The organism is Buttiauxella sp. S19-1 (assembly GCF_022134725.1).
Lineage (GTDB): Bacteria > Pseudomonadota > Gammaproteobacteria > Enterobacterales > Enterobacteriaceae > Buttiauxella > Buttiauxella ferragutiae.
The window spans coordinates 1-55,558 of the sequence record NZ_JAHWLU010000018.1; the positions used below are offsets into that span (position 1 = coordinate 1).

A 55,558-nucleotide genomic window follows, 5' to 3' on the forward strand; every position below is an offset into this window, starting at 1 on the left:
GATCTCTACACTCTTTTGGCATTACGCAACGAAGTGTTTGTTGTCGAGCAAAATTGCCCTTATCAGGACATTGATGGCGACGATTTGCTGGGCGAAAACCGCCATATTCTCGGCTGGCAGGACGGTAAGCTGGTGGCTTATGCGCGCATTCTGAAAAGCGACAGCGAATTTGAACCGGTGGTGATTGGTCGTGTGATTATCGACAAAAGCGTGCGTGGCGAAAAACTGGGCTATCAATTGATGGAGCAAGCGATGGCCTCTTGCCAGCAATTCTGGCCGGAAACTACTGTGTATTTAGGCGCGCAGGCGCATCTGCAAGCGTTCTATGCTCACTTTGGTTTTTCCCCGGTTACGGATGTGTATGACGAAGATGGTATCCCACACCTTGGGATGGCGAATCGCTAAAAGCATTCATCTTGTCTATAGTTAGCGGACGAGTTTTTTTTATAAACGGAGAACAGTGATGCAACCGTATGAATCTCGTCTTGATGATGATTTATCTCTGCTGAGCGAAACGTTAGAAGAAGTGCTGCGTTCCTCAGGTGACCCCGCTGACCAAAAGTACATTGAACTGAAAGAACGCGCTGAAAAGGCGCTAAGTGATGTCAAAGCGCGCGTCAGTAATGCGTCAGATAATTATTATTATCGTGCCAAAAAAGCTGTTTATCGTGCCGATGATTATGTTCATGACAAACCGTGGCAAGGCATTGGTGTCGGCGCGGCAGCTGGTTTAGTGTTGGGGCTATTGCTAGCCAGACGCTAGGGCTATTCCGGCACATAGATACGTTGTGTGCCGGTTAAAGAAAATCTTACCTATTGGGTGGGATTTTTTTTTGCCGCCATGACCACGTATAATCAAGGGTTTTCAGGGAAGGTGAGGTAAACGTGAATTCAGTTGTCGTCGCGCTGCAACAGTTACAACTTGCATTGAACGCAGAATTTGCGGATGCGCCAGGACTACAGCAAATATCGTTTGCCGTAACCTTGAGTGATGCCTCAGATGCTCTCGCATGGTTGACTACTCAACGGCTTTATCCTCAATTCTACTGGCAACAGCGTAATGGCGATGACGAAATTGCCGCACTTGGCCTGGTACACCAGTTCAACACATTAGAAGCGGCGAGAGAGTTTCTTGATGATTATGCCGGTCAGCCCGCTATTCGTATCGCTGGCGTCAATGCGTTCGACCCCGCGACCAGTTTTTTATTTCTCCCAAGACTCGAATGGCGACGCACGGGTGGCGATGCGCAGCTTCATCTCCATCTGTATAGCGAAACATCCTTAAAGGAAGACGCGCGCGCCGCAAAGGCTTTCCTTGAACAACTCCTGCCAGCCAAACAATTACCGCTACAGCACCTGAATTGTGTGGGCGAGCAACATATTCCGCCACAGAGTGAATGGCTGAAACTTATCGATCTCGCGACAAGCGCTATTGAACAGCATGAACTCGACAAAGTGGTGCTGGCTAGAGCCACCGATCTGCAATTTACTACGGTGGTTTCTGCGGCGGGTTTTATGGCGGCCAGCCGTCGGGTGAACCTGAATTGCTATCATTTTCTTATGGTGTTTGACGCCAGCAATGCGTTCCTCGGCTCAAGCCCGGAGCGCTTATGGCGGCGCATCGACACGGCATTACGCACTGAAGCATTAGCCGGAACGGTGGCGAACCACCCTGATGATCACCGGGCCTGGTCGTTGGGGCAGTGGTTGCTAAAAGATGATAAAAACCAACGTGAGAATATGTTGGTTGTTGAAGACATCTGCCAGCGTTTGCATAAAACGGTGGGAACGATCGACGTACTGCCGCCGCAAATTGTGCGCCTGCGAAAAGTGCAGCATTTACGTCGCTGCATTTGGACTGTTCTGGCGCAACCGGACGACGCCGCCTGCCTGACGATGCTGCAACCGACTGCCGCTGTTGCAGGCTTACCGCGAGATGTGGCGCGAGATTTCATCGACAAAAATGAACCATTCGAGCGCGAATGGTACGCGGGGTCAGCGGGGTATTTGTCACAACGTCAGTCTGAGTTCTGCGTTGCCTTGCGCTCGGCAAAAGTCACTAATCATATTGTCCGTCTGTATGCCGGAGCTGGCATTGTTGCGGGTTCTGACGCGGCAGAAGAATGGCAAGAAATAGAAAATAAAGCCGCCGGGTTGCGAACATTGCTGACGAAAACGATGTTCTAAATACTATTACCGACCCATATCAAAATAACTATTCCATCTATAATTATAATGAGTCAGCAAAATTGACTCAGGACTTAATCATGTCGATAAGCTCGTTTAACCGCCGTTGGGCTACGGTAATTCTTGAAGCGCTAACTCGTCACGGAGTCCGCCATGTGTGCGTGGCACCGGGTTCGCGTTCTACTCCGCTGACCCTTGGCGCGGCTGAAAATAGGGCTTTTATTTGTCATACGCACTTTGACGAACGTGGTTTAGGCCATCTGGCACTTGGCCTGGCAAAAGCCAGCCAGGCTCCTGTCGCTATCATCGTCACCTCCGGAACGGCTGTCGCCAACCTCTATCCGGCGATTATTGAAGCCGGTTTGACGGGGGAAAAACTGGTGGTTTTGACCGCCGATCGTCCACCTGAACTTATTGATTGCGGTGCTAATCAGGCGATTCGCCAGCCCGGAATTTTTAGCTCCCATCCGACTCAAGCGATTAATTTGCCACGGCCCACGCAGGATATTCCCGCGCGCTGGTTGGTTTCGACCATTGATAACGCGATGGGGCAATTGGTGGGCGGAGCAGTTCATATCAATTGTCCGTTTGCCGAGCCACTATACGGTGAGCTTGATGAAACCGGTATCAACTGGCAACAGGCGCTTGGCGACTGGTGGCAAAGTGATAAACCCTGGCTGCGCATGGCCGCGGCTCAGGAAGTGATGAAACAGCGCGACTGGTTCTTCTGGCGGCAAAAACGTGGCGTGGTGGTGGCCGGGCGTTTGAATGCCGATGAAGGCAAACAGGTGGCCTTATGGGCGAAAACATTAGGCTGGCCGCTGATTAGCGATGTTCTTTCACAAACCGGGCAGCCGCTGCCTTGTGCGGATTTATGGCTGAGCAACAGCCAGGCCGTCACCGAGCTTGCCGAAGCGCAGATTATTATCCAGTTTGGCAGCAGCTTGACCGGTAAACGTGTCCTGCAATGGCAGGCTACCTGCGAGCCGGAAGAGTATTGGCTAGTAGATAACTTACCCAACCGGCTTGATCCGGCGAATCATCGCGGACGCCGAATATCTTGCGATATCGCGCAATGGCTGGAGCTTCATCCGGCTGAAAAACGCCTCGCATGGGACGAAAAATTAACCACCCTGGCAAAACTCGCGCAGCAGACGGTGAAAAAGGGCACAGCTGAATTTGGCGAGGCGCAAATCGCCGCGCGTTTGCCTGAACTATTGCCGGAAGCCGGGCAGCTATTTGTTGGCAACAGCCTGGTGGTGCGGCTGGTGGACGCCTTTGCCCAACTTCCTGCCGGTTATCCGGTCTACAGCAACCGTGGCGCAAGTGGTATCGATGGCCTGCTCTCGACTGCCGCCGGCGTGCAACGCGCTACCGCCCGCTCAACGCTGGCGATAGTCGGCGATCTCTCTGCGCTCTATGATCTCAATTCGCTGGCGCTACTACGCCAGGTTTCTGCGCCGTTTGTTTTGCTGATCGTGAATAATAATGGCGGGCAAATATTCTCGTTATTGCCAACACCTGCGGCCGAACGTGAACGCTTCTACTGCATGCCGCAGAACGTTAATTTTGCCCACGCGGCGGCGATGTTTAACCTTAGCTATCACAACCCGACAAGCTGGGACGAATTGCAGGATGCGGTTAACCGCGCCTGGCACAGCCCGCAAACTACCATCATTGAAGCGACCGTGCCCGAAACGGATGGCGCGCAAACCTTGCAGAATCTACTGGCGCAGGTTAGCCAGGCATGACCCTGCATGCGGTTTATCGCGAAGGGCGTGATGCGACCTTGCCGTGTCTTGTCTGGCTGCACGGTTTCTTAGGTTGCCAGCGTGAGTGGGAAGCGGTGAGCGAGAACTTTATCGACTGGCCGCAACTGCGAATTGATTTGCCCGGTCACGGGAAATCGGCCGATATCACGGTGAACGACTTTCATCAGGTTGACCAACTGCTGCGAAAAACGCTTCTTAGTTACAACATCCTAAAATACTGGCTTATTGGCTATTCCCTTGGCGGACGTGTGGCGATGGTCCATGCTTGCCAGGGGGATAATCCCGGCTTATGTGGGCTGGTTGTCGAAGGGGGCCATCCGGGCCTTGAGGATGAAAATGCCCGCCTGGAAAGGCAAACCAACGACCATCTTTGGGGGCAACGTTTGTGCAATGAACCGCTCAAAGAGGTACTTAACGACTGGTATCAACAAGCAGTTTTTCAGTCGCTTAACGACCCACAGCGCGCAGCACTTGTCATGCTGCGTAGCCAGAATAACGGTGCAAGTCTTGCGGCAATGCTTGAGGCAACATCGCTCGGCAAGCAACCCGATTTACGCGCGGCGCTCAAACAACTGCCGCAGCCTTTTTACTACCTGTGTGGTGAGCGGGATGAAAAATTCCGCACCGTGGCAAACAGCTTAGGCCAGGCACCGCATCTTATTACTGCCGCAGGCCACAACGCGCATCGGGAAAATCCCGCCGCTTTTAGCGCCTGTCTGCTCAACTTATTACGAAAACCTGGCGAGGAAACACCATGATTTATCCAGATGAACAAATGCTCTATGCCCCGATTGAATGGCAGGATTGCTCGGAAGGTTACAGCGATATTCGTTACCACAAATCGGCTGACGGCATCGCCAAAATCACCATCAACCGCCCTGAAGTGCGCAACGCATTCCGCCCGTTGACCGTCAAAGAGATGATTAACGCGCTGGCCGATGCACGTTATGACGACAACATCGGTACCATCATCCTGACTGGCGAAGGTGAAAAAGCCTTCTGCGCAGGCGGCGACCAAAAAGTCCGTGGTGATTACGGCGGCTATCAGGATGCCAGTGGTACTCATCATCTGAACGTGCTGGATTTCCAGCGCCAGATCCGTACTTGTCCAAAACCAGTTGTCGCGATGGTCGCGGGTTATTCCATCGGTGGCGGCCACGTGCTGCACATGATGTGTGACCTGACTATTGCCGCTGAAAACGCGGTATTCGGCCAGACAGGCCCGAAAGTTGGCTCGTTCGACGGCGGTTGGGGTGCTTCTTATATGGCGCGTATCGTCGGTCAGAAAAAAGCCCGTGAAATCTGGTTCCTGTGCCGCCAGTACGATGCCAAAGAAGCACTGGATATGGGGCTGGTGAACACCGTGGTACCGAATGCCGAACTGGAAAAAGAGACCGTGCGCTGTTGCCGTGAAATGCTGCAAAACAGCCCAATGGCGCTGCGTTGTCTGAAAGCCGCTCTGAACGCTGACTGCGATGGTCAGGCAGGTCTGCAAGAACTGGCGGGTAACGCCACCATGCTGTTCTACATGACTGAAGAAGGTCAGGAAGGCCGCAACGCGTTTAACCAAAAACGCCAGCCGGACTTCAGCAAATTTAAACGGAACCCGTAATGCGTCGCGTCGAACTGTGGCGCTTTCAGGTGCCGATGGATGCGGGAGTGGTGCTGCGCGAGCGGCGCCTGAAAACACGCGACGGGCTGCTGGTGCGCCTGACGGAAGGCGACAAACAAGGCTTTGGCGAAATTTCGCCATTGCCGGGTTTTAGCGCTGAAACCGTCGACGAAGCGCAAAGCGTGGCGCTGGCCTGGCTGCAAGCGTGGCCAGCGGGCGGTGAGACTGAATTGCCCGAAATGCCCTCTGTGGCCTTTGGCCTGAGCTGCGCGCTGGCAGAAATCAGTGGTGAATTGCCACAAGCGGCAGATTACCGCGCAGCACCGCTGTGTACCGGCGACCCGGATGAACTGTTTGAGATGTTAGCCGCCATCCCTGGCGAAAAAATCGCCAAGGTGAAAGTGGGCTTGTACGAAGCCGTGCGCGACGGCATGGTGGTTAATCTGCTACTGGAAGCGATGCCTGACTTGCGTCTGCGCCTTGATGCCAACCGTGGATGGACGCCGCTTAAAGCGCAGCAGTTCGCCAAATACGTCAACCCGGACTTCCGCCCGCGTATTGCGTTTATTGAAGAACCGTGCAAAACCCGCGAGCAATCCCGTGAGTTTGCCCGTGAAACGGGGATCGCCATCGCGTGGGATGAAAGTCTGCGCGAGCCTGACTTTGCGTTTGCCGCCGAACCTGGCTTAACGGCGCTGGTTATCAAGCCGACGCTCACCGGCAGCCTGGCAAAAGTTCGCCAGCAGGTCGAACAGGCTCATGCCCTGGGATTGACTGCGGTGATCAGTTCGTCGATTGAATCAAGCTTCGGGCTGACTCAACTGGCGCGCATTGCCGCGTGGTTAACACCACAAACGCTACCGGGTTTAGATACCTTGTCATTAATGCAGGCACAATTGGTGCGTGAATGGCCAAACAGCCCGTTACCGTGCTGGTCTCTGGAATCTCTTGAGCGAGTGCGATGAGTTTTAAAGAATGATTTTCGAAGATTTTCCCTGGCAACATTGGGCACAAAAACGCGGCAGCGAAGCCGCGTTAACTCTGGGCAATGAAACTCTCAACTGGTGCGAGCTAGGCCAGCGTGTTGATGCGCTGGCTGGCGGCTTTCATCAGCAAGGTGTGCAAGAGGGACAGGGCGTTGCATTGCGTTCCAAAAACAGCCCGGAAATGCTGTTAGCGTTTCTGGCGTTACTGCAATGTGGCGCGCGCGTTCTGCCGCTCAATCCGCAGTTGCCCAACGCGTTGCTCGAACAGTTACTGCCTGACCTGACGATCAGCCATGCGGTGAGTTTTGACGCTGCGCAATTCGTGGTCGACATAAACCCGTTAACGATGAACGAAGGCGAATGCTACCAGGCTGACTGGCAGCCGTCGCGCTTCGCATCGATGACGCTGACCTCGGGTTCAACCGGTTTGCCCAAAGCCGCCGTTCATACCGCAGACGCGCATCTTGCCAGTGCTGCCGGTGTGCTGGCGGTGATGGACTATACAGCGCGGGATAGCTGGTTGCTGTCGCTACCGTTGTTCCATGTTTCAGGGCAGGGGATTTTCTGGCGCTGGTTACTGGCCGGTGGCTGCCTGGTAGTGCGTGACTTACATCCGTTGAACGAGGCATTGCAGGGTTGTACTCATGCCTCGCTAGTGCCAACACAACTCTGGCGTTTGCTGGAACAATCGCCACCGCAGGCGCTGCGTGAGGTGTTGCTGGGTGGTGCCGCCATTCCCGTGGAACTGACGCAAGCTGCTTTAGCCAAAGGTATCAACTGCTGGTGTGGTTATGGTTTGACGGAGCTGGCCTCGACGGTATGTGCGAAACGCGCTGATGGGTTGCCCGACGTGGGCGAAGCGCTACCTGGGCGCGAAGTGAAAATAGTCGATGAAGAAGTGTGGATCCGCGCCAACAGCCTGGCTTCAGGTTACTGGAAAGGGGGCGCAGTGCTGCCGCTGGTGAATGCCGATGGCTGGTTTGCTACTCGCGATCGCGGCAGGTTAAATGAGCATCGCCTGACTCTTATTGGCCGCCTCGACAATCTGTTTTTCAGCGGCGGCGAAGGGATACAGCCTGAAGAAGTGGAAAGCATTATTGCGCAGCACCCGGCGGTGAAGCAGGCATTTGTGGTGCCTATTGATGACGTGGAATTTGGTCAGCGCCCGGTTGCCGTGGTGGACGCCGCAGACGATTTTGATTTGTCGCTGCTGACGGAATGGTTACAGGGAAAAGTGGCGCGTTTTCAACAGCCAGTGCGTTGGTTGCGTTTGCCTGATGAACTTAAGCAGGGCGGGATTAAGATTTCGCGGGTGCAATTAAAATTATGGGTGAAGCGAGTGGCTAAAATTTAATTTCAGCCACTCGCTTTCATGTCGGGGGCGCTACGCTTGCCCGACCTACGAACTCGGTTTCCTATTACAGCACTATTTCAAAGCTTTTAACGCGGCGGCAATGCCCGCGCCATATTCCGGATGCACCTCGCTAAACAGGGCAATCTGGCGCTCCTGAATAAACTCGGGAACATCTTTCATATCACCGGCGATACGTTTAAACATGCGCTGATGTTCTTCTGCGCTCAGCAGGTTATACAAGGCGCGTGGCTGGCTGAAATAGTCGTTATCTTCACGATGATTCCAGTGGTCTGCTGCCCCTTCAATACTTAACGGTGGTTCGCTGAAATCAGGCTGCTCCTGGAACACATTGAAGCTATTTGGCTCATAAGTTGCGCCATTGCTGCTGTTGCCATCAATACGCATCGCGCCATCGCGATGATAATTGTGGAACGGGCATTTCGGTGCGTTAACCGGGATTTGGTGATGGTTAACTCCTAAACGGTAGCGGTGGGCATCGCCGTAAGAGAACAGGCGGCCTTGCAGCATGCGGTCTGGAGAGAAACCAATGCCAGGCACCACGTTTGCCGGAGACATTGCCACTTGCTCGACATCAGCAAAGTAGTTATCCGGGTTACGGTTCAATTCCAGCTCACCCACTTCCATCAGCGGATAATCGCCGTGCGGCCAGATTTTGGTCAGATCAAACGGGTTATATGGCGTTTGTGACGCGTCTGCTTCCGGCATAATTTGCACATAGAATTTCCAGCGTGGGAAATCACCGCCTTCAATCGCCTCAAATAAATCACGCTGTGCGCTTTCGCGGTCATTAGCAATGATGGCTGCGGCTTCATCGTCCATCAGATTGGCAATTTGTTGCTGGGTTTTCAGGTGGAATTTCACCCAGAAACGCTGATTGTCGCTGTTGATGAAACTGAACGCATGGCTACCAAATCCGTGAATATGACGATAAGAACGTGGCAGGCCGCGATCGCTAAAATCGATGGTTAACTGGTGCAGCGTTTCAGGCATTTGCGAGAAAAAATCCCACTTATAAGTGGGGTTGCGCAGGTTAGTACGCGGGTCGCGTTTCACTACGTGGTTTAAATCAGGGAATTTCAGCGGGTCGCGTAAATAGAAGATTGGGGTGTTATTACCGACTAAATCCCAGTTACCTTCTTCGGTGTAAAACTTGATTGAGAAGCCGCGAATATCACGCTCGGCATCAGCGGCGCCGCGCTCGCCTGCTACAGTCGAGAAACGCAGGAACAGATCGGTTTTTTTGCCAATGTCTGAGAAAATTTTCGCGCGGGTGAACTGCGTAATATCGTGGGTTACGGTAAAGGTACCAAATGCGCCAGACCCTTTGGCGTGCATGCGACGCTCGGGGATAACTTCGCGATCGAAATGGGCTAGTTTCTCCAGAAACCAAACATCCTGTAAAAGCATTGGGCCACGGGGGCCAGCGGTTGCAACGTTGTTATTGTGGGCTACGGGAGCCCCAGATGCAGTCGTTAATCCTTTTTTGCTCATTGTTGTCTCCATTTATCAATGTAAGGGTGAATCATCATAGTAAGAATAACCCCTATAGTATTATGGGAATTATGCACCGCTGGCAATTTGGCATTTTCTATCGTTGCTATTCATTAATCCTGTCAGGCAATCCCCGCTGTTTTAATTTCTTACAAACGAATAGCGAAAAGAATTTCTAACACGTTGATTACATCAATCGTGGCTGTAGAATCGGTTTTTTTTTAAGGACATCCTTTTTCAGGGACCTCCTTTTTTTGTTATTAAGGATCGAAACATGAACAAATTATTACTGGCTGGCGCTGCCAGCCTGGCGCTCATTTCTGCATCCGCAAGTGCTATCAGCATCGGCGGTGAAGCAGGCGAAAAATACACTAACGTAGTCGTGGGTTTCGGTACTGATTCCCCAGGTCTGGCGTTCACCGGTAACTACGCACATAACGATGACGACGGTGATACTGCGGGTCTGGGCTTAGGCCTGAATGTGCCATTAGGTCCATTTATGGGTACCGTGGGTGGCCGTGCGGTTTACCTCAATCCTAACGATGGCGATGAAGGTTACGCGCTGGCCGTTGGCGGTGGTTTGAGCTGGAAGATTTTCGATAGCTTCGCGGTATTCGGTGATTACTATTATTCCCCAGATTCCCTTTCCAGCGGTGTTGAAAACTACCAGGAAGCCAGTGCAGGCGCACGTTGGACAATCATGCGCCCAATTACCATTGAAGCAGGCTATCGCTACATCGGTATGGAAAACAAAAATGGTGAGCGTGATAACTCGATCGCCGATGGGCCATATGTTGGCGTGAGCGCTGCTTTCTAAAATCCCTGTCATTTTGTAGATCGGATTAAATGGTGGATGACGCTTGAGCTTATCCACCCTACAACGGCTTTTGCTTTCGTAGGTCGGATTAGCGCAGCGACATCCGACATTCATTTGACCTGCCTGTTTTATTTCTGCCAATTAATTTTCTGTCTGCTTGAGTTATAGTGAATCGTTTTTTTCCCGCGGAGCACAACAATGATAAAAGTGGAAATGCTGTCTACCGGCGACGAAGTGCTGCATGGTCAAATTATTGATACCAACGCAGCCTGGCTTGCCGATTATCTTTTTAACCAGGGTTTGCCAATGTCGCGCCGCAATACGGTGGGCGACAGTCTTGACGATTTGATTGCGGTGCTCAAAGAGCGCAGCGAACAGGCTGATGTGTTGATCGTCAATGGTGGGCTTGGGCCAACCAGCGACGATCTGAGTGCGCTGGCCGCCGCCACCGCCGCAGGCGTGGAACTGGTGATGCATCAGCCATGGCTCGAACAAATGGAGCGTTTCTTTGCTGAGCGCGGGCGCGAAATGGCTCCCAGCAATCGCAAGCAAGCTTTAATCCCCGCCACCAGTGAAATGGTCGATAACCCCGTAGGTACCGCTTGTGGATTTGCCCTAAAGCTTAACCGCTGCCTGATGTTTTTCACCCCTGGCGTCCCTTCTGAATTTAAAGTGATGGTTGCTGAGCAAATCCTGCCGCGCTTGCGCGCACGCTTTGAGTTGCCGGAACCGCCAGTTTGCCTGCGCCTTACCACCTTTGGGCGCTCTGAAAGCGAATTAGCCCAAAGCCTTGAACCGATTCCCCTGCCGGAAGGCGCGGTAATGGGCTATCGCTCATCCATGCCGATTATTGAGCTGAAATTGACCGGCCCTGCCAGCCTGCGCCCGGAGATGGAAGCCGTCTGGCCGCAAGTGCAGCATGTTGCCGGTGAAAGCACGATTTTTGAAGGGACAGAAGGGCTGCCTGCGCAACTGGCAAAACGCCTGCGCGAGCAGTCCCTCAATATTGCGCTGAGCGAACAATTCACCGCGGGTTTGCTGTGTTTGCAACTTTCCAGTGCACAAGCGCCGCTGGGTAACAATGAAGTCCTTTCATCGCGCCCTGAAACGCTGGTGCAAGTGGCCGAGCGCGCAAAAACATTCGCTCACACCGCCGGAAGTACCGTGGCGCTGGTGGTCGGCAGCCTTGAAGACGAGCAGCTTAACTTTGCGCTACATACCCCTGGCGGCACCTACGGCTTGCAGGTGAAATTCAGCGTGACTCGCCACGACCTGCGCACCCGCCAGGAAGTGTGCGCGATGATGGCATTAAACATGCTGCGCCGCTGGCTCAATGGCTGGGATGTCGCAGCGGAGCATGGTTGGGTGAATGTCGTTGATGTCATAGAGCTTTAAAGCTAAGCGAGCGCCTGGGCTAACAGTGTAATCGGGTGCTCGCATTTCTTACTGGTGGACATCTCAATCTGCCATTTGCACGTTTCACAATCGGTCACCACCAAATCGACGCCACTTTCTTCAATTTGCTGAAATAACGGCGCACCGATACTTTGCGACGTTTGATAGTTTTCCTTTTTAAATCCATAAGTTCCGGCAATACCACAGCACTGGGATTCGAGCATCACCAGCTCTACGCCAGGCAAACTACGCAGCAAATCGAGGGTGTACAACGACCAGCCCATTTTCTCCATATGGCACGGTGTGTGGTAAGCAATGCGTAGCGGTAACGCTTTCAGGTTTAACTCACGTCCTTTTTCCAGTTGTTTCCAGATAAACCTTGTCGCCAGTTCGATATGGTCACGCATTGGGCGCGTGTCGACATCCAGCACCTGCGGGTATTCGTCACGCAAGGTAAACGTGCAAGTGGAAGAGGTGGCGATAACCGGAAGCCCTTGTTCAAGCACCGCTTTACTTAAAGACGCGGCGTTAATGGCTGCCTGCTTTTTGGCCTTATCGATAAAACCATTGGCAATTAGTGGCACGCCACAGCATTTTTCGCGATCCAGTAATTGCACGCCAAATCCCATCGCGTTCATCACGCGCAGCAGATCTTTTCCAAGCTGGGAGTGGTTGTAATTCACGTAACAACCATGGAAAAAAACCACTTGCTCAGCAAAGGCTTTTTGCGCTGCCGCTTGTTTGTGATACCAGCGCCGAAACGTACCGGAAGAATATTTCGGTAATTCGCGATGGCCGTCGATGCCCAGCGTTTTATCCAGCAGAGTACGCACCGGCTTGAGTGACGTGGCGGTGTTAACCAGCGGCGCAAAGGGGGTGGACAGCGTGCCCAGCAAGTCGGTATGGCTGAGAATGGCATCTCGTAAATTGAAGGTGGATTTACCGTAGCGGGCTTTGGCACGCTGAATAATATCGCCAATTTTTACATCAGACGGGCAGGCCACTTCGCAGCGTTTGCAGTTGGTACAATATTGCAGTGCGTCATCATAAAGCGCGGCATCTTTGAGGCGCAGGCGTTCGCCATCCGGGCCAGATTGTTTTGGGCCAGGATAATCAGGATTTACCCGGCTAACCGGACAAACGGTGGTGCAAACGGTGCATTTAATGCAGTTTTCAAAACTGGTTTCATCGAGCAGGCTCATACGTTGCCTCCCTGAGCATCAAGGATTTTCTGGGCAACATATAATGCGCCCGTCATCGACACGCCAGCCCCGCAACCTTGTTGAATTGGGTCGTATCCGGCGAGAATTGAACCGATGGCATACAGGTTTTCGACACGCTGGCCGCGAAGTGTTGGCTGGAAATTTTCATCAACGGCAACACCGGCCTGTAACCAGGGTTGAGGGCTGAAAAAGTCTTCGTGACACCACTGTTCGCGCCTATCCGGAGCGCGAATATCCAGCCCGAAGATCGGCTCGCGAATCCCGCTAAATTTAGCTTCAAGACCGTTGCTGAAAAAACTGCCGCTGGCAAGAATCACATTGTTGGCCCGCAGCGGGACTTCCGCATGATTACGCGTGAAAACCGCGCTGACGTTCTGCTGCTCAAATTCAGCGTTCAGCACCGCATCGCCCGGCATCATTATCCCGCCAAGTTGCTGGAAGCGGCGGCGTAGTTGTTGGTGCATCCTCATACCGAGCACCGAAGGCGGCAGCGTGGGTAACAGGCGAAGTGCGCAGGGCAACTGGCGGCTGATGGTCTGCCAGGCCTGCGAGTCTTCGCTGCCAAGGCAGGCGGGTAAAAACAGCGCATCGGTGTTGATGGCCAGCGTTTTAAGCTCGGTAATTAGTAAACGTTGTTGCTCTGGCATATCCAGCACGCGGGCAATGTTGGCGGCGCGAAATTCACTGGGGTTATTACGCAATGTGTCCAGCGCAGAAAGGGTCAGCTCGGCGGTTCGTACCTCGATATTATTCTGGGCGAGAGAAGCCGCGACCAGTTCGGGTTGAAAATCGAGAAAACCGGCAATGCCCACCACGGTGATTCGTTGCCACGCCAGTGGCGCGGTGGGGATTTCTTCGGGGCTGAGCCACGTAGCGCGTTGCATTCCCAGCGGCGTAACACGCTGATGGTTGTGCTGATAACTGCCTTGCAGCGGGATATGGCAGCGCGCGAGTAGCGCCTCACTTTCTGCTGCGAAACGGCGAACGTTTTCCGCGCCCATTAAGCTGTACGGGTGTTCTGGCGCTTGTTGTTTCAGAGCATCCAGCGCGTTTAACGGCGAATTCACCGGGCTGCCATCGGGCAGTTCGGCCAGCAAATCCAGCGAGCCGGATGAAAAATGCAATGCACTTTGCCCACGGCTGATGATGGCACAACGTAGGCCCGCTTCTGCGAGGCGAATACCGCAGACCAGCCCGGCTAAGCCACCGCCAATAATCAGGCTATCGAATCTCATTGTGGTGTTCCTTTTTTCGATCCATTTTTCAAGCCGCACAATCCCTGGTAAACCCAGGCGGTGAATTCACTTTCCCGCAGCGCATCATCCCAGGCTATTGGGCGGATACCTTTCCAGCGTTCGTTAAGAAAAAGAGAAAGTTGATCAAGCGATTGCGCAGGCGTTGAACTGCCAAAGCGTTGTAGTAATCCGGCGGCACGGCAGGCGCACAATTCGCCCTGGCAAGTGCCCATTCCCACGCGGGTGCGACGGCGTAAATCGCCAAGATTGTTGACGGACAGATGGTTAACCGCATAGTGAACTTCACCTGCGGTCACCGCTTCACATTCGCAAACCAGGCTGTTGCTCAGGCGGTCACCTGCCAAAAGTTTCCCTGCGCGGTCACCGTGACGCCAAACGGCAGAACGCCGAATAGTCGGCGGTAATGAAATGACTTTTCTGAGCGTCTCTTCTGCTGAGCTTTCGGAACCTGGAAGTGGTGTTGTTGCTGTGGTGCAAGGCTGAAGATTGCCGATTTTTTCACACACCGCGTTGGTGGCCCATTCCGCCATCAGGCGATAGGTCATCAGCTTGCCGCCAGTAATGGTGATGAACCCTTCCATGCCGTCACGCTTTGCGTGATCAAGCAGCACAATTCCGCGGCTGGCATTTCGTCCGGTTGGGTCGTCGTCGCTGGCAACCAGCGGGCGAACGCCAGCGTAGGCACGCAAAATACGGGTTGCGGCAAGTTTGGGTGACAGCTTTGAACCTTCACGAATCAGGATGTCGACCTCTTGCGGGGTGACCTGCATATTGTCGATTTGCTCATATTCGACAGGCGTTGAGGTGGTGCCAATCAGCGAAATGGTATCGCCTGGGACCAAAATATCGGCGTCGGCAGGTTTGCGGCAGCGGTTGATCACCATGTTATTGATGCGATGGCCGAGGATCAGCAACGAACCTTTGGCGGGCAGCATTCGCACACGTAAATCGGCATATTCAGCAATGTGTTGCCCCCAGATCCCGGCGGCGTTTACCACTACGCTGGCGTAAAAATCGTGATGTTCGCGGGTTTGATGGTTGTAAGCCCGCACTCCACAAACCCGATCGCCGTTGCGGATAAGGCCGGTGACTTCCTGGCCGGTGAGAATTTCGGCACCGTGTTCTCTGGCATCCAGCATATTGGCGGCGGTCAGACGGAATGGGTCAACTGTGCCATCTGGCACCCTTACTGCGCCAATTAGTTCAGGGTTTACCGCGGGTTCTATGCGTAATGCTTCTTGAGGACTGAGTTGCTGTGCATTGATTCCGGCATCCTGGCAGGCGGCAATAAACACGCTCTGCAAGGTTAAATCATCTTCAGGAAGGGTGATAAACAGGCCGTCCGTGCGTTCGATACAGTGGCGAGCAATGCGTTTCAGGATGCGGTTTTCTTCAATACATTCCCTGGCCGATTCGCTGTCCGTCATGGCGTACCGTGCGCCGCTGTGCAGCAAGCCATGATTACGACCTGTCGCGCCGGTTGCAATGTCGTGCCTTTCCAGCAGCAGGGTTTGTAACCCACGCCGTGCGCAGTCGCGGGCAATACCCGCGCCCGTAGCGCCTCCGCCAATAATAATCACATCCTGTTCTTTGCATCCCATCGCCATGTTCCGCTCCTGAAAAATTATCTGGGGACTATTCAGCCACAGATCGAGATGCGAATGTTTGATATCGAGCAAATTCGAAAATAAAACGAAAGCAAAGTGTGACGTGATGCACCTTTTCGATAGTTTGTAATAAAAATGTAATATGTTGTGGGGTGTTTCACACTAACCTGGTGGGATAATCCTTAACATGCGCTCGCAAAAGAACATTGCTTGATAAAAAACCTGCCACGGAGGCATTTATGCTGAGCATTTTCAAACCTAGCCCACATCAGCCACGGCTGAAAAGTGAGCATGTCGATCCGACTTATCGTCGTCTGCGCTGGCAGATATTCATGGGCATTTTCTTCGGTTACGCCGCTTACTACCTGGTACGTAAAAACTTTACTCTGGCGATGCCGTATCTGGTGGAGCAGGGCTTCTCGCGCGGTGACCTCGGATTTGCGCTTTCCGGTATTTCTATTGCTTACGGCTTCTCGAAATTTATTATGGGGGCGGTTTCTGACCGCTCGAATCCGCGTGTTTTCTTACCTGCCGGTTTGATTCTGGCCGCCGCCGTAATGTTATTTATGGGCTTTGTGCCGTGGGCGACATCCAGTATTGCGGTGATGTTTGTCCTGCTGTTTTTATGCGGTTGGTTCCAGGGAATGGGCTGGCCGCCGTGCGGGCGTACCATGGTGCACTGGTGGTCTAAAAAAGAGCGTGGGGGAATTGTTTCCATCTGGAACTGCGCGCATAACGTCGGCGGTGGCTTGCCGCCGCTGCTGTTCTTACTCGGGATGGCGTGGTTTAACGACTGGCATGCGGCACTTTATATGCCAGCCTTTGCGGCGATTTTTGTGGCGTTAATTGCTTTTGCGTTAATGCGCGATACGCCGCAATCATGCGGTTTGCCGCCAATCGAAGAATACAAAAATGATTACCCGGACGACTACAACGAAAAAACGGAAGAGGAGCTAACGGCAAAACAGATCTTCATGCAGTACGTTTTCCCCAACCGCCTGCTGTGGTACATCGCCATTGCTAACGTTTTCGTTTATTTGCTGCGTTACGGCATTCTCGACTGGTCGCCAACCTATCTGAAAGAAGTGAAACACTTCGCGCTGGATAAATCCTCCTGGGCCTATTTCCTTTATGAATACGCCGGAATACCTGGCACGCTGCTGTGTGGCTGGATGTCGGACAAAGTGTTCAGAGGCAACCGCGGTGCTACCGGCGTGTTCTTTATGATTCTGGTGACGATTGCGACCATTGTTTACTGGCTGAACCCGCCGGGAAATCCGGGTGTGGATATGGCGTGTATGATTGTGATTGGCTTCCTGATCTACGGGCCGGTGATGCTGATTGGCCTGCACGCGCTGGAACTGGCACCGAAAAAGGCCGCGGGAACGGCAGCAGGCTTTACGGGCTTGTTTGGCTATCTCGGTGGTTCGGTGGCCGCGAGTGCCATCGTTGGCTATACGGTAGATTTCTTCGGCTGGGACGGCGGCTTTATGGTGATGATCGGCGGCAGCATTATGGCCGTGATTCTGTTGTTGGTGGTGATGGTGGGTGAGAACAAACAACACCATAAAAAACTGACAGGGAAAGCATAATGAAAATCCTGACCAAATCTATCCTGGTGGGGGCGGTAATGTTTGCTTCCGCCAGCTCCTTTGCCCAGACCACGGACAAAGTGGTGATAGCCCATCGCGGTGCGAGCGGCTATCTGCCGGAGCACACTTTACCTGCCAAAGCCCTGGCCTATGCTCAAGGGGCTGATTACCTTGAGCAGGATCTGGTGATGACCAAAGACGACAGATTAGTGGTGCTGCACGACCACTATCTTGATCGGGTCACCGACGTTGCGCAGCGCTTCCCAAATCGGGCGCGTAAAGACGGTCGCTACTACGCCATCGATTTTACCCTCGACGAAATCAAGTCGCTGAAATTTACCGAAGGTTTTGATGTGGTAGACGGCAAGCAGGTGCAAACCTTCCCTGGTCGTTTCCCGATGGGGAAATCTGATTTCCGCGTGCATACCTTTGAAGAGGAGATCGAGTTTATCCAGGGCTTGAATCACTCCACAGGGAAAAATATTGGTATTTACCCAGAGATAAAAGCCCCCTGGTTCCATCATCAGGAAGGAAAAGATATCGCGGCGAAAACGCTTGAGGTGTTGAAGCGTTACGGCTACACCAGCAAGCATGATAAGGTCTACCTGCAATGCTTTGATGCCGCTGAACTCAAGCGTATTAAAAACTCGCTTGAGCCGAAACTGGGTATGAATCTTAAGCTGGTTCAGTTGATTGCTTATACGGACTGGAACGAAACGCAAGAGAAGCAGGCTGACGGCAAGTGGGTCAACTACAGCTATGACTGGATGTTCAAACCAGGAGCCATGAAGCAGATAGCCGAGTATGCGGACGGTATCGGGCCTGACTATCATATGCTGGTGGCGGAAGGCTCCAGCAAAGGTAATGTTAAGCTAACCGATATGGTCACCCAGGCGCATGTGAACCACCTGACAGTGCACCCTTATACGGTACGAGCGGACGCGTTGCCTGACTATGTCAGTAACGTCGATCAGTTGTTTGACGTGCTGTATAACAAGGCGGGTGTGGATGGGGTGTTTACCGACTTCCCGGACAAGGGTGTGAAATTCTTGCAGCAGCAGAAGCAGTAAACAAAAGAAAAGGGCCGTTAAACGGCCTTTTTTTACATCTCGATTTCTATATCGCCGTGCGCCTGGCAGCAACAGGGAAGTATTTCACCCGGTTGGATAAAGGCCAGGGGTTCGCTGAGCCACTTCACCTGACCCGCAATTAAACGCGTACGGCAGGAGCCGCAATAACCTGCCCGGCACTGATACTCGACGGTGACCTGATGAGATTCAAGCGTCGCCAGCAGGGAAGGGTGTTCTTCCCCGCATAACAGTTGTGCGCCGGATTTGCGTAATGTAATGCGGCTCATAGATTAAAGCTGGAAATTGCTCAGATCGTCAGCATCGACATTAGAATCAATCTGGCCGACCAGATAAGAGCTGACTTCGACTTCTTGTGGTGCAACCTGCACGTTGTCAGACACCAGCCATGCGTTGATCCATGGGATTGGGTTAGAACGTGTTTTAAATGGCAGATCCAGACCGACAGCCTGCATACGGATGTTGGTAATGTAATCAACATACTGGCACAGAATGTCTTTGTTCAGACCGATCATCGAACCGTCGCGGAACAGGTAGCTTGCCCACTCTTTTTCTTGCTCGGCGGCCAGCACGAACAGGTCGTAACATTCCTGGCGGCATTCCAGAGCGATTTCTGCCATTTCAGGATCGTCTTCGCCGGAACGCATCAGGTTCAGCATGTGCTGAGTCCCGGTCAGGTGCAGGGCTTCGTCGCGGGCAATCAGTTTGATGATTTTCGCGTTGCCTTCCATCAATTCGCGCTCGGCGAAGGCAAATGAGCAGGCGAAGCTGACGTAGAAGCGAATCGCTTCCAGCGCGTTGACGCTCATCAGGCACAAATAGAGCTGGCGTTTCAGGGCGCGCAGATTCACGGTCACGGTTTTACCGTTGACATTGTGCGTGCCTTCACCCAGCAGATGCCAGTAGCTGGTCATCTCAATCAGACGGTCGTAGTAACCGGAGATATCTTTCGCACGCTTTAAGATTTCCTGGTTGGTGACGATATCGTCAAACACAATCGCCGGATCGTTCACGATGTTACGGATGATATGAGTGTAAGAACGCGAGTGAATGGTTTCGGAGAACGCCCACGTTTCAACCCAGGTTTCCAGCTCAGGGATGGAAATCAGCGGCAGCAGCGCCACGTTCGGGCTACGCCCCTGAATGGAGTCCAACAGAGTCTGATATTTCAGGTTGCTGATGAAAATATGTTTTTCGTGATCCGGTAGCGCCTGGTAGTCGATACGATCGCGTGAAACGTCAACTTCTTCCGGACGCCAGAAGAAGGAAAGTTGCTTTTCGATCAGCTTTTCAAAGATGTCATATTTTTGCTGATCGTAGCGTGCCACGTTCACTGGCTGACCAAAGAACATTGGCTCAGCGAGTTGATCGTTTTTCGTCTGTGAAAAAGTGGTGTAAGCCATTAAATGTGAGTCCTGTGGACTGAATTTCCCCTCACCCTAACCCTCTCCCTGAGGGAGAGGGACAGAAAGGTGATAAAGGGAAATCCGAATTAGATTTTACATGCGCCGCTTTCGCAGCCATCGTCCTGGATTGAAGGCGCCAGGTCGTCTTGCGCATCTTCCGCACCGTCGCGGGTGTTCTGATAATAAAGCGTTTTGACACCGAATTTATAGGCGGTGAGCAAATCTTTGAGCAACTGCTGCATCGGCACTTTACCTGATGGGAAGCGCGTTGGGTCGTAGTTGGTGTTGGCAGAGATCGACTGGTCGATAAACTTCTGCATTAAACCAACCAATTGCAGATAACCGTCGTTATTCGGCAGTTCCCACAGCAGCTCATAGTTGTCTTTCAGCAATTCATAATCCGGCACAACCTGGCGCAGGATACCGTCTTTTGACGCTTTAATGCTGATATGGCCGCGCGGTGGCTCGATACCGTTGGTGGCGTTAGAAATCTGCGACGAGGTTTCAGACGGCATCAATGCAGAAAGCGTGGAGTTACGCAGGCCGTGCGTTTTAATCGACTCACGCAGGGTTTCCCAGTCCAGATGCAGCGGCTCGTTGCTGATCACATCCAGATCTTTCTTGTAGGTGTCGATCGGCAGAATGCCTTTTGCGTATGTAGTTTCGTTGAACCACAGGCAAGGGCCTTGCTCTTTCGCCAGCTCGTTCGAAGCTTTCAGCAGATAGTACTGAATCGCTTCGAAGGTTTTATGCGTCAGGTTGTTGGCACTGCCATCAGAGTAACGCACACCATTTTTCGCCAGGTAGTAAGCGAAGTTAATCACGCCGACACCCAGAGTACGACGACCCATTGCGCCACGTTTCGCGGCAACGATTGGGTAATCCTGGTAATCCAGCAGCGCATCCAGAGCACGTACCGCCAGAATCGCCAGCTCTTCCAGCTCATCGAGGCTTTCGATAGCGCCAAGGTTGAATGCAGACAACGTACACAGTGCGATTTCACCGTCTTCGTCGTTGATGTCATTCATCGGTTTGGTCGGCAGTGCGATTTCCAGGCACAGGTTAGACTGGCGAACTGGTGCGATAGCCGGATCAAATGGGCTATGGGTGTTGCAGTGGTCAACGTTCTGAATATAGATACGGCCAGTAGAAGCACGTTCCTGCATCATCAGCGAGAACAGCTCAACGGCTTTCACACGTTGCTTGCGAATGCTGTCGTCTTTTTCGTATTTGGTGTACAGCTGCTCAAACTTTTCCTGATCGGCAAAGAAGGCATCGTACAGGCCTGGAACGTCAGACGGGCTGAACAGGGTGATGTCTTCACCTTTCAACAAACGGGTGTACATCAGTTTGTTGATTTGCACACCGTAATCCATATGGCGCACACGGTTACCTTCAACACCACGGTTGTTTTTCAGTACCAACAGGCTTTCTACTTCCAGATGCCACATTGGATAGAACAACGTGGCCGCACCGCCACGCACTCCGCCTTGAGAGCAGGATTTCACTGCGGTCTGGAAGTGTTTGTAGAACGGAATACAACCAGTATGGAATGCTTCACCGCCGCGAATTGGGCTGCCCAGCGCACGGATACGACCGGCGTTGATGCCGATACCAGCACGTTGGGAAACATACTTCACAATTGCGCTGGAAGTGGCGTTGATGGAGTCCAGGCTGTCGCCACACTCGATCAGTACGCAAGAGCTGAACTGGCGAGTTGGGGTACGCACGCCAGACATAATTGGCGTAGGCAGAGAAATTTTGAAAGTAGAAACCGCATCGTAAAAACGCTTCACGTAGCTCAGACGAGTTTCACGCGGATAGCCTGAGAACAGGCACGCGGCAACCAGAATATAGAGGAACTGGGCGCTTTCGTAGATTTCACCGGTAACACGGTTTTGCACCAGGTACTTGCCTTCGAGCTGTTTAACAGCGGCGTAGGAGAAGCTCATATCACGGTCATGGTCGAGATAATCGTCCATCTGCTTGAACTCTTCTTCCGTGTAGTCTTCCAGCAGATGTCTATCGTATTTGCCCATCTCAACCATTTTGACGACATGGTTGTACAGCTTAGGTGGCTCGAACTCACCGTAGGCTTTTTTGCGCAGATGGAAAACGGCCAGGCGTGCAGCCAGATACTGATAATCCGGTGCTTCACGGGAGATTAAATCTGCCGCGGCTTTGATGATGGTTTCATGAATGTCAGAAGTTTTGATGCCGTCATAAAACTGAATGTGCGAGCGCAGTTCAACCTGTGATACGGATACGTTATTTAAGCCTTCGGCGGCCCAATCCAGAACTCGGTGGATTTTATCCAGATCGATGCGCTCAGTGCGACCGTCACGTTTTGTAACCAGCAGACTCTGATTCATGTGCGTTTGTACCTGTCCGTGAAATGAAAAATGCCCCATTTATCCACAGTTGGCCTCTTGTGGCTAACCTTGTGGATAAATACTACATGTAGGGGGTGGTGGATTACTTGATCACTATATGGTGAGTATTCTAGTAACTAATCGCTTGAGAACAAGTATTGATTTCGAGGAGGAATTGAGGTTGTGACAGGGCAGATTTCGCTAAGTCCACGTCACGTAAGGCTTGTGACAATTGTCAATGGGATGCAAAAAAAATGATATTTTTGATCGGACGCTGATTTCTTAAACGTCATCCATAATCACCTGGTTTGATATCGCACAATTTTCATAGATTTTACTTATTAAAAACCGAACGTTTTGCGTATCAGTGGTGCGCATTGATAGTTTTTTTATCAATAATCACATCACTAAATGTGTGCGAATGTTAATGGTTTCGATCGTAACGTTATGGTGTCAGCTATCGCTTAAATGATGAACAGTGTTTTGATGATGTGAAAAATCTGAGCCTCAGATGTAGATATATTCATGTTGTCAATAGTTTTGAAGGGACCGGGCATTAAGCATGTCTAAATGATAATTTAAATTATTATAAATAACTGAGGGGGTTTTTATTTAGAAGGGATAAGTACGAAATAATTCTAATTACATTTGGCCAGATTGTTTCTTGCAATGATGCAGTATGATTTCTCAATAGTCATATTGCTTATACTCTCAACAGGAAGTGAGGGCATCATTTTACTTTCTGGTGGTTTCATGAAATTCAGACTTAATAGATTCTTTGTCGTACTTTCTCTTATATTTAGTTCTGGCGCATTTGCTGGCGAGGTATCCTGTGGAACCGAGGTTATCACGGAGTCTTGTGATGCAGGGCGACAAGTTGTTGATGGAAACAGTGACGCATTCACTGTGGCCGATGACGCGATACTCTCTTTTAAAAACTTAACGGATCCTGCTAGTGGTGGTGCTATTTTTCTTTCAGGCGGTGCATCGTTAACCATTCAAGCTGAAACCAGCACCGGCATGACTATTTTTGATGGTAATTACGTCACCGGGAATAACAATGGTGGGGCAATATTCGCAAAAGAAAACTCTACTATTAATATAAGTAATTCACAGTTCACTAATAACACTGCGGGAAATTACGGTGGTGCTATTTATATTAATGGTAAAAATGATCCTCTGCAGTTCGATTTAGTGTTAGATGACACTCTATTCTTCAATAACATTGCCAGTAATGGACGCGGTGGCGCTATTTATGCTCTAAATTCCAATGTGTTAATTTCTGATAGCCTCTTTGAGGGCAATCAAGCTCTGACTTCCTCAAGCAGTGATGGTGACGGCGGTGCGCTGGATATTACCAGTAGTGTGCAAAGCGATACCTTTGCGGGGGCGACAACACTCCATGATGTTGAGTTTACTGATAACACCGCAGACGGATATGGCGGTGCAATCTATACCTCCAGCGAAAGTGCTCCGTATCTTTTGAACATTGATATTGATGCGAACTACACAGCAAACAATGGCGTGATGCTCTATGAAGGCAATCAGGCTATGGGTTACGGAGATTCAGCGTCTTCCGCCGCAGGGGGCTTCATGTATATCGGCCACAGTCTGGTAACGTTTGACGTCGCCGCAGATAAAAAGCTGGTGATTGGCGATCTGGACAATCCTGGCGCAATGGACTCCATGGCCGGTACCGGCGAAATTATCAAAAATGGCGACGGGGAAGTGGTGCTTAATGCTGATAACAATAGCTTTACCGGTGAGATGAACGTGGCGGATGGCACGCTGACTATCGGGCGCGATAACTCGCTGATGAACGTCGGCGAAACCCAATGTCAGAACGATCCGCAAAACTGCTATGGCCTGTTTGTGGGCAAAGAAGATATGCCGGGTAACGCGGCGCTGCTGAATGTGGGCAGTACACAGCAGACATTCGTTAACTCGCTGACCGGTTATACCAACGGCACGCTGAATATTGATGCGGGCGGTAATGTTACGGTGAATAGCGGAAGTTTTGACGGCACCATTCAAGGCGCGGGCGATTTTACCGTGGCTGCCAATGGAAGCTACAGCCTGAGCGGTGCCGACTCAATGGCGTTAAGCGGTGACATTATTGTTGAAGATAACGCGTTGCTGAGTTTATCCGGTGATGTGGATGATTTGCAGGCGCTGGAAGCTGACCCGCAGTCCATCGTGCTTAACGACGGCGTGCTGGATTTGTCAGATATGGCGATGGCTCCGGGCGCAACGAGCGACCCTGCGCTGAATATCTCCGGCGCGGGCGGCACGGTAATTGGTAACGACGATGTGGCGCATTTGACCGGCGGCACCGATATGCAAATTGGTGGCGATTCCCCTACGGCAGCCGACCAGAACGGTGTGTATGTGGTGGTGGATGCGGGTAGCGGAAGCGTCTCGCTTGCCGACGATAACCACTATCTGGGGGATACGCAGATTGCCTCCGGAACCTTGCAGCTTAGTAACAATTCTCAACTCGGCGACACCACCTACAACCGCGCGGTTATTTTCACCGATCCGTCACAGGCCAGCGTGCTACATGTCACCGATGATGTGAATACCTGGACCGATGAAAGCGGCCAGGCGCGTGATTTAGAAATGCGTGCCGATGGGGACTTGAGCGTTGATGACGGCGTGACCACTCAGTGGGGCGCGTTGATGGAAGACTCCACGGGCAACGCGGGGGACCTCAACAGTACCTTCAGCAAAACTGGCGGCGGCACGCTGGAACTCACTGCCAGCGGCACAACCCATTCAGCGGTGCGCGTCGAGCAAGGTACGCTGAAAGGCGGCGCGGTGGATATCTTCCCGTATGCTTCTTCTTTATGGATTGGTAGTGAAGGCACTTTCGAAACCGGTGCGGACCAACACATTCAGTCAATAGATGCCTCGTCGCAGGGCGATATTGTGATTAGCGACCAGACGTCGTTAACGCTCACTAACCAGGATACTCAGCAAGCGCTGGATGCTTCGCTGTTCAGCGGTGACGGTACGTTGGTGAATGAGACGGCAGGATTAACGCTGACCGGCACGTTGGACACCAATCTGACTACTGACAGCGAAACGAATCTGGCTGGCGTAACGGTGAACGGCGACGTCACCAACAGCAGCGGAACCATCAGCATGGCGAATGGTTATGCGGGTGACACTTTCACGGTGAACGGTGATTACACCGGCGGTGGCACGCTAGTGATGGACACCGAGTTTGACGGTGATGACTCGGCAACTGATGAGCTGCTGCTAAATGGCAATACTTCTGGCACGACGACAGTGCAGTTTAACCCGATAACCGGTATCGGCCAGCCAACCCAGGCCGGGATTAAAGTAGTGGATTTCACCGCAGATTCGGCACAGTTTTCCAACGATGCCCAATTTACTATGGCAGGCGATGGCTATTTAAATATGGGGGCGTATGACTACACGCTGGTGAAGGACGACCAGGATTGGTATTTGCGCTCTGAGGTGCTCAAGCCAGAACCGACTCCAGATCCTGAACCGACCCCAGATCCCACTCCAGCACCGGAACCAACACCAGCGCCAGAACCTGCGCCGGAACCAACACCAGACCCAACACCAGACCCTGTTCCTACACCAGAGCCAGCTCCACAGCCGGTACTTAATCCGAAAACAGGCGGCTACTTTAATAATATTCATAGCGCCAACGATGCCTTTGTCATGCGGCTGAGCGACCATGCGGGCGGGCAAGATCAACAGAGGTTACACCTACGTTTACTGAGCAACCGTACCACCTCAACGTTTGCCGATCAGCTTGATCAAAGCGAAGACCAGAACGTGGTGCAACTCAGCGGTACGCTGGCGGATTTGGCATACGGAAATGATAGTGAGTGGTTACTGGGGGCGGTGGCGGGTTACAGCAATAACAGCGGCGATAGCCATTCAAGCGTGACCGGACGCAAAGCCGATAACGACAGCCAGGGCTACAGCGTGGGGCTGACTTCAACCTGGTATCAACACGGTGCGGGCAACGGCGGAGCCTGGATCGACAGTTGGGCGCAATATGTGTGGTTCGATAACCACGTGAGCGAAAAAGACAGCGGTGACGATAACTACCGTTCGTCAGGTTTACTGGCATCGGTAGAAGCTGGTTACAACTGGCAGACAATCAACACCGACGCGCTGCGTTGGGAGATTGAACCGCAGGCGCAACTGGTTTATCAGGGCGTTCAACAAGACGCCTTTACTGCCGCCAATCACTCGCGGGTCGAACAGCAATCGCCACACAATATTCAGAGCCGACTGGGTTTACATAACCAGCTGACGTTTGGCAAAACTTATGAGATCTCACCGTTCGTTGACCTGAACTATCTGCACAATAGCGAAAACACCACTATGAGTATTGATGGCGTCAATTTTAGCGATAACACGGCAAAAAACGTGGGTGAAGTCAGCGTGGGCGTGACCAGCAAGTTAAGTAAAAACGCCAGCCTGTGGGGGAAATTTACCGGCCAAAAAGGCTCAGAGGGTTATCAACAGATGGTGGGAAGTGTCGGCTTTAGCCTGACGTGGTAAACATGCGATTATTCTGCGAAAACAGTGCCGTAGGGTGGATAAGCGTTAGCGTCATCCACCATTTTCGCCTGTTGTTACAGATAAAAGTGTCGGATGACGCTGCGCTTATCCGACCTGGGAAAAGCCTGACATTGAGTATTAGTCAGCACAAACGGTATGCAGCATATAGTTAACGTCAACGCCCGGTGCCAGTTTGAACACGTTGGTCAGCGGGTTGAAATGCAGGCCTGTCATGTGGCGCTCGCGCAGTGGCGTCTCATCAACCCAGGAGAGTAATTCTGCCGGTTTGATGAACTTCTTAATGTCATGTGTGCCTTTTGGCACCATGCGCAGGATGTATTCCGCGCCAACCACGGCCATCAGCCAGGATTTACCGTTACGGTTAAGCGTGGAGAAAAAGACGTGACCGCCAGGTTTCACCAGTTTTGCACAGGCGTGAACCACTGATTGCGGGTCCGGCACGTGCTCGAGCATTTCCATACAAGTGACGACGTCATACTTTCCGGCAAATTTATCCGCGTGTTGTTCCACGGTTTCTTGCACGTAATCGACCTGAATGCCACTTTCCAGCGCGTGAAGTTTCGCGACTTGTAACGGCTCAAAACCCATATCCAGCCCGGTTACATTAGCGCCTTCGCGCGCCATGCTTTCAGCCAGAATCCCGCCGCCGCAGCCGACATCAAGCACCGTTTTACCAAATAACCCATCCGCACGTTGGTTGATATAACCCAAACGCAGCGGGTTAATACGGTGCAGTGGCTTAAATTCGCCTTCTAAGTCCCACCAGCGTGAGGCAACGGCTTCGAATTTGGCGATTTCATCATGGTCAACGTTGTGGATTACCGGTTGGTTTTCGGCATTCATGGGGCTAGTTACTCCTTACTCATTTCGTGGCGGGAGTATATCAGTCAATTCTCTGCTGGCGAATGTGTTCTGGTTTCCCCACTGTCGGGCGATTGTGTTATAATTTGCGACCTTTGAATCCGGGACACAGTAGAGGGATAGCGGATACATGAGCGACCTTGCCAGAGAAATTACACCGGTCAACATTGAGGAAGAGCTTAAGAGCTCATATCTGGATTACGCGATGTCGGTTATTGTCGGCCGCGCACTGCCAGATGTCCGCGATGGACTCAAGCCGGTACACCGTCGCGTACTTTACGCCATGAACGTATTGGGCAATGACTGGAATAAAGCGTACAAAAAATCCGCCCGTGTTGTTGGTGACGTAATCGGTAAATATCACCCTCACGGTGATACCGCTGTCTATGACACTATCGTGCGTATGGCGCAGCCATTCTCATTACGTTACATGTTGGTAGATGGCCAGGGTAACTTTGGTTCTGTGGACGGTGACTCCGCCGCGGCGATGCGTTATACGGAAATCCGTATGTCGAAAATCGCTCACGAACTGATGGCCGATCTCGAAAAAGACACAGTAGATTTCGTCGATAACTACGACGGAACCGAGCGTATTCCCGATGTAATGCCAACCAAAATACCTAACCTGCTGGTGAACGGTTCGTCCGGTATCGCAGTCGGTATGGCAACTAACATCCCGCCTCATAACATCACAGAAGTGATCAACGGCTGCCTCGCATTTATTGAAGACGAGGACATTACCGTTGAAGGGCTAATGGAACACATCCCTGGTCCTGACTTCCCGACAGCGGCAATCATCAATGGCCGTCGTGGCATTGAAGAAGCGTACCGTACTGGCCGTGGCAAAATTTACATCCGCGCGCGCGCAGAAGTAGAAGCTGATGCCAAAACAGGCCGCGAAACTATCATCGTTCATGAAATTCCATACCAGGTAAACAAAGCACGCCTGATTGAGAAAATCGCTGAGCTGGTGAAAGACAAACGCGTTGAGGGCATTAGCGCTCTGCGTGACGAGTCTGATAAAGACGGTATGCGCATTGTTATCGAAATTAAACGCGATGCAGTGGGCGAAGTTGTCCTGAATAATCTTTATTCTCAGACTCAGCTTCAGACTTCCTTCGGTATCAACATGGTTGCGCTGCATCAGGGCCAACCGAAGATCATGAACCTGAAAGACATTCTTTCTGCGTTCGTGCGTCACCGTCGTGAAGTGGTTACGCGTCGTACTATTTTCGAACTGCGTAAAGCCCGTGACCGTGCACACATCCTTGAAGGTCTGGCGATCGCTCTGGCGAACATCGACCCAATCATCGAACTGATTCGTCACTCACCAAATGCGGCAGAAGCGAAAGCTGGCCTGATCGCCCGTTCATGGGATCTGGGCAACGTTTCCGCCATGCTGGAACGTGCTGGTGATGACGCTGCGCGTCCTGAGTGGCTGGAGCCAGAATTCGGTATTCGCGACGGTCAATATTTCCTGACCGAGCAACAAGCACAGGCAATTCTGGATCTGCGTTTGCAGAAACTGACTGGCCTTGAGCACGAAAAACTGCTCGACGAATACAAAGAGCTGCTGGAGCAGATCGCTGAATTGCTGCACATTTTGGGCAGCGCTGAACGTCTGATGGAAGTGATCACCGAAGAGCTGGTTGCGATGCGCGATCAGTTCGGCGACAAACGCCGCACTGAGATCACCGCGAATACCTCTGATATCAACATTGAAGATCTGATCAACCGCGAAGATGTGGTTGTGACGCTCTCGCATCAGGGCTATGTGAAATATCAGCCGCTGACCGACTACGAAGCACAACGTCGTGGTGGTAAAGGTAAATCCGCAGCACGTATTAAAGAAGAAGATTTCATCGACCGTCTGTTGGTTGCCAATACTCATGACACCATTCTGCTGTTCTCCAGCCGTGGCCGTCTGTACTGGATGAAGGTTTATCAATTGCCGGAAGCGAGCCGTGGTGCGCGTGGCCGTCCAATTGTTAACTTGCTGCCACTGGAAGCGAACGAACGTATTACCGCGATCCTGCCGGTTCGTGAATATGCCGAAGGTGTTAACGTATTCATGGCTACCGCCAGCGGTACCGTGAAGAAAACGGCGTTGACCGATTTCAGCCGCCCACGTTCAGCGGGCATCATCGCCGTTAACCTGAACGAAGGTGACGAACTGATTGGCGTTGATTTGACCGACGGTAGCAACGAAGCCATGTTGTTCTCGGCTGCGGGTAAAGTGGTGCGCTTCAAAGAAGACGCCGTTCGTACCATGGGCCGTACTGCAACAGGTGTTCGCGGTATCAAACTGGCGGGTGAAGACAAAGTCGTTTCCCTGATCATTCCACGCGGTGAAGGTTCTATCCTGACCGTGACGCAGAATGGTTATGGTAAACGTACTGCGGCTGATGAGTATCCGACTAAGTCTCGTGCAACTCAGGGCGTTATCTCCATCAAAGTAACCGAGCGTAACGGCAGCGTCGTTGGCGCGGTTCAAGTTGAAGATACCGACCAGATCATGATGATTACCGATGCCGGTACTCTGGTTCGTACTCGCGTTTCCGAAGTGAGTGTCGTTGGCCGTAACACCCAGGGCGTTATCCTTATTCGTACTGCGGATGATGAAAACGTGGTGGGCCTGCAACGTGTTGCAGAACCGGTTGATGAAGAAGAACTGGATGCTATTGATGGCACCGTTGCTGAAGGTGATGATGAAATCGCACCAGAAGCAGACGTAGATGACAACGCTTCCGATGAAGCGGACGATGAAGCAGACGAATAATCTGAATTTTGTTGTTTGAAATAGCTCATAACGCCCGGTGCATTTATTGCATCGGGCGTTTTTTATTTTAATATCAAGTTAGGCTTGGTTTAACTCATAAAGGTAAAACAATGGCAATTCCTGAGAAGTATGAAGATGTAGAACGCTGGGCGTTTGGTGATACAGAAAAACAGGCTGATGAACTGGTTAAATTAGTGCTCGATGGCGTGAAAACGGCGACCTGCGCTAACCTCGATGGTGAAGGTATTGCTCAGGTTGGCGATGTTTTTGTGGTGGTGGATGGCAAAAATAAGCCGGTTTGTGCGATTGAACTGACCACCACAGAGATGACCACTTTTGAACAGGTAAACGAAGCCCATGCTCTGGCAGAAGGTGAAGGTGACCGGACGCTGGCATACTGGCGCAACGAGCATAAACGCTTTTTTGAAGAGTACGATCTGTTCTCACCAGATATGACGTTAGTACTGATGCATTTTAAGGTTATCGAAAAGTTCTAGTTTTATCGCGATAAACCTTACCGGTTTGCCGTTGCGGGCTGCCATTTTTGCGGCTACCTTAACGGCATCCAAAGTTTTGCAATTTCCACGACCAGGCTCAATTTGAAATATCTTGTCTCTTTTCGCACCACACTAAAAGTCTCCCGCTACCTGTTTCGGGCACTGGCTTTATTGCTTTGGCTGTTGATTGCACTCTTTTCCGTGTTCTACATCGTAAATGCACTGCATGAAAAAGAGTCGGAAATTCGTCAGGAATTTAATATCAGCTTTGACCAGGCGCAGCGTTACATACAACGTACGTCTGATGTGGTGAAAGAGCTTAAGTACATTGCGGAAAATCGGCTTTCTGCGACCAATGGCGTGTTGCCTGCCATGGAAAATGATGACAACAAAATCGATCCGCCCAATTTCATGCCGTTATTCCCGGATTCTGACTGTTCAGCCGTCAGTGCTTCCTGGCGTACTTCGCTGCAATCTCTGGCGTGGTTTTTACGTTACTGGCGTGACAATTTCTCTGCCGCCTACGATCTCAATCGCGTCTTTTTGATTGGTGGCGATAACCTGTGTATGGCGGATTTCGGCCTGCGTGAAATGCCGCTCGAGCGCGAAAAAGCGCTGAAAAATCTGCATGAACGCATCATGAAATATCGCAGCGCCCCGCAGGATGAGCACAGCAATAGCATTTACTGGATTGGCCCTGGCGCGCGCCCTGGAGTCGGTTACTTCTATACACTGACACCTGTTTATTTGGCTAACCGCCTGCAAGCTCTGCTGGGTGTTGAGCAAACCATCCGCATGGAAAACTTCCTGTCGCCGGGTTCTATGCCGATTGGTGTGACGATTCTGGATGAAAATAGCCGTCCGCTGATCTCCCTTACTGGCCCCGAAACGCGTATTCAGCCTGAAGAAAAATGGCTTCAGGAGCGCTCGTGGTTTGGTTATACCTCGGGCTTTAAGCAATTCATTCTCAAGAAAAATTTACCGCCTTCATCCATGAGCGTGGTGTATTCAGTACCGGTGGATATGGTTCTGGAACGCATCCGCATGCTGATCCTCAACGCTGTACTGCTCAATATTCTGGTGGGCGCAGTGCTGTTTACCCTGGCGAGGATGTACGAAAAGCGGATATTTATCCCGGCAGAAAATGACGCCCAGCGCCTGGAAGAACACGAGCAGTTCAACCGTAAAATTGTCGCTTCAGCACCGGTCGGCATCTGTATTCTGCGTACTCAGGACGGAACAAATATTCTGAGTAACGAGCTGGCGCACAACTATCTCAACATGTTGACTCACGAAGACCGGCAACGGCTGACGCAAATCATCTGTGGCCAGCAGGTTAACTTTGTCGATGTGCTGACCAGCAGCCATACCAACTTGCAGATTAGCTTCGTACATTCTCGTTACCGCAACGAAAACGTGGCGATTTGCGTGCTGGTGGATGTCAGCGCGCGCGTCAAAATGGAAGAGTCGCTCCAGGAAATGGCGCAAGCCTCCGAGCAGGCGAGCCAGTCAAAATCCATGTTCCTTGCCACGGTCAGTCATGAACTGCGCACGCCGCTGTACGGCATTATCGGCAACCTGGATTTGTTGCAAACCAAAGAGTTGCCGAAAGGGGTGGATCGCCTGGTGACGGCGATGAACAACTCTTCCAGTCTGTTGCTGAAAATCATCAGCGATATTCTCGACTTCTCAAAAATTGAATCCGAGCAGTTGAAAATTGAGCCGCGAGAGTTCTCACCACGTGAAGTGATGAGCCATATCACCGCCAACTATTTACCGCTGGTGGTGCGTAAACAACTCGGCTTGTACTGTTTTATCGAACCCGACGTGCCACTGACGCTGCAAGGCGACCCGATGCGCTTGCAGCAAGTGATTTCCAACTTGCTCAGTAACGCGATCAAATTCACGGATGTTGGCTGTATTGTCCTGCATGTCAGCGTAGCGGGGGATTACCTTTCTTTGCGTGTGCGCGATACCGGCGTGGGGATTCCCGCAAAAGAAGTCACGCGGTTATTTGATCCGTTCTTCCAGGCTGGTACCGGCGTGCAGCACAATTTCCAGGGCACCGGTCTCGGTCTGGCTATCTGTGAAAAGCTTATCAGTATGATGGATGGCGATATTTCGGTTGATACCGAAGTGGGAATGGGTAGCCAGTTTACGATTCGCATTCCTTTATACAGTGCAAATTACGCCGAGCCAGCACAGGTTGAAGGTTTACTGAATAAGCGTTGTTGGCTGGCGGTTCGGAATGCTTCGCTGAGTAAATTCCTCGAGTCGATACTGGCAAGAAACCACTTTGAAGTTTTGCAGTATCAGGGCCAGATACCTGATAACGATGATATTTTAATCACCGATGATGAACTGGAAAAAGCCTGGGAAGGGCGCGCAGCGATTATTTTCTGTCGTCGTCATATCGGTATCCCGATTGAAATTTCCCCTGGTTGTTGGCTGCACAGCCTGGCTGCTCCTCATGATTTACTGTTGTTACTGGGGCGTATTTACAGCGTGACGGTTAACCAGCCAGGCGTTGATTCTGAATCATCTGCGCCATCGGGTAGCAATGAACACAACGATGACATGATGATACTCGTCGTCGACGATCATCCAATCAACCGGCGCTTGCTGGCAGATCAGTTGGGATCATTGGGCTATCAGTGTAAAACAGCGAATGACGGCGTCGATGCATTGAATGTGTTGAGTAAAAATCACATTGATATTGTGCTCAGCGACGTCAACATGCCGAATATGGATGGTTATCGTCTGACACAACGCATTCGTCAGCTAGGTTTGACACTGCCAGTCGTGGGCGTGACAGCCAATGCGTTGGCCGAAGAAAGACAACGTTGTCTGGAGTCGGGAATGGATAGTTGCCTGTCAAAACCGGTGACGCTGGATATTCTTAAACAGACAGTCGATCTTTATGCGGCACGCGTGCGTAGCGGCAGATAAAAAAATGGTGGATGTCGCTTACGCTAATCCACCTTACAAATGCTTTCTTGTAGGTCGGATAAGCGCAGCGTCATCCGACATTGATTTATTCTTTGTCGGCCGGAGACAGGCTAACGGAAGAAAGATAATTCAGCAGGGCGATATCGTTTTCTACGCCCAGTTTCATCATGGCTGATTTTTTCTGGCTACTGATGGTTTTAATGCTGCGGTTCAGTTTGCGGGCAATTTCGGTGACCAGGAAACCTTCAGCGAACAGGCGCAGCACTTCGCTCTCTTTCGGAGACAAACGTTTGTCGCCGTAACCGCCAGCGCTGATTTTTTCCAGCAGGCGAGAAACGCTCTCTGGGGTGAATTTTTTGCCTTTCTGCAATGCGGCCAGCGCTTTTGGTAAGTCAGTTGGTGCGCCTTGCTTGAGTACAATCCCTTCGATATCAAGTTCTAACACTGCACTCAAAATGGCAGGGTTGTTATTCATCGTCAACACGATGATCGACAGATGAGGGAAGTGACGCTTGATGTATTTGATAAGCGTAATGCCGTCGCCGTATTTGTCGCCAGGCATTGAGAGATCGGTTATCAAAACATGGGCATCAAGTTTTGGCAGGTTATTGATAAGCGCTGTGGAATCTTCAAACTCACCGACAACATTCACCCACTCGATCTGCTCGAGAGATTTACGAATGCCGAACAGGACAATCGGATGGTCGTCGGCAATAATTACGTTCATACTGTTCATGTAATAGGCTACCTTGCTACAGCAAACTCTTGACGTAAGCGTCAATATCGCTGGTGTATTTTTGTATGTTGGCAGCATCACTTTCACGAATGTGATGCTCTAACGTTTCACATAACTGTTTGCCGTGTACCAGGTTGAGCATTGCAAACACCCCTTTCAAGCGGTGAGCTGTCTGCGCTAACGCCACAAAATCGTGCGCTGCAGATTCAGTATACAATCTCCTAACATCTTCCGGTACTGTGTCAACAAACAGCGCGTAATAACCGCTGGCGTGAAGCTGCGCATTTTCATCGCCGCCTAACGGTGACTCAGAAATGCCTTCCTGCGCCAGTTGTTCTTCTATCAGTTGTAGCACTGCATCCTGCATCGCATTGCTGATATTAAAATTAACCCGGAACTGACCTGGGCCGAGTTTACGCATTCCGTTCTCATCATCGCTTAAAAGCAATCCCGAAGATGTAAGATTAGACGGATTATCTGTCAGGAATATATCAAACTCTTGACTTGCTAGTCTTTCATCTGGGGTGACGCATTGTGCACCCCAGTTTTCCAGCAGACGCGTGACGATATTCCGTACTTCATTTGAGGTGATATCAATCATCGCCACCACATCATCAAGCAATTTCTCTTCTTGCTCTTCATGCTGCGGTTCTGCGGTCATCTTTATATGCAGATTGTAGCGGGTACCAATCTCTTCGCGGGTTTTGATATTCAAATGCCCGCCCAATTTGCGTGACAGTTGATCGCACAAATAGAAGGTTAACCCATTCGCGCGCCCGTAACGATCTTCACTGGTTTCGTTCAGGAACGGGAAGTGGAGATTGTCGACTTCACCGCTGCTAATCCCTTCGCCGGTATCCAGAATACGGAATAACAAACGGTCAGTGCCGGACTCTTCTTGCGTGATATCCAGAGTAATTTTGCCAATCTGCGTCGTGGTGACAGAATAGTGCAGCAACAGGAGTAGCACTTTGCGCAGTGCTTCCCGGTCACCGTGGCGCTCTTCATCTGCAGCTAACTGGTTGTTGATAAGCAACTGCAGGCCTTTGCGTTTGATAATCGGCAGCATTTCCAACGCGACTTCATCAATCAATGGCTGAATGGCGAATTGTGTCGCATGGGTTTTCCAGGCGTCAGACTCCAGCGTATTAAGCAGCTGAATCTCATCGACCAGACGCACAATACTTTGCGCTTCATTGGCGATACCACCCGATTCTGGCGCATTTAGTACACTCACTTGCTCGGCGATATTCTTCACCGGTTGCTGTAGCGCTTCGCCAATATGCTGCATGAACGTTATCCGTCCCTGCTGATTTTTCTCATACAGACGTTGAGCTTGTTTAAGCTTTTTATTGACGAGGATTTCACGATCCTGATCGCGAATCACAAAGATTTGCGTGCGTGGGGCAATCTGGCTGCGGAACTGGCGTATTTCATACAGTTCATTATTGATGGTTGCCTGAATCACGCCCTGATGCTGATCGGCCATCGCAATAATATTTTGCAGATTCAGATGCGGCAGCAGGTGGTCGGCAATTTTATTGCTGATAACGGTGCGGTTTGAGTCCAGGTCATGCACCAACAGGCCAAGCGGCAACTGCGCAACAATCTCTTCATTTAATGCACGCAAAGTTTGTAATTCGGCATTGCCACTTTGAACTTCGGCAGGGCGCGCCGTATGTTGGCGGAAGGTAGTGAAACCGAACAGCGCCAGCGCCAGCAGACCAATATTGAGCAGCAGCGGGAATAAAATATTTTGCAAAGTGTCCATCAGCAAAGTGCCGAGCGATACTTGCCAAACCAGGCGCAGATTAGTGGTGGCGAGAGGGGAGGCTATGTCAATTTTGGCACCATTAAAATTAATGGTGACGCTATCCGGGCCATCTTTCTGCGCGCTGTTAATCGGCTTCTGCGCATCGTTATTTTCCAGACGGAAGTTATCCAACGGCAAGGTCGGCGGAATCAAATCATTAATCGGTAAATCAAATGCCACGACAGTGGCCAAATGGCCCGGCTGATTAAAGGTAGTACGCAGCGTAAAGTAGTGTCCGTTTTGCCAGGCCAAAGTACGCAGCAGAGAAAAGCTTTCGCGTTCGTCCAGGGCGTTTGCCTGCTGGAGCATTTCAGCGCGGCGGGAATCAACAATGGAACTGACGCCACTGTCTTTGAGGCCTGTGGAGAGGTCTTTTAGTGGCAAGGTTGAGACCAGAATCATGCTGTTGTCCTGGCCGTTTAAATAGTACATCGACCAGGGGCTGGTTTCGGCACCCCATAACGTATCGAGGTAAGTCGAGATACGTTGTGTCGTATCCAGTGTTGTACTGTCGTGAGAGCCAAAAATCAGGGCTTCAGTTTTACTGCGCGGCTTATCTAAATAGTAAACATCCTGGCGCAGGCGGGTTTCTTGCAGACCGTCACTGGCAGGGGAAGTGGAGACCGCAATGTTGTCGTAAATTTGCCAGGTCGCGTAACGGTAAACATCAACCCTTTTATGTAGCGCATGAGTGATATCGACAATCTGATAGCTCTTATCTTTCAGCCAGGTGTTGACGGCGCTTTGCACCATGACACCCATGGTGACCAGCAGCACGACAATCAATAGCAGAAAGAAGCGCGTGATATTGCCGGGGATAAGCGAAAATTTATTAGGGATCATACTGTCTGACTGACTCATTGTTAGCGCGCAACCCGGCGAGCATTCGCCACTTAAAAATATCCTCTGCTCTGCAAGGCTAGCAGGCAGGCGTTAAAAGCTGTTAGTAAGATAACCAACGCGCCCTGGATAAGAATACCTGCAACCAGCGTTGGCGTCATCGTCTGTCTGTCAAAACTCAACGAGTATAATTCGAAATCGCCGCATTTCCAGGTTGTTGATAATTCGCCAAAATAACGACATTAAAAGGTAGATATTTTAAGCAACAAGGTGGGCTATTTTTGTACAAAGTAATTTAGGTGGTACAACTATTTTTTCTGAAACGATTGTTTGTCGGGATTATTTTTAGAAGAATATTCCCGCTTCGCTTGTATGATTTTAGGCCAAAAAATGAAGGATTTATTAATAGTTGTTACTTTTTGAAGGGAGTAGCACAGAATGATTAAAGTTACGTAAAGAAGCGTAAAAAAAACCGGATGCAAGCACCCGGTCCAAAATAGGTATTAAACAGACATTCAAAGCTGAATGACGGTAATAAATAAAGTTAATGATGATAGCGGGATGTATTTTATATATAAATCATGGCTATGTTTTAACATTCAGTGCTAAGAACGTGCTTGTTGTTTATGTTGTTGATTTTTTATGTATATTTTATTTTTTTTGATAATTAGTGCTTATATCATTGTCTTTTTGTGCGAAAAAAAGTTCCCTCATATTTACATTTTGCAACACCTATGTGGATAAATGAAACATCTATAGGGTTTTAGTATCATATTCGGATTGGATTAATCTGTATTTGTTTTACACAATGGGTTAGCCGACTGATTAGTAAATTAATCAGTAAGCAGTGGCATATAAAAAGGCATATAACACCTATAACAGAGGGTTAATAACATGAAAGTTAAAGCACTGTCCCTCCTGATTCCAGCATTGCTGGTAGCAGGCACCGCTCAGGCGGCTGAAATTTACAACAAAGACGGCAACAAATTAGATCTGTACGGCAAAGTAGATGGCTTACATTACTTTTCCGACAACGCTGGCGATGACGGCGACAAGACCTATATGCGTATCGGTTTCAAAGGTGAAACTCAGGTTAATGACCAACTGACCGGTTACGGCCAGTGGGAATACCAGATTAATGGCAACACCACTGAAAGTGAAAACAACGCATGGACTCGTCTGGCGTTCGCTGGTGTGCGTGTTAGTGACTACGGTTCTTTCGACTATGGTCGTAACTACGGCGTCGTTTACGACGTAACATCCTGGACCGACGTTCTGCCAGAATTTGGCGGTGACACCTACGGTTCTGATAACTTCCTGCAATCCCGTGCTAACGGTGTTGCAACTTACCGTAACAGCGACTTCTTCGGTCTGGTTGATGGCCTGAACTTTGCTCTGCAGTACCAGGGTAAAAACGGCAGCGTTTCTGGCGAAGACTTCGGTGGCCGTAGCGTTCTGAAACAGAACGGTGATGCTTACGGTATGTCCGTAACTTACGATCTGGGTGAAGGTTTCGGTGTTGGTGCAGCGATGTCCTCTTCCAAGCGTACAGCTGACCAGAACGGTGAAAGTGTTGGTACTGCCGACATTTATGGTCACGGCGAGCGCGCTGAGACTTACAGCGGCGCTCTGAAATATGATGCGAACAACATCTACCTGGCCGCTCAGTACACCCAGACTTACAACGCAACTCGTTTCGGCGGTGACTCTGAGTCCGCAGCTTACGGTTATGCTGATGAAGCTAAAAACTTCGAAGTGGTTGCACAGTACCAGTTCGACTTCGGTCTGCGTCCATCCATCGCTTACCTGCAATCTAAAGGTAAGAACATCAACAACGGTACCACCAACTACGGTGACCAGGACCTGTTGAAATATGTTGATATCGGTGCGACTTACTACTTCAACAAAAACATGTCCACCTATGTTGATTACAAAATCAACCTGCTGGACGAAAACGAGTTCACTCGTGCATCTGGTACCGCCACTGATGACATCGTAGGTGTTGGTCTGGTTTACCAGTTCTAATTCCTGCTTTTGCAGTGTTAGTGCTAAAAGGCGCCTTAGGGCGCCTTTTTTACGTCTGGACTCTCAACAACTCTGCACTTTTCACCACATTGTTTGCCAGTTGGTGTACCCTTTTGCGCTCAAACAGGAGAGAGAAACAATGGATTTACGTTTATTACGCTATGGCCTGTTTGCCATAGTTTTGGGCGCGTTAGCGGGTTGTGATAACCCAACGGCAAAAGGCAACAGCGGCATGGTGCTGGAAGGTAAAACCATGGGCACGTATTGGCGTGCAAGCCTTGCTGGTGTGGACGATGCACGGCAGGTAGAGCTGCGTGAAAAAATTCAGGCACAACTAGACGGCGACGATCGTTTGATGTCGACCTATAAGTCAGATTCTGCATTATCGCGCTTCAACCAATCCCGTTCGACTGAGCCTTATGCTGTTGATGAAGCAATGAGCGATATCGTGACGCTGGCTCTACGCATTGGTGCGAAAACTAACGGTGCGATGGACATTACCGTTGGGCCGCTGGTCAACCTGTGGGGATTTGGCCCGGATAAACAGCCGGTCAAAACTCCCAACCAGGCGCAAATTGATGCTGCCAAAGCATTGACCGGTTTACACCATCTGACGGTGATCAACCAGGCGGGGAAACAGTGGTTACAAAAAGATCTTCCCGGTTTGTATGTTGATCTTTCAACAATGGGCGAAGGTTACGCGGCCGATCATCTGGCCCGCTTAATGGAACAAAACGGCATCAGCCGCTATCTGGTTTCCGTTGGTGGGGCAGTTGTGACGCGGGGGACTAATGCTGACGGTAAAGCCTGGCGCGTGGCGATTCAGAAACCCACCGATCGTGAAAATGCCGTGCAGGCTGTGGTTGATCTCAATGGTCATGGCATAAGCACCTCAGGTAGTTATCGTAATTACTACGAACTGGATGGCAAACGCCTTTCGCATGTTATAGATCCGCAAACAGGGCAACCGATTCAACACAAATTAGTCTCCGCAACCGTGATAGCACCCACGGCTATGGAAGCTGATGGTTGGGATACTGGCCTGATGGTTCTCGGCACTGAAAAAGCCAAACAGGTCGCTCAGAAAGAGGGATTGGCGGTCTATTTGATTACTAAAGAAGGCGATAGTTTTACGACGTGGATGTCGCCGCAATTTAAGACGTTCTTACTCAGCGAGTAATCCTCGTTCACCCAGTCACTCACTGGCGTCAGTGACTGGGTGACTCCAGACCCAAAAGTCGCTCAATTTCTGGCTTCGCCTGCACAAGCGAACGCAGCCCACCTTTTATCCAGATACCTTTACCCGATGCATCCAGCCGGGCAGCATGGTCAAACTGATCAAAATCAACCGGATAAACCAGCGCTGGGATGTGATTTTCCAGGCAGTAATACATGATGCCCGCCCCGCCATGATGAATCACCACGTCGTAATGCCGAATACACGTTTCATAGTTTATCCACGGGACACGAATGAAGTTCTCAGCCTGCTTAAATGTATTTGCTACTGGGTCACCATCGGTGAAATGAAAAATGGTGTCAGGCATGGTACGGGCTAACTGGAAAATGGCATTCGCCACTTCATCCTTATGCCAGGCCAGATGCGTGCCAAGTGTGACTAATACATGGCGGCGACCCGCTGCAAAATGAGGTTCGATTCCTGAATCCGGCGGGGTATATAACGCGGGGCCAATGAAGTGAACACTGGCTGGCCAGCTACGATCAAACTCAATAGATTTGTCACCCAGCGCCAGAATACATTGCGCGGAGTAGGCACTTTCTGTGCCGTCATGGCGATACAATTGGGTGATTCCGGTCTGCATTATCGTCTTGCGGAACAGCCAGAAAATAGTGCTTTTAAACCAGCGTACTTTTTTACGGGCAATCAAATGCTTCAGCCGCTGAAAACGATTTGTGGCAGGCATTAACCCGCCACAGTAGGCTGGCGGTCCATCTGGCGTTTCCAGCACACAAGGTGACGGCAAACTCGTCCACCATTCAATCCCCAATGTTTCTGCCACTTTGCCCACTCCAGGTAACGTAAAGTCAGCAATAACCAGATCGGGGGCATCTCCCTTGCGGTACAAATCTTCCAGTTGGGAGGCAAAATCAACCAGCAATCCGACTGCCTCTTTGAACTGCCGATACAGCTTGAGAGGGTTATTTTTCACGGCGTAATCTGGATTAGCGATCGCCAACAGCGGGCGGTCGAAATCCCCCGGTAAAGCGATACCCCGTAAACCTGCTCCAGTGATACGTTCTTGAGCTCCCTGAGTGCTGATAATGCGCACGTCATAATGAGTGGCGAGCACACGCCCTAGTGCGAGCACAGGATGCAAATGCCCCGAGAATGGCGGTGCCAGTAGATCGATTCTTCGTGTTGCGGGAGGGATTATCGACAATAAGGTATTCATGGCATCGCCTGGTTTGATTCAATACTTGAAATAAAGTGCTCGCACAGCGTGAGTAACTCAGGGTTCACCAGATAGTTCATGTGCCCGCTACGAACTTTGCTGTCAACGTTGCGGAACCATATTTGGGAAATCCGATCGTTATCTCCCTGCACCAGAAAATGGTGACAGACCGGCCGCTTTCGGGCAACCGGCCCATAGGCAAAGACGCTGGTGGTTTTTAACAACGCAGCAGGCAAATTAAGGTTGTTGAATAACTCCAGGCCACAACTCCCCGCAAGGAAAACAGTATGCTGCGCGCGCGCCAACAACCCAGCTACCGGCATTTGATAATTTTTTTCAAATACCGGACGGCGAGAAGCTAAATAGTCGCGGCTGTTATTGAGGCTCGCTGTGAATAAACCCACTGCTTCGAAGGTAGTTGAATCGCTTGCGCCTGTGAAATAAGGGAAATTCAACTGAGCAAGCGTGCGCCCAGGCTTTGCCAGTCGGTTAATAAATGCCGACTGTACCGGGCTTAAATCAGCGCGTCCGGGAAAACTCCGCCCGGTAATATAGGCTATCTGTAACGGAGGTTTATTCATCGGAGATAAATCTTTTGTTGTCTAACACTCGGTAGCGCCGGATGCGCCATACGATGGTTCGATTACATAAGGCATGAAACAAATGCAGTGGCTGAAGCAACTCAGAAAGTAAGGAAAGAACAGGCCGCGCGCGAATATCTGCCGTCATTTCTTGGTGAACTTTAGCAATAGCAAATTGCCGTATTGCCAGGCAACCAATAAAAATCAATGGATGAGAAAAAGCATTCAATAACATCAGCCATAGCAGCAGGGGATGTAAACCTTGCAGCAAGAAAATGAGAACATTTATTTTCAGTGGTTTTTCGCGCAGCAGTAACGTGGCGAACAAGAACCAGCGGTGCATTTGCTGAATGTATTTTTTACCGTTGGATAAATGGGTCTGGATCTTAACCAGCGCTGTAGATTGAATCAGGCGAATCTGATGCTGATTCAATAAAGAGGCCATTGCCAGGTCATCGGTCAGATGGTGTTGAATAGGGGCAAACCCGCCCACGCTCGCCAGCGTTTTGGTTGTTAACGCATAGCACATGCCATTAATGGTTAATGGCGGCAACCAGGGTAACAGGGGTAAGTAGGTTAGTGCGGAATTATCGTTTACAAATTGAGCCAATAATGCCGAGTAACGGCTTCCTGTTTGTGTGTAATAAGGGAGTGCGGTGACCAGGGTATCTTCCCTCATTTCTGCCAGTAATTGCGCCAGGGCAGCCGCCGACAGTATGGCATCGTCGTCCAGCACCAGAATGACCTCATTATCGGCCTCGCGCCAGGCGTGCTCGAGTTTAAAGGCTTTAGGATTGATGCCCTCAGGAGCCTGGGGGAAAGAGCGCACCGTGATTTTTTTATCTGGATAGCACTGCTGAATATGATTGACGATATTTTTGGCAACCGCGTCATTATCATCAATGAGCCACATAAAACTCGCTTGTTCGAGAGCAATCACATTGGTTTCCAGAACGCTGGCTAATGTCGGATCACCGCTCAAAATGGGCTGAATAATAGTCACTTTTTCAAACAAAGGTTGATATTTCTGCCGCCGTTCTCGCCGAATAACGTTGAGTGTTAATACCGTTTTCACAAGCAAGATGAGCAGCCAGGCTGTGGCGAGAATAATCATCGGATAGCCTTTGAGTATTGCTGAATAAAAGCATTAAGCCCTGCGGATAACGAACAACAAGGGGCACCAAAATCTTCCAGCGCCGCGCGAATATCCAGGGTTTTGCTATAGCCGAATACGCCAACGCCAAAGCGCGTAATGGGTGGTTCTTTAGTGATTTTTAACAATCGCCAGACTCCTTCAACCACGTTTGCAATAAGCATGGCGTGATTAACCGACAGATGTTTTGTGGGGGCAGGCAAGTCGAAACGCTTGAGGACCTGTTGCAAAAAGGTATTTATCTCAACCGGCTCGCTATTCGAAAGATTATAAATCGGGCGCAGCTGCGGCAATGTTGCAGCGCGCAGCAAATATTCACACAGCACGTCAATGTACATAATATCGCTGCAAGAAGGCGTTGCGTCAGCGGTGATTAATGGCAGCATTTTTTTGCGGGCGGCATTCAGTAATGGCGGAAAGAGTAATTTGTCTCCAGGCCCAAATACCGCACAGGGGCGTAAAATAGTTTTCTCTCCCCGATAAGTCTGCACGCGCTCCTCGCCGCAGAATTTCGTTCGCGCATATTCATTGGCGAAATCAGGCCCAATTTTGCTTTGTTCCGTGAGCCCCAACTGATGTTGATAACGGTAATAAACGGCGGCGGATGAAAGATATATCAGCCGGGGATTTCCCCGATGACGGCAAAACTTTATCGTGTCCTCAGTGGTTAACACATTATCGCGCCAGTAATCTTCGGGCGTTCCCCACGGGCTGGTTCTGCCTGCCGCATGAATCACCACATCGGGAGCAAAATCGAGATCGTCAAGCCTGGCTAAATCGAGCCGCGAGTAGCGAACCGTGTCGGGACGGTTGTGCACTTCACGTCTTCCCACGCCATACAGTTCCAGGCCATCAACACCCGCGAAACGCCGCAGGAAAGCATTGCCTATAAAACCAGAGGCGCCGGTTATCAGGATTTTTGTCATGGTTGTTGTCGGATAAGCCAGTAGTATCCCAGGCAAATCTGGTGTTTCATATAACGACCCTCGCGATTTTCATGCCGATTCCTTGCGGGTGATACGCCGCCGTTTGCTATCGAACTGCGGGATTAGCGTGGTGGTTTCCAGCTTCCAGCTGAGCTTTTGTGTCTCAATGCCTTGTTGTTGCAGCATCGCCAGTAAAGCAGTTTTGCACTGTTCAAGCTCAGCCGCAGAACAATCGGCTATCAAATGCAGCATGGCTTCACCGTGCTGAATCAGCCGGTAATCCGCGGTCACAGGCAGCGAAATTGCCAGAACCCGGCTACAGAGATCGGCGAAGACGATTTGTAAATACCCCTGGCAATTCACCAACTGGAGCTGATCGTCCCAACGGCCTTCAATATGGCTGATAGCCCGCGCGGGGTTACCGCACGGGCAAATTTCGTTGCTGGCAACCAGCACGTCATCCAGCCGATAACGCACGATGGGCTGAGTCTGGCGGGTGAAATCCGTGATAATCGGTGTGAAGCGCCGCTCGTCAATCCACTGTGGCTCTATGTGCAGGAATTCTTCATTGAGATGCAGCGTTCCGTGGGCGCAGGTGGCAGCCAAAAATCCTTCTGTGGCCTGGTAGACTTCGCCCACGTCAGCAAAGACTTCGTTAAGCAGCAGGCGGTCTTGTTGCTCCAGCACTTCCGCTACAGAAATCACTTTTTTCACCTGCAACTTCAGTTCACCGCGTTTTACGTTCAATGCCAGTTCGCGCAACACCTGTGCGGGTGCGACAATAATCGTCGGGGACTGTTGCTCAAGTGGGGCGTAATGAGAGCGCATCGGCTGAAACAGATCGTAAAAAGCCAGGCTCAACCAGCGGTTATTCACGCTCTGGTAAAGGTTGTTATTGGCGCGCAGAAACAGCGCCACCCGTTCACCCGCAAACAAACCGTCCGGCAGCATTTTCGCCAGCATGCCTCCCGCCCAAAGTTGTTGTTCCTCTGGGCTGACGACAAACACCCCACGCTGGCCCGATGTTCCTGATGAAAGCCCCACGCTGAATCTGCCACTCTTGCGGGAAAAATCTCGATCCTTTTCGCATTCCAGCGCACACGCCAGCAGTTTTCTGCAGCGCAGCCCCTGGGTGTTCATTTCGTCAAAGTTATTCATCATCAGCGCCTTATCCATCAAAGGCCAGCTGCTGATAGGTTGCGAAACAAAGCGGCTAAACCACAGGCTTTTTGCCTGGAGACGACGGGAAAAGCGCCTGAGCTGTAGCTGCTGGTATTTTTCCAGCGCCTCGCGATTGGAAAAACGCCGGTGGCGGATGCGGAAATAGTGCCAGAGGGTACGAAACGGGATCATAAATCCCCCTCATGACATAACCGAATGTCGCACTTTCCACCCCGCCAGAGTTGGTTGAGTTTTTCTAACGTCTGGTAATACGCAACTGAATTGTCCATCACGATATTGGCGATACGGGATGGGCCACGCAGCGTCTGGTAACTCACTGGCGACCAGGCCGCATCACTGGCAAGCAACACCCAGCCATCATCGGTTTGCACAAACGCCCCTGTGTGGCCGACTGCGTGACCAGGCAGCGGCACCAAAATCACTTGCCCCTGGCTACCCGGCAACTCAAAGCCCTGTTCAAAGGGGGCTAATTCTGCGGGCAATGCAACGCTTGCGAAACCTTCAAAAAATTGTACTGAATCCTCAAACGACTCGGGGATCAGCCCCGGAATAAATGCCTGTCGCAATGCCGTAATCCCCCGTAAACCACGGGTCTTTTGCCAGCCTTCACCGGAGCAAATAAAAGTGAGTTCGGCAAAATCGCGCAGCCCGGCAACGTGGTCGGCATGAAAATGGGACAGGATCACTCCATGAATATCTCCACGGGCGTAGCCTTGCTCGCGCAACTGGGCAGCCAGCGATTCGCGTGGGTCAAAATAAACCGGCGTCACCTGGCGATACAGCCGGAAAATACCCGAACGGGTGTAGTGTTCAAACCAGGTTGCGTAGCCGGTGTCCCACAGCCAGCGCTTATCTCCCGCTTCAATTAAATAAGCGCGAGCCGGAAATTTACAGACCCGAAAACCCGCCCCTTTCAACGCCATACATCCAACATGGGTACAGTAGCCCACTTCAAACGTCGTGATATTAGCCATGGCGGCCTTTTCCTTGTGCCCGCCACCACTCACCGGTTAGCGCAATGCCTTTTTCCAGAGAGTAAAGAGGGTGGTAACCCAGCTCATCTATGGCAAGTTGGGAATTCAGTGTCATATCAAAATAGACTGCACCAACACTGTATCGTGTCAGTAAAGGCTCTTTGCCGGTCACTTTCGCCACCAGTTCCATACCTAAAGCCGCGACATACAGCAGCCACCAGGGTAGTGCTCGCACCGTAAGATTATAATTAAGTTGCTGATTTAATAGTGCATCCAGCATGTCAGCTAACCGCTGCGGCTGGTGGTTTGTGATGTTATAAACCGAGCCGGAGCGCAGGCTTTGATGCTGTGTCGCTAAGTCCATGGCGTGAACCACATTCAGCACAAAAGTGAGATCAAGCAGAGCCATCCCTCCACCAGGCAAATGCAGAACGTTGCGTTTGGCGCTGATTTGTTGCAGCAGGCGAGGCACAATCACGCGGTCGTGCGGGCCAAATAACCCGCGTGGGCGCAGGAGCACATAGATGGTGTCCGGAAAACGCTCAATCGACTTTTGTAGCGCCTGTTCAGCCGCATACTTGCTACTGGCGTAATGGTTTGAAAAACGGGGTGCGCGGCAGGTTTCCGCCAGATTGTGGTGATGGTGAAAATCGAAATAGACGGCGGGTGATGAGATATGCACAAAGCGTTTTACCCCTTCACACCCTGCGGCGAATGCCAGTTTTTCGGTGACAACCACATTGGCATTGAAGAAATCTTGCGCGTCGCCCCAGGGAGATGATTTTGCTGCACAATGCCAGACGGCGTCGCATCCTTGCACCAGATGAGCAAATACTTCATCCGAACAGTGGGTTAAATCCTGGGCGATAAACGTGGCTCCGAGGGATTGTAATTCCGCACCCGCCTGCTGATTGCGCCCGACGGCAATAACTTGATGCCCGGCTTCCAGCAGCCATTGCGCCGCGTTCCGCCCCAGCCCGCTGGTGGCTCCGGTGACCAGAATTTTCATGGCAGAATAATCATTCCCGCCAGCGTCAGCCCTGCCGCAGTACCAATCAGCATCACCGGTTCACCGGCGTTAAAACGACCAGTAATCATCGCTTCATGCAATGCGCTTGGAATAGAGGCGGAGACCTGATTGCCATGATGGCGGTAAATATCAATCAGCACGTCATTCGAGACATGAAGGCGCTTGCGCATATGTTCCAGTGATAAATGGCTGGCCTGGTGGGGAACCACAGTGGCGATGTCGCTCAGCGTTAACTTGCTTTGATCCAGAAGGCGTTGAAAATAACCTTCAATAATAGAAGATGCGTGACGAAACAGTTTTTTCCCCTGCATATGGAACAGGAAGTCGGCATCTTCCATACCTGCTCGCGGGTTACACCGTGTTCCCCCGGCACGTATTTCGCATAGTTCGCTGCCGGATGGATACATTTCCACCAGACTGCCAAGAATACGGCTGCTGCCATCACCGCGTTCAACGATGGCACAGGCCGCGCCGTCACCGAAAATTAGCGAGGACTCTTCATGGTCCCAGTCGATACCGCGTGACGCAATATCGGCGCTGACGATGGCAATGCGTTTATAGCTGCCAGTATTCAGTAAACCGCTGGCGACCTGCAGGGCAGAAATAAAGCTGACGCAGCTACTGTTAATATCAAATCCCGCCGTTCCTGGTGCCAGTCTGGCGGCTTTCAGGATATGTATTGCGGTACATGGCAAGGCCTGGTAGGCGACTGCGGAAGCTGAAATTAAGAGGTCAATGGAGAGAGGATCAATGGAGTGGCGCTCAAGCGCATCGTGCAATGCCGCCGCGGCGAGTTCGGCCTGGCTGGCATTTTCACTGGCATGGAATCGGTATTTTATGCCCGAACGCTGCTCAACATATCCCGCAGTTTTACCGAGCTTGTGATCGAGGGCTGAGGACTCCACCTTACCAGGCGGCAGCGCAACTCCAGTGGCTATAATCCTTAGCGCCTGAAGTGGAGGGGAATACGGTGATGTGGACATGTGTAACGGTTTACCTTTGTTACGGATGGCTAATGAATGATTTTACTCTGTCGAAAGTATAACTTTGCAGAATAAATATCTTAGTCTTAAATTCTTTTTTTGAGAGTTATGCGCTGTTCACTGGGTCTTTATAATAGAAAGCAAGATTGCGGGTTTTTCATTCCGGTAACGCTGTCAGAATCATTTCATGACAGCAAAAGACAGGATCCAGTCATGAAACCATTTTTTGACAATGCCAATGATGAAAGCCGCTGGCAGGCTGTGGAAACCCGTGATCACCGTGCTGACGGGCAGTTTGTTTTTGCGGTAAAAACTACCGGGGTTTGTTGCCGTCCTTCATGCAGCGCCCGCCATGCGTTACGCAAAAATGTCGTATTTTTTGAAAATGTCGGGCAAGCGGTAAACGCCGGTTTTCGCCCGTGCAAACGCTGCCAGCCAGACAAACTTGCCCCTGAGCAACAACGAATTGACCGCATCACCCAGGCTTGCCGCATCCTGGAAACCAGCAATCAACCCATAGCGCTGGCTGAACTGGCTAGCCGTGTTGCCATGAGCCCATTTCATTTTCATCGGCTATTCAAACAAGTCACTGGGTTAACGCCCCATGGCTGGCAAAAAGCGCTACGTGCCAAACGTCTGCGCGAACAACTCACACAAGGTGAGCCTGTTACGCGGGCTGTTTTCGATGCCGGTTATCAATCGGGCAGTAACTATTATCAGCAAGCTGACGAGGTGTTGGGGATGACCGCGAAGCAGTTTCGTCAGGGCGGGGAACGCGCAGAAATCCAGTTTGTGGTCGGGACTTGCCGGTTAGGGGAATTCCTCGTGGCACAAAGTGAGCGGGGGATTTGCGCCATACTGTTAGGTAGCGATGCGCAACGTTTGATTCAGGAACTGGAAACGTTGTTCCCGCATTCTTCTTTAATGGTGGGTGACGCGTACTTTGCGGCGCGGGTAGCACAGGTCGTCAACTTGCTGGAGCATCCCGGCCAACCCATTTCCCTGCCGCTCGATATTCAGGGAACCGCCTTCCAGCAGCTGGTCTGGCAGGCGCTGCGCGACATTCCCGCCGGGCAGACGGCGAGCTATCGCGATATAGCCCAGCGTATTGGCAAACCGCAGGCCATTCGTGCCGTGGCAGGCGCTTGCGCCGCAAACAAATTGGCGGTGGTTATTCCCTGCCACCGTGTGGTGCGAAACGACGGTGCGCTTTCGGGCTACCGCTGGGGTGTGGAGCGTAAACGCCAGTTGCTTGAAATTGAAGCCGAACAGCAGGAGGAGTGATGCTCGATTTATTTGCCGATGAAGCGCCCTGGCAGGAGCCGCTGGCGGAAGGCGCGGTGATTTTGCGCCGCTTTGCCTGTGCCGACGCGCAGCTACTTATCGCGCAAATATCGGCGCTCGCCGCGGTTTCACCTTTTCGTCAGATGGTCACACCCGGCGGTTACACGATGTCGGTAGCGATGACCAACTGCGGGGAAGTCGGCTGGACAACCGATGCTCACGGTTATCTCTACTCACCGATTGACCCGCTGACGTCACAACCTTGGCCGGCAATGCCGAATCTATTTCGTCAGTTATCTGATGCTGCGTCTAAGGCTGCCGGATATCACGACTTTGCGCCCGATGCCTGTTTGATTAACCGCTATGCGCCGGGCGCAAAACTGTCGCTGCACCAGGACAAAGACGAACTGAACCTGCAACAGCCGATAGTCTCGGTTTCGCTGGGGTTACCTGCGGTGTTTCAGTTTGGCGGCCTTAAACGCAATGATCCACTGACCAGAGTGATGCTCGAACACGGTGATGTGGTGGTGTGGGGCGGGCCTTCACGGCTGTTTTATCACGGAATTTTACCGCTCAAACCTGCGCATCATCCAGCGACCGGCGAGTACCGCTTCAATCTGACCTTCCGCCACACTCGTTAACACGAATATAAATAAGAATTATTCTTGCTGTAGCGAAATTGCCGTTTAAACTGCTCGCTGTTTTCGATTTTGGGTAGTGAGTGATGGAACTTTTGCGTGTGGTTTACCGGCAGTATCGCTGGCCTTTTTTGATGGTGATGGCATTAAGCCTGCTCAGCGCGGCGTTAGGTATTGGTTTGATCGCTTTTATCAATCTGCGGCTGATTGAAACGCCGGATATTTCTCTTTCGGTATTACCCGAATTTCTTGGCCTGTTACTGCTGTTAATGACGGTGACGCTCGGCTCACAATGGGCACTCACCACACTTGGCCACCACTTTGTCTTCCGTCTGCGTAGCGAGTTTATTAAGCGCCTGATGGACACCCATGTTGAACGTATCGAAAAACTCGGCAGCGCCGCGCTACTAGCCGGATTAACCAGCGATGTGCGTAATATTACCATTGCTTTTGTGCGCTTACCTGAGCTGGTGCAGGGCATTATTTTGACTCTGGGTTCAGCGGCTTATCTGGCGTGGCTGTCGCCAAAAATGCTTGGTGTGACCGCTATTTGGGTCGCGATAACCGTCTATGGCGGCTATGTGCTGGTGGCGCGGGTTTACAAACATTTGGCGCAACTGCGTGAAATTGAAGACCAGTTGTACAACGATTACCAGACCGTTATCGAAGGCCGCAAGGAGTTGGCGTTAAACCGTGAACGTGCAGAACGCGTCTTTGAGGATACCTATATTCCTCATGCCAGCGACTACCGTCGCCATATTATTCGCGCGGATACCTTCCATTTAAGCGCGGTAAACTGGTCGAACATTATGATGCTCGGTGTCATTGGCCTGGTGTTCTGGATGGCAAATAGCCTTGGCTGGTCTGACACCAATATTGCGGCCACTTTTTCTCTTACTCTGCTGTTTCTGCGCACGCCAATGTTGTCGGCGATTGGTGCTTTACCTACGTTACTGACCGCGCAGGTAGCGTTCAACAAACTGAACCAATTCAAGCTTGCGCCCTACGATGCTAAATTCCCGCGCAGCAAAGAACCGGCAGACTGGCAAACCCTTGAGATGCGTGATGTTGTGTTCCAGTATGCCGATAACACCTTCTGCGTTGGGCCGCTCAATCTCACCATTAAACGTGGCGAACTGCTGTTCCTGATTGGCGGAAACGGTAGCGGGAAATCGACGCTGGCAATGCTGCTGACCGGGCTTTATCAGCCGGTGTCCGGCGCAATCTATCTGGATGGCAAAAAGATTGATGCCAGTAATCAGGACGACTACCGCAAACTGTTTTCTGCGGTGTTTACCGATGTCTGGCTGTTTGACCGCCTGCTTGGCCCGCAGGGTAAGCAAGCCAACTCAGCATTAGTTTCAAGCTGGCTTGAACGCCTGAAAATGAGTGAAAAGCTCGAGCTGGAAAACGGCACCATCCTGAATCTGAAACTCTCGAAAGGGCAGCGCAAACGTGTCGCGTTGCTGCTGGCGCTGGCAGAAGAACGCGATATCATTTTGCTGGATGAATGGGCCGCCGACCAGGATCCGCATTTCCGCCGTGAGTTTTATCAGGTGCTGTTGCCGCTAATGCAGCAAATGGGGAAAACCATTTTTGCCATCAGCCATGACGATCACTACTTTGTTCATGCCGATCGGTTGCTGGAAATGCGCCAGGGGCAACTCAGTGAATTAACCGGACATGAACGCGAGCATGCTTCGCGAGATGCGGTCGCCCGAACCGAGATTTGATCAATAAAACCAGCCTTAATCGGCTGGTTTTTTGTTTTATGCGCCTGAAAGGACTATAACTTAGCACGTCGCAATTAGGGAAAACCGCCAGATGTCTGTCACTCGTAAGCTCAGCACTAACAAGTACAGCACTAAACAGCGTGCGCAAGATCGAGCGCGAATCCTCCAGATTCTGTTAACCAACAAAGCGGTTGCCACCGGTATTCTCGGCAAGTTTCCGCAACCAGATGTCCATACCCCAGAGCAAGATATTGCCGAAATCGTCAAGCTGGTAGCAAGACTGCCCGCCGCCGATCTGGCCGACGTACTGGAAGCACTTCCCAGCGAAGAGCGCCATGCGTTGTGGAGCCTGGTCAAAGATGATGAACGCGGCAAAGTACTGATCGAAGCCTCCGAAACCGTCTGGGACGACTTGATCGAAGGCATGAGCGATAAAGCTTTATTGAATATTATTCGCCCACTGGATATCGACGACCAAATCTATCTTGCACAATATTTGCCTCGTGATCTGATGGGGCGCTTGCTGGCCACTCTGCCGCAAGAGGAACGGGCTCGCGTCAGGCAAGTCCTGCACTACGAAAAACACAGTGTTGGCGCGATCATGGATTTCGAAGTGATCACCGTGCGTGCTGATGTCACGCTGGCGGTGGTGCAACGCTTTCTACGCCTACGCGGAAAAGTGCCGCAAAACACCGATAAAGTTTTTGTTACCACGCGTGATAAAACGCTGCTCGGGGAATTGGGGCTAACCACCATTTTGCTGCACGCGCCGCAAACGTTGGTGCTTAACGTGATGGACGATAATCCCACCTGTTTTGCCCCCGAGGATGATGATGAGGCTGCGGCGCGAACCTTCGAACGTGATGACTTAATCAGTGCGGCAGTTATCGACAGCAGCGGTAAACTGATTGGCCGTTTGACCATCGATGAAATCGTTGATGTGGTTTATGAAGAAACCGATAACGATTTGCGCCGCATGGGTGGCTTGAGTGCTGAAGAAGATGTTTTTGCTCCAGTCAGCAAAGCAGTCAAAGCACGTTGGGCGTGGCTTGCGATTAACTTGTGCACCGCGTTTGTTGCTTCACGCGTTATCGGCCTGTTTGAACATACTATCTCGCAACTGGTGGCACTGGCATCACTAATGCCGATTGTCGCGGGTATCGGCGGGAATACCGGAAACCAGACTATCACCATGATTGTGCGCGCATTAGCGCTACAACATATTCAGCCGGGTAACTTTTCGTTCCTGGTGCTGCGTGAACTGGGCGTTGCGCTGTTCAACGGTATCATCTGGGGTGGCGTGATGGGTTGTGTCACCTGGCTACTCTACGACGACCTCGCGTTAGGCGGCGTGATGACGCTGGCGATGGTGCTCAATTTATTGGTGGCATCGCTGATGGGTGTGCTGATCCCGATGATTATGATGCGGTTGGGAAAAGATCCGGCAGTCGGTTCGAGTGTGTTGATTACCGCTATCACCGACACCGGAGGCTTCTTTATTTTCCTTGGGCTTGCGACAATCTTTCTACTTTAAACGCGGTTATTTTACCGTCCAGGCTTGTGAGAACTGGCGATGGCTAAACAGTTCGAACAGGCCGCAAACCTGCTTGAGTCGCAACACTTCGTCCGTATCCATTCCCAACTCAATACCGATTTTCGAGTCATCCCAACCCAGTTGTGACAACTCGCGCACGATTTCAGCCATCGCATTAATTTGATGACGCCCGCGAGCACGGTTATGACGAATAGTGGCTGCCATGCGGCGGTTCTTGTCATTATTTACCTGAGGCATCAGAACAACTGGAACATACCCCTTGAGTCGTTTGTTCAATTCACCGGCTTTGCTGCTGATTTCAAAACGATGAAAACCATCAATGATAATGAATTGATCGGTACTCTCATCGCATGTCGCGACAATCGGGTGAGTAAACCCGTCCTGTATCAGCGAGGTATTTAACAGCGCTTTCTCCGCAGGTGCCACGTTATTCGGGTTGTAATCATTCGCTTTTATTTCTTGTGTTTTCATCCAGATAACGCAATCAACTGGCTCATTTTTGAAAGGGCTACATTCATGCAATGCGACTTTCACTTGATTGATCGACGTGATGCGCTGAGCTTCCGGCATTGCAGTTAGAAGAGTGCGTAATGAAGCGGTAATTTCTTCAACTGTCATATTATTTTCCATATCTGACGTTTCTCCTGAATACGTTGGATGTAACGTTTGTAACTACTTGATTTATTAGGGCTGAATGAAAGTGTTCGGCACCAGTAATCGTTGTTTAATAACACTTTGCAGATACGCCGCCATGAGGGCATATCCTTGCTTCCGGTATCTTTTTCTTGGGTATCAGGAATATCGTCGGGGAAGCCTCGTGCCTGATACCAGCGCAAGTAAACTGCTATTTTATTGCGATAATGCTCGGCGGTGGTGTCGGGAATACTGTCGAGCAGCGCCATGGCGTACTCACGCCAGGTGAGGTGTTCTGGTTTATTAATCTGCCGACGGGCGTAGAAATCCCCTTTTTCTGAGGCGTATAAACAGCCGCTATTTGCCCCGCTGACGCGTGTGCACATCAACGCCCATTTTTCCGGCTCGAGTACGTGGTAAAGCCATAAACCTTGCCGCTGATCCATGCCAAATGGTTCGCAAATTCGCATATGGCGCATGGGAACCCCAGCCTGATACATCAGAGAATACAGTGTGTTGCAGGTTTCATTTGTCTGGGAAAACCACGTCCAGATATCGGCAGTTTTCCAGTCATAGATGGGATAAACATTATAAGCGTGTCCCTTTGCGGTGGCGGTCGTCCAGGGCTTGTCGTCGGCATAACGTAATTTTTTGTTTGAGGCGATGCTCAGGAAACGGTGATAGGACTCATCCGCACGAATACCAATCATCACAGCCGCTGGGTTTGATGCGGAAAACCATTCAGAAAATGCACCGACAAAGGCTTCAAAGCTCATTGCATACTTATAAAAGGGGAAAAAGTTACCATCAGTAATGGCATCTGATGGGGGTTGGCGAACCCAGGAAACGCCCTCCTGCCAGCACGTCCATTCTGGTTGAAATTGTGAAACTGAATTCGGTGTAGTAAGGGGAAGGGCAACCCAGTAAAAGTCATCGACTACATCTTTGTACTGTTCACGCATCTTTTCGATAACCGAAATGGTGTGGCTAAATTGTGCTTCCCAGTCGACAAACAGAATGCTGATTTTCCGCTTGAGTTGGCGTGCGGCCATAGCAGTTAAATGAAACATTAACGTGGAATCTTTTCCGCCGGAAAATGAGATGCAAATGCGGTCGAAGTTAGTGAATGTCCAGTGAATACGTTCAAGGGATGCCTGTAACACATTTTGCTGGATAGGAATTTTATGTGAAGACATTATTGTTGGTCATGTAATAATTAAAGAT

At 51.1% G+C, this 55,558-nt stretch carries 42 protein-coding genes; 22 read left to right on the plus strand and 20 right to left on the minus strand.

The features are described from left to right. The 8 genes from MES37_RS06600 to menE all read left to right on the plus strand — a co-directional run. Positions 1-405, plus strand: a 405-nt coding sequence (locus MES37_RS06600) for a GNAT family N-acetyltransferase (protein ID WP_237930674.1), incomplete at its 5' end; no start/stop codon positions are given. A 58-nt stretch (positions 406-463) separates the two neighbouring features. Further along, positions 464-763, plus strand: a complete 300-nt coding sequence (gene elaB / locus MES37_RS06605; RefSeq protein WP_064548622.1) for a stress response protein ElaB — start codon at positions 464-466, stop codon at positions 761-763. A 122-nt stretch (positions 764-885) separates the two neighbouring features. Beyond that, positions 886-2,187, plus strand: coding sequence for an isochorismate synthase MenF (gene menF / locus MES37_RS06610; RefSeq protein ID WP_064548620.1), 1,302 nt, complete (start codon positions 886-888; stop codon positions 2,185-2,187). Between the two features lie 80 nt (positions 2,188-2,267). Then, the gene (gene menD, locus MES37_RS06615) at positions 2,268-3,938 is read left to right on the plus strand and encodes a 2-succinyl-5-enolpyruvyl-6-hydroxy-3-cyclohexene-1-carboxylic-acid synthase (protein WP_121814100.1); all 1,671 of its coding nucleotides are present in this window, start codon (positions 2,268-2,270) and stop codon (positions 3,936-3,938) included. Further along, positions 3,935-4,717 (plus strand): 2-succinyl-6-hydroxy-2,4-cyclohexadiene-1-carboxylate synthase, encoded by a 783-nt coding sequence (gene menH, locus MES37_RS06620; protein WP_237930676.1) that lies wholly within the window; start codon positions 3,935-3,937, stop codon positions 4,715-4,717. Before menD ends, menH begins: the two co-directional genes overlap by 4 nt. Continuing rightward, positions 4,714-5,571, plus strand: coding sequence for a 1,4-dihydroxy-2-naphthoyl-CoA synthase (menB, locus tag MES37_RS06625; protein ID WP_237930677.1), 858 nt, complete (start codon positions 4,714-4,716; stop codon positions 5,569-5,571). The genes menH and menB overlap by 4 nt, the downstream gene beginning before the upstream one ends. Next, positions 5,571-6,536, plus strand: a complete 966-nt coding sequence (gene menC, locus MES37_RS06630) for an o-succinylbenzoate synthase (protein ID WP_237930678.1) — start codon at positions 5,571-5,573, stop codon at positions 6,534-6,536. The genes menB and menC overlap by 1 nt, the downstream gene beginning before the upstream one ends. 10 nt (positions 6,537-6,546) lie before the next feature. Continuing rightward, positions 6,547-7,911: an o-succinylbenzoate--CoA ligase gene (gene menE, locus MES37_RS06635; RefSeq protein WP_064548610.1), complete on the plus strand. Its 1,365-nt coding sequence runs from the start codon at positions 6,547-6,549 to the stop codon at positions 7,909-7,911. A gap of 72 nt (positions 7,912-7,983) precedes the next feature. On the opposite strand, the gene MES37_RS06640 is transcribed toward menE, so the two are convergent. Continuing rightward, positions 7,984-9,423: a catalase gene (locus tag MES37_RS06640; protein ID WP_064548608.1), complete on the minus strand. Its 1,440-nt coding sequence runs from the start codon at positions 9,421-9,423 to the stop codon at positions 7,984-7,986. 274 nt (positions 9,424-9,697) lie between these two features. Between MES37_RS06640 and MES37_RS06645 the strand changes: the two genes are divergently transcribed. Further along, a complete protein-coding gene (locus MES37_RS06645) occupies positions 9,698-10,240 on the plus strand; it encodes a YfaZ family outer membrane protein (RefSeq protein ID WP_064548606.1) in 543 nt (180 codons plus the stop codon). 198 nt (positions 10,241-10,438) lie between these two features. After that, a complete protein-coding gene (locus MES37_RS06650) occupies positions 10,439-11,635 on the plus strand; it encodes a nicotinamide mononucleotide deamidase-related protein YfaY (RefSeq protein ID WP_064548604.1) in 1,197 nt (398 codons plus the stop codon). Between the two features lie 2 nt (positions 11,636-11,637). On the opposite strand, the gene glpC is transcribed toward MES37_RS06650, so the two are convergent. The 3 genes from glpC to glpA are packed head-to-tail and all read right to left on the minus strand — an operon-like array spanning position 11,638 to position 15,721. After that, positions 11,638-12,837 carry an anaerobic glycerol-3-phosphate dehydrogenase subunit GlpC gene (glpC, locus tag MES37_RS06655; protein WP_064548602.1) on the minus strand — a complete coding sequence of 400 codons (1,200 nt, stop codon included), beginning with the start codon at positions 12,835-12,837 and terminating at the stop codon, positions 11,638-11,640. Further along, the gene (gene glpB / locus MES37_RS06660) at positions 12,834-14,093 is read right to left on the minus strand and encodes a glycerol-3-phosphate dehydrogenase subunit GlpB (RefSeq protein ID WP_064548600.1); all 1,260 of its coding nucleotides are present in this window, start codon (positions 14,091-14,093) and stop codon (positions 12,834-12,836) included. The genes glpC and glpB overlap by 4 nt, the downstream gene beginning before the upstream one ends. Then, entirely contained in the window at positions 14,090-15,721 is a 1,632-nt protein-coding gene (gene glpA, locus MES37_RS06665; protein ID WP_064548598.1) for an anaerobic glycerol-3-phosphate dehydrogenase subunit A, read from the minus strand. The genes glpB and glpA overlap by 4 nt, the downstream gene beginning before the upstream one ends. Before the next feature lie 239 nt (positions 15,722-15,960). Here glpA and glpT point away from each other — a divergent pair, with 239 nt between their 5' ends. Next, positions 15,961-17,313 carry a glycerol-3-phosphate transporter gene (gene glpT / locus MES37_RS06670; RefSeq protein ID WP_064548596.1) on the plus strand — a complete coding sequence of 451 codons (1,353 nt, stop codon included), beginning with the start codon at positions 15,961-15,963 and terminating at the stop codon, positions 17,311-17,313. Continuing rightward, the gene (gene glpQ, locus MES37_RS06675) at positions 17,313-18,383 is read left to right on the plus strand and encodes a glycerophosphodiester phosphodiesterase (protein ID WP_237930679.1); all 1,071 of its coding nucleotides are present in this window, start codon (positions 17,313-17,315) and stop codon (positions 18,381-18,383) included. Before glpT ends, glpQ begins: the two co-directional genes overlap by 1 nt. 32 nt (positions 18,384-18,415) lie before the next feature. Here the strand turns inward: glpQ and yfaE are convergent, their stop codons facing one another. From yfaE to nrdA, 3 genes are all read right to left on the minus strand, one after another. Continuing rightward, on the minus strand, positions 18,416-18,670 hold the full coding sequence (gene yfaE, locus MES37_RS06680) for a class I ribonucleotide reductase maintenance protein YfaE (protein ID WP_237930682.1): 255 nt from the start codon (positions 18,668-18,670) through the stop codon (positions 18,416-18,418). Between the two features lie 3 nt (positions 18,671-18,673). Further along, positions 18,674-19,804, minus strand: a complete 1,131-nt coding sequence (gene nrdB, locus MES37_RS06685) for a class Ia ribonucleoside-diphosphate reductase subunit beta (RefSeq protein ID WP_064548591.1) — start codon at positions 19,802-19,804, stop codon at positions 18,674-18,676. An 89-nt stretch (positions 19,805-19,893) separates the two neighbouring features. Then, on the minus strand, positions 19,894-22,179 hold the full coding sequence (gene nrdA, locus MES37_RS06690) for a class 1a ribonucleoside-diphosphate reductase subunit alpha (RefSeq protein ID WP_064548587.1): 2,286 nt from the start codon (positions 22,177-22,179) through the stop codon (positions 19,894-19,896). A gap of 753 nt (positions 22,180-22,932) precedes the next feature. On the opposite strand from nrdA, the gene MES37_RS06695 reads away from it, so the two are divergent. Further along, on the plus strand, positions 22,933-26,730 hold the full coding sequence (locus MES37_RS06695) for an autotransporter outer membrane beta-barrel domain-containing protein (protein WP_237930684.1): 3,798 nt from the start codon (positions 22,933-22,935) through the stop codon (positions 26,728-26,730). Positions 26,731-26,868: 138 nt separating this feature from the next. Here MES37_RS06695 and ubiG read toward each other — a convergent pair whose 3' ends face one another. Next, a complete protein-coding gene (ubiG, locus tag MES37_RS06700) occupies positions 26,869-27,594 on the minus strand; it encodes a bifunctional 2-polyprenyl-6-hydroxyphenol methylase/3-demethylubiquinol 3-O-methyltransferase UbiG (protein WP_121814089.1) in 726 nt (241 codons plus the stop codon). A 148-nt stretch (positions 27,595-27,742) separates the two neighbouring features. On the opposite strand from ubiG, the gene gyrA reads away from it, so the two are divergent. The 3 genes from gyrA (at position 27,743) to rcsC (ending at position 33,837) form a co-directional block, all read left to right on the plus strand. Then, complete coding sequence (gene gyrA, locus MES37_RS06705) at positions 27,743-30,391, plus strand: DNA topoisomerase (ATP-hydrolyzing) subunit A (RefSeq protein ID WP_064548583.1); 2,649 nt, start codon at positions 27,743-27,745, stop codon at positions 30,389-30,391. A 110-nt stretch (positions 30,392-30,501) separates the two neighbouring features. Beyond that, positions 30,502-30,888, plus strand: a complete 387-nt coding sequence (locus MES37_RS06710) for an ASCH domain-containing protein (protein WP_064548581.1) — start codon at positions 30,502-30,504, stop codon at positions 30,886-30,888. Positions 30,889-30,990: 102 nt separating this feature from the next. Continuing rightward, positions 30,991-33,837, plus strand: a complete 2,847-nt coding sequence (gene rcsC, locus MES37_RS06715) for a two-component system sensor histidine kinase RcsC (protein ID WP_237930686.1) — start codon at positions 30,991-30,993, stop codon at positions 33,835-33,837. An 85-nt stretch (positions 33,838-33,922) separates the two neighbouring features. Here rcsC and rcsB read toward each other — a convergent pair whose 3' ends face one another. Both rcsB and rcsD read right to left on the minus strand, forming a co-directional pair. Then, a complete protein-coding gene (gene rcsB, locus MES37_RS06720) occupies positions 33,923-34,573 on the minus strand; it encodes a response regulator transcription factor RcsB (protein ID WP_064548567.1) in 651 nt (216 codons plus the stop codon). Between the two features lie 16 nt (positions 34,574-34,589). Then, entirely contained in the window at positions 34,590-37,247 is a 2,658-nt protein-coding gene (rcsD, locus tag MES37_RS06725) for a phosphotransferase RcsD (protein ID WP_064548566.1), read from the minus strand. Between the two features lie 873 nt (positions 37,248-38,120). On the opposite strand from rcsD, the gene MES37_RS06730 reads away from it, so the two are divergent. Both MES37_RS06730 and apbE read left to right on the plus strand, forming a co-directional pair. Then, a complete protein-coding gene (locus MES37_RS06730) occupies positions 38,121-39,251 on the plus strand; it encodes a porin OmpC (RefSeq protein ID WP_237930692.1) in 1,131 nt (376 codons plus the stop codon). A gap of 139 nt (positions 39,252-39,390) precedes the next feature. Then, entirely contained in the window at positions 39,391-40,431 is a 1,041-nt protein-coding gene (gene apbE / locus MES37_RS06735; protein ID WP_064548562.1) for an FAD:protein FMN transferase ApbE, read from the plus strand. Positions 40,432-40,459: 28 nt separating this feature from the next. On the opposite strand, the gene MES37_RS06740 is transcribed toward apbE, so the two are convergent. From MES37_RS06740 to MES37_RS06775, 8 genes are all read right to left on the minus strand, one after another. Further along, positions 40,460-41,662 carry a glycosyltransferase gene (locus MES37_RS06740; protein WP_237930696.1) on the minus strand — a complete coding sequence of 401 codons (1,203 nt, stop codon included), beginning with the start codon at positions 41,660-41,662 and terminating at the stop codon, positions 40,460-40,462. Beyond that, positions 41,659-42,243 (minus strand): hypothetical protein, encoded by a 585-nt coding sequence (locus MES37_RS06745; protein WP_237930698.1) that lies wholly within the window; start codon positions 42,241-42,243, stop codon positions 41,659-41,661. The genes MES37_RS06740 and MES37_RS06745 overlap by 4 nt, the downstream gene beginning before the upstream one ends. Then, the gene (locus MES37_RS06750) at positions 42,236-43,357 is read right to left on the minus strand and encodes a glycosyltransferase family 2 protein (protein ID WP_237930699.1); all 1,122 of its coding nucleotides are present in this window, start codon (positions 43,355-43,357) and stop codon (positions 42,236-42,238) included. Before MES37_RS06750 ends, MES37_RS06745 begins: the two co-directional genes overlap by 8 nt. Then, positions 43,354-44,322: an NAD-dependent epimerase/dehydratase family protein gene (locus MES37_RS06755; protein WP_237930701.1), complete on the minus strand. Its 969-nt coding sequence runs from the start codon at positions 44,320-44,322 to the stop codon at positions 43,354-43,356. The genes MES37_RS06750 and MES37_RS06755 overlap by 4 nt, the downstream gene beginning before the upstream one ends. Positions 44,323-44,391: 69 nt before the next feature. Beyond that, the gene (locus MES37_RS06760; RefSeq protein WP_237930703.1) at positions 44,392-45,675 is read right to left on the minus strand and encodes a F390 synthetase-related protein; all 1,284 of its coding nucleotides are present in this window, start codon (positions 45,673-45,675) and stop codon (positions 44,392-44,394) included. Then, positions 45,672-46,478, minus strand: a complete 807-nt coding sequence (locus tag MES37_RS06765; RefSeq protein ID WP_064548551.1) for an MBL fold metallo-hydrolase — start codon at positions 46,476-46,478, stop codon at positions 45,672-45,674. The genes MES37_RS06760 and MES37_RS06765 overlap by 4 nt, the downstream gene beginning before the upstream one ends. Next, complete coding sequence (locus MES37_RS06770) at positions 46,471-47,487, minus strand: NAD-dependent epimerase/dehydratase family protein (protein ID WP_133522436.1); 1,017 nt, start codon at positions 47,485-47,487, stop codon at positions 46,471-46,473. The genes MES37_RS06765 and MES37_RS06770 overlap by 8 nt, the downstream gene beginning before the upstream one ends. Continuing rightward, complete coding sequence (locus MES37_RS06775; protein ID WP_133522437.1) at positions 47,484-48,491, minus strand: 3-oxoacyl-[acyl-carrier-protein] synthase III C-terminal domain-containing protein; 1,008 nt, start codon at positions 48,489-48,491, stop codon at positions 47,484-47,486. The genes MES37_RS06770 and MES37_RS06775 overlap by 4 nt, the downstream gene beginning before the upstream one ends. A gap of 213 nt (positions 48,492-48,704) precedes the next feature. On the opposite strand from MES37_RS06775, the gene ada reads away from it, so the two are divergent. From ada to mgtE, 4 genes are all read left to right on the plus strand, one after another. Further along, positions 48,705-49,775, plus strand: coding sequence for a bifunctional DNA-binding transcriptional regulator/O6-methylguanine-DNA methyltransferase Ada (gene ada, locus MES37_RS06780; RefSeq protein ID WP_237930706.1), 1,071 nt, complete (start codon positions 48,705-48,707; stop codon positions 49,773-49,775). Next, the gene (gene alkB, locus MES37_RS06785) at positions 49,775-50,416 is read left to right on the plus strand and encodes a DNA oxidative demethylase AlkB (protein ID WP_133522439.1); all 642 of its coding nucleotides are present in this window, start codon (positions 49,775-49,777) and stop codon (positions 50,414-50,416) included. The genes ada and alkB overlap by 1 nt, the downstream gene beginning before the upstream one ends. A gap of 83 nt (positions 50,417-50,499) precedes the next feature. Continuing rightward, positions 50,500-52,146, plus strand: coding sequence for a multidrug ABC transporter permease/ATP-binding protein (locus tag MES37_RS06790; protein ID WP_133522440.1), 1,647 nt, complete (start codon positions 50,500-50,502; stop codon positions 52,144-52,146). Positions 52,147-52,237: 91 nt separating this feature from the next. Continuing rightward, a complete protein-coding gene (gene mgtE / locus MES37_RS06795) occupies positions 52,238-53,680 on the plus strand; it encodes a magnesium transporter (protein ID WP_064548538.1) in 1,443 nt (480 codons plus the stop codon). Positions 53,681-53,686: 6 nt separating this feature from the next. Here mgtE and MES37_RS06800 read toward each other — a convergent pair whose 3' ends face one another. Beyond that, positions 53,687-54,331 carry an IbrB-like domain-containing protein gene (locus MES37_RS06800; RefSeq protein WP_237930709.1) on the minus strand — a complete coding sequence of 215 codons (645 nt, stop codon included), beginning with the start codon at positions 54,329-54,331 and terminating at the stop codon, positions 53,687-53,689. After that, the gene (locus MES37_RS06805) at positions 54,316-55,530 is read right to left on the minus strand and encodes a phosphoadenosine phosphosulfate reductase (RefSeq protein ID WP_237930712.1); all 1,215 of its coding nucleotides are present in this window, start codon (positions 55,528-55,530) and stop codon (positions 54,316-54,318) included. The genes MES37_RS06800 and MES37_RS06805 overlap by 16 nt, the downstream gene beginning before the upstream one ends. Between the last annotated feature and the right edge of the window lie 28 nt (positions 55,531-55,558).

What these genes read in the sequence shown, in the direction of transcription:
- elaB (WP_064548622.1), top strand. Translation starts at nt 464, where the DNA reads ATGCAACCGTATGAATCTCGTCTTGATGATGATTTATCTCTGCTGAGC.
- menD (WP_121814100.1), top strand. Translation starts at nt 2,268, where the DNA reads ATGTCGATAAGCTCGTTTAACCGCCGTTGGGCTACGGTAATTCTTGAA.
- menH (WP_237930676.1), top strand. Translation starts at nt 3,935, where the DNA reads ATGACCCTGCATGCGGTTTATCGCGAAGGGCGTGATGCGACCTTGCCG.
- menB (WP_237930677.1), top strand. Translation starts at nt 4,714, where the DNA reads ATGATTTATCCAGATGAACAAATGCTCTATGCCCCGATTGAATGGCAG.
- menC (WP_237930678.1), top strand. Translation starts at nt 5,571, where the DNA reads ATGCGTCGCGTCGAACTGTGGCGCTTTCAGGTGCCGATGGATGCGGGA.
- menE (WP_064548610.1), top strand. Translation starts at nt 6,547, where the DNA reads ATGATTTTCGAAGATTTTCCCTGGCAACATTGGGCACAAAAACGCGGC.
- MES37_RS06640 (WP_064548608.1), bottom strand. Translation starts at nt 9,423, where the DNA reads ATGAGCAAAAAAGGATTAACGACTGCATCTGGGGCTCCCGTAGCCCAC.
- MES37_RS06645 (WP_064548606.1), top strand. Translation starts at nt 9,698, where the DNA reads ATGAACAAATTATTACTGGCTGGCGCTGCCAGCCTGGCGCTCATTTCT.
- MES37_RS06650 (WP_064548604.1), top strand. Translation starts at nt 10,439, where the DNA reads ATGATAAAAGTGGAAATGCTGTCTACCGGCGACGAAGTGCTGCATGGT.
- glpC (WP_064548602.1), bottom strand. Translation starts at nt 12,837, where the DNA reads ATGAGCCTGCTCGATGAAACCAGTTTTGAAAACTGCATTAAATGCACC.
- glpB (WP_064548600.1), bottom strand. Translation starts at nt 14,093, where the DNA reads ATGAGATTCGATAGCCTGATTATTGGCGGTGGCTTAGCCGGGCTGGTC.
- glpA (WP_064548598.1), bottom strand. Translation starts at nt 15,721, where the DNA reads ATGGCGATGGGATGCAAAGAACAGGATGTGATTATTATTGGCGGAGGC.
- glpT (WP_064548596.1), top strand. Translation starts at nt 15,961, where the DNA reads ATGCTGAGCATTTTCAAACCTAGCCCACATCAGCCACGGCTGAAAAGT.
- glpQ (WP_237930679.1), top strand. Translation starts at nt 17,313, where the DNA reads ATGAAAATCCTGACCAAATCTATCCTGGTGGGGGCGGTAATGTTTGCT.
- yfaE (WP_237930682.1), bottom strand. Translation starts at nt 18,670, where the DNA reads ATGAGCCGCATTACATTACGCAAATCCGGCGCACAACTGTTATGCGGG.
- nrdB (WP_064548591.1), bottom strand. Translation starts at nt 19,804, where the DNA reads ATGGCTTACACCACTTTTTCACAGACGAAAAACGATCAACTCGCTGAG.
- nrdA (WP_064548587.1), bottom strand. Translation starts at nt 22,179, where the DNA reads ATGAATCAGAGTCTGCTGGTTACAAAACGTGACGGTCGCACTGAGCGC.
- MES37_RS06695 (WP_237930684.1), top strand. Translation starts at nt 22,933, where the DNA reads ATGAAATTCAGACTTAATAGATTCTTTGTCGTACTTTCTCTTATATTT.
- ubiG (WP_121814089.1), bottom strand. Translation starts at nt 27,594, where the DNA reads ATGAATGCCGAAAACCAACCGGTAATCCACAACGTTGACCATGATGAA.
- gyrA (WP_064548583.1), top strand. Translation starts at nt 27,743, where the DNA reads ATGAGCGACCTTGCCAGAGAAATTACACCGGTCAACATTGAGGAAGAG.
- MES37_RS06710 (WP_064548581.1), top strand. Translation starts at nt 30,502, where the DNA reads ATGGCAATTCCTGAGAAGTATGAAGATGTAGAACGCTGGGCGTTTGGT.
- rcsB (WP_064548567.1), bottom strand. Translation starts at nt 34,573, where the DNA reads ATGAACAGTATGAACGTAATTATTGCCGACGACCATCCGATTGTCCTG.
- rcsD (WP_064548566.1), bottom strand. Translation starts at nt 37,247, where the DNA reads ATGAGTCAGTCAGACAGTATGATCCCTAATAAATTTTCGCTTATCCCC.
- MES37_RS06730 (WP_237930692.1), top strand. Translation starts at nt 38,121, where the DNA reads ATGAAAGTTAAAGCACTGTCCCTCCTGATTCCAGCATTGCTGGTAGCA.
- apbE (WP_064548562.1), top strand. Translation starts at nt 39,391, where the DNA reads ATGGATTTACGTTTATTACGCTATGGCCTGTTTGCCATAGTTTTGGGC.
- MES37_RS06740 (WP_237930696.1), bottom strand. Translation starts at nt 41,662, where the DNA reads ATGAATACCTTATTGTCGATAATCCCTCCCGCAACACGAAGAATCGAT.
- MES37_RS06745 (WP_237930698.1), bottom strand. Translation starts at nt 42,243, where the DNA reads ATGAATAAACCTCCGTTACAGATAGCCTATATTACCGGGCGGAGTTTT.
- MES37_RS06750 (WP_237930699.1), bottom strand. Translation starts at nt 43,357, where the DNA reads ATGATTATTCTCGCCACAGCCTGGCTGCTCATCTTGCTTGTGAAAACG.
- MES37_RS06755 (WP_237930701.1), bottom strand. Translation starts at nt 44,322, where the DNA reads ATGACAAAAATCCTGATAACCGGCGCCTCTGGTTTTATAGGCAATGCT.
- MES37_RS06760 (WP_237930703.1), bottom strand. Translation starts at nt 45,675, where the DNA reads ATGATCCCGTTTCGTACCCTCTGGCACTATTTCCGCATCCGCCACCGG.
- MES37_RS06765 (WP_064548551.1), bottom strand. Translation starts at nt 46,478, where the DNA reads ATGGCTAATATCACGACGTTTGAAGTGGGCTACTGTACCCATGTTGGA.
- MES37_RS06770 (WP_133522436.1), bottom strand. Translation starts at nt 47,487, where the DNA reads ATGAAAATTCTGGTCACCGGAGCCACCAGCGGGCTGGGGCGGAACGCG.
- MES37_RS06775 (WP_133522437.1), bottom strand. Translation starts at nt 48,491, where the DNA reads ATGTCCACATCACCGTATTCCCCTCCACTTCAGGCGCTAAGGATTATA.
- ada (WP_237930706.1), top strand. Translation starts at nt 48,705, where the DNA reads ATGAAACCATTTTTTGACAATGCCAATGATGAAAGCCGCTGGCAGGCT.
- alkB (WP_133522439.1), top strand. Translation starts at nt 49,775, where the DNA reads ATGCTCGATTTATTTGCCGATGAAGCGCCCTGGCAGGAGCCGCTGGCG.
- MES37_RS06790 (WP_133522440.1), top strand. Translation starts at nt 50,500, where the DNA reads ATGGAACTTTTGCGTGTGGTTTACCGGCAGTATCGCTGGCCTTTTTTG.
- mgtE (WP_064548538.1), top strand. Translation starts at nt 52,238, where the DNA reads ATGTCTGTCACTCGTAAGCTCAGCACTAACAAGTACAGCACTAAACAG.
- MES37_RS06800 (WP_237930709.1), bottom strand. Translation starts at nt 54,331, where the DNA reads ATGGAAAATAATATGACAGTTGAAGAAATTACCGCTTCATTACGCACT.
- MES37_RS06805 (WP_237930712.1), bottom strand. Translation starts at nt 55,530, where the DNA reads ATGTCTTCACATAAAATTCCTATCCAGCAAAATGTGTTACAGGCATCC.